Here is a 45,961-nt window from a genome sequence, read left to right as displayed (position 1 = left end):
TTATTTTCTTAAGTATATAGAAAAGTACCCCGTAGGATAGACCTTTTTTAGGTGTCTACTCTATGGGGTACATTTCAGACTGGCTGATGCCTGTCCTTTTTTATTTGGCGAAGTTATCCCTATGCCATTGGTAAATGATAGAATAGTAAAATATGGATGGTTAGATATCGTATTATACCTCAGTTAGGAGATAACATGCCGTTTACATTCGCTCACCCCGTAATCACGATGTCTTGGTGGAAGAAGAAGACTTTACCGGTATCCGCTCTCATCATCGGATGCATGGCCCCGGATTTTGAGTATTTCTTGCGATTTCGTGCTGCAGCCATATGGAGTCATGAGGGACTAGGGATTCTACTGTTTAATCTTCCCTTGGTTGTGTTGCTGTATATTATATTCGAGACAGTGGTTCGACCCGTGCTATATGTCTATTTACCTTCCTGGTTCCCTTACCGGTGGAATCGGGACGGCAGGCTGCCGGCCACTCCAATTGGCTGGTTAACGGTGACTTTGCTGGGAATGGCAGGCGTAGGTACGCATCTGCTATGGGATCAGTTTACGCATAAGGGAGCATGGATCGTCAATCAGATTCCTCTTCTCACCCAAGTCATACATATCAGTTTCATACAAATTCCTATATATAAAATATGCCAGCATGGCAGCAGTCTCATAGGTTTGGTACTCATTGCCTGGTGGATACACCGTCATTTATTTGTATCTCATCAGGCAAGACAGCATTTTTCTTATTCGAGCTTCCCTTTCTGGTGCGTAATGGCCGCTGTGTATGTTGTAGTTATGCTTATTGCATGTGTATCTGTGGTTGAAGGGGAAGGGCTGGCCTATGTGCTGCAGCTTGTCGTCCCGGCAATTAGCAGTTTCCTGCTTGCACTGCTTATAACATGTCTGCTGTTTTGGAGGGCTGCAAGGAGCAAACAGCTAATCTCGTAAATAAGATAGAATCGGCGACAGGAGGAGCGTAATGGTAAATATTGAGCAATTCACACACAGGGGAATCCATTTCTTAAATGAAGATGCACTTATCATAAACGAGCGAGCTGCTTTATATGGCGTGCTAGATGGGGTTTCATCAATCGTTCCCTATCTCAGCGACAAGAAGGAAACCGGAGGCTTCATTGCTGCTCAAGCGGTGAAGCATTACTTCGAATCTCTGGGCTGTGCTGAACAGCTTACAGAGCATTTTGCGGAGGCAAACCAGAAGCTAAGAGAACTTATGCTGAAAGCCAATATCGATATGGAGAAGAAAGACGGGCTCTGGGGTACGGCGATGGCTCTTGTACGTCTTCATGAGGATCGATTGGAATTTATACAGACCGGCGACTGCATGATTATTGCCGTATACCAAGATGGAGAAGTTCGCCCTTTAACCTGGAGACAAGTCGCTCATCTAGAATCCGCGGCTATCGCAAAATGGGAGGAAGGTGTGAGTCAGGGATTATCAAGTCAAAAAGACCTGCACGAGACAGTTATTGACACGATCAGGGAAAATCGTTTTAAGAGTAACACGGATGAAGGTTATGGAGTACTGAACGGTGAGCCCGAAGCCACTCGATTTCTAGAATACGGAAAGATCAACAAGTCACGATTAACGCACGTAATTCTGTTAACGGATGGCCTATTCTGGCCTCCTAAGGATGTACCCAATGATCAATCCTATTGGGAATATACCGCGCAGCGCTTACTTGAGAAGGGCCTGGAGCAATATGCGCATGACTTACTGAAAATCGAAGACGCTGACCCGGAGTGCTTGACACATGCAAGATTCAAAAAATCCGATGATAAAACAGGTATGGTGGTTCACTTGGATAACCACAACGATTAAGACATTTATCATATACATTGGGAATAATCCGCAACAAACAGGCAGCCGTTCTTGATGATAAGACAGGCTGCCTGTATTGGATATATTCTTGTTCTATTGCAGAGCGTCAGTAGTCAGTTTCGTATTGGGCGTCAGGAGTAATGGGGCCATTGTGATGGTGCAGCAATTTCATGCCTGCATGATCCAGATGGACCTCTACATGAACGGTTGCCAGCGTATCTGGATCAATCGGCTGGGCTGACGACTTATTGATATTTTTCCAAAGATGGGTGTCCTTCTTAAACAACACATGCTCCAAGCTGTACAGGTCCGTATCTACAGCCACTCCATTTTTAAACGTAGCCAGGATTTCATCACGTACCTCGGATGCAACCAGCTTTTCTAGTTGAGTTTTGTTTAGGTCATTAAGAGCTTCTACTACATTACCGTGCAACTTTACATGTACCCGGTATTTGGGTATTCCGTTGACTATGTCTAATTTCTTACGAACTTTAGGTTTGGTCAATACCACGACTCCAGCATACTCACCGTTTTTATTTGTGATTGGCAGCGGTGAGCGTTTTGTGCTGGTTTCTAACCAGCGTAAACCTGTGAGTTTGTCATTGGTGAATAAGCCTTTGGATACTCCTTTAGATATCGCGAATACTCCGTTAATAGTCAGCTTCGGATTTTCTTTTTGATTTAGACTCCAAGTCTTGTTATCGACCGATAGACTAGGAAGGAGCACCGTAGTGGCTGGTTCTGTCATCAAGGACATGAAGTCGAAATATCGAAGCGGCAAAATATAGGATCTCTGCTTATACTCCTCGGCAGGTTCATGAGCCAACGTATTTAATGGAGAGAGATTAAAGAACGCGGGAACATTAAACAAATGTTCAATTGATTCTTCTGTTCCATATACCCATGGCGTCATCCGAATTTCCTGATAGCGACCGATGGTATCCAGTTTGGTTAGAACATTCGATTTCAATACATTATTACTAATGAGAATGCAAGAGACGTGGCTCCAGCTTGTGCGTACCTGCGCCGAATTATACATGGCGTTTATTGCCATATCGAACGTCTTGCCACTGGTTTTGGACGTCCATACTTGGACGGGCTTATCCGTCTTTCCCGATTCGCTTTTGGCCACGGATGAAAAGTCCATCATCTGCGTGTAAACGATAAAATTACCATCCTCTTGGTCAATGCCAATCGCTGTGATGTAGTTCATGTCTTGCACTTCTTTGATGTCCCAGCAGCCCGTGAGCATATTGAGTACTATCATTAACCACATGAATTTTATGATGCTGATGCAGCTTCTCATCTCATACAGGTTCCTTCTCTTTAGTTGTGTTATCTATCGTTTTAAGCATTTCGGGTCTTTCTTTGTTGAAAGCCCACGGTTTTTTCAAGAGAGAACTCATTAGATCCTTGAAAGTCAGTGGTGATAGAGGAGCAAGATACGGAAGCCCGAAGGATTCCAATACGGAGAGGTATGCAATGATACTGAATATTCCAATAAAGAATCCGAGCATGCCAAGCAAGGAAGACCACAGCAACACATATAGACGAATAATGCTGACAGTTCCGCTAAGTGTCTGATTGACCAAGGTGAAGGTTGCAACTGCCGTTGTGGCTGAAACTACCAGCATGGTTGGTGACGTCAGGCCCGCACGGATGGCGGCATCACCGATAATTAAGCCACCTAAGACCGCAAGAGTTTGACCGACAGCTTTGGGCAGCCGGATGCCAGCCTCTCTGAATAATTCAAACATGCCCAGCATCAACAGGATCTCTATAGGGGCGGATAGCGGAAGCCCGAATCGTGAGACGGTGACGGTTGCAAGGAGCAAAAAGGGAAGCTGATCCATGTTATAGCATGTTAAGGCAACCCAGAATCCTGGAAGCATAATGGCAAGCAGGAGGCCCAGTATTCTCAGGAGTCGCTCGAAGATGACGAAATGGTAAGGAAAATAGGAATCTTCGGGGGTTTTTAACAGCTCCAGCAAATTGCAAGGTCCAATCATGGCCATTGGCGAACCATCCACTAAGATGACAAAACGGCCACGGAGCAAATTCTCAACGACAAAATCCGGTCTCCCGATATAATCGACAAGCGGAAACAAGGAGAGGGATGAATCAGAAATTGCCTCCTCCAGTTGACCGCTGGTTACTAGTGCATCGACTTTGATCCCCTCTAATCGTCGTTTAGCCTCGTCAATGAAGTGCGGATTTATGATATCCGATATATACAACAGCGCTACTCTCGTTTGGCTGCGAACTCCGATCGTCCATTTCTCATTGTGGAGTGAGGCTGTACACAGTCTTTTTCGAACAAGTGCCACATTTGTATTCAGATTCTCCGTAAAAGCATCTCTCGCTCCTTTGATTGAAACCTCCGTGTTGGACTCTTCGGGTTGTCGATTAGGAAGGTCGGCGATATCAATGGAATAACAGCTGGTTACATTAGGAGGATATAAAATCACCCGTCCAGAGAACAAGAGCTTTTCAATGTCATCGAGCTGCTCGATTTTGCTCCATTGCATCGAGTTTTCCAAATCTCTAGCCAGGGACTCCCAATTATGGAAACGCTTCAATTTATCCATCAGATCAGGCAGCACATATTGAGTCATAACCCTGGAATCAATCAATCCTTCGCTATACAGTATTCGTACCGGGAGAGAGTCTTGAGTTTCCGGGAAGGATTTGAAAACAACATCGGCAGAAGAAGAAAACTTGGAACGCAGAGATTCTTCGTCCAACAGTTTCGAAGAGGAACTGCGTTCTATATCGGATCCGTTTGGTTTCATAATCCGGCGAAACTGATTTCGAGGTTTTCGGTTGCGCATCTGCTACCCACCTTTTGGTTTAGTCTTCAATCTAACTGCAATGGCAATACATAGTGTCAGTACGGACAGAAAACCGAGAGTTTCTAGCGAGTATGCACCCAGTACGAATAACTCAAGTTGTCTATCGATTATTGGAATGAGAGGGACGACACATAATATTACGCTTGTGGCCAAAATGGACCATAAGCGACGTTTGGACAATTTCATAGAAAAACCCTCTGCGATAATAAACAAAAATAACGAAATTCGGATGAGCGCTCCGGAGAGCCATTGATATAAAGCAAGGAAGTCCACATGGCTTATATATTTCGTAAGAGTCACAAGCATCCATTGTTCATATGCCGGATAGCGGGATTCCATTGCAGGAGTGGGACCAAAATTGGCAATTGCGCCCATTAAGGGTCCCAGCGTTAATCCACCCAGCAATACAGCCAATATCACGATGTGCAGGTAACGCATGGTTCGTTTCATGTGATGTTGAAGGAAGATCAGCAGAATCATCTCCATGAATCCCCCGCCTGCCACGATCATGCTATTAAATAAAGGGGTATATCCATCCACAAACAAGGGAGTCAACAAGGAGTAATCCTTATATTTGAGATTCGATACCGCCACTAAGTGACCCAGCACCCATACAATGGGAAGCAATATGCCGGATATGATAGCGATAGAGCGAAGACCGTTATTCGCGACATACACGCAGAGCAGCATAATCGAGAGGGAAACGACTATTTTTGGTGTTTGGGGAAGATAGGTGACTCCAATCCATGTTGTGGTTTCTCTTAGAATCACCATGGTCATCCAAAAAAAATAGAGCGTGGTCATAATAATAAAAATCCAACCGACGACAGGACCAAAATGATCTTTAAACCAGGTGACGATGGATTGTTGATCGGTTCTCTTCATGATGAAATATAAAATATAAACCCAGCCTAGGTGAAGAATCATGGTCAGCAGGGTGCCCATCCATGCATCCCTGCCTGAAGTCTGAAGGATTAGCGGGATAAGCGTAACATGATTGGTGATCCCTAAAGATAACAGCATAATAAAGTAAACATCAATGAGGGACAGCTTTTTTATCGTTGCCATGATTCTAATCTCCATATGTAGGGATTTATTTTGGTTAGTAAAGAGAGTATCCCTCATTTGGCGTATTTTATGTATGAAACGAAGGGAGGGGGGATTTACAGCCACAGTTTTAGCGAATGAGCCAGGGCAGAAGGCAGGAGGATTGTTGGAAGTCGAATCATCTGTCGAAAGTGTGTGTTTTTTGCGATTACCCAAGAAATAATTTTCTGGCATCAATTGATCCAATTATTATACCTCGCCTCTCTGGGTTGGAATTGACCTCGTTAGAAACGCATTGATGCTGTTATTCTTATATAGCCATAAAGTCTAGCTAAAATCTGAACAGCTAGATTTCTGTCTTATCCATTGGTAGCGGAAGAAAAGCCCAATGAATCTGATTAATGAAATTAATTAATTGATTAATTTCATTAATTACACTGTTATGTCCTTAGCTTAGACAGTCACAATTTATCCTCTGTAAAGCCGTTGGTAGGGTCGTCGATAGGTATCTTCCTAACCAAGGAGTGATGTGAGCCTAAACAAGGCGCGCGGACTCTTGGGATAAGTAGGTTATTAATTTTTAATACTTATTATCTTGGGTTGGGAACTTTCACCTTGCTCACGGAGTCAGTTTGATTAAGGGGGGAGGAGAAGGACTTGAGAGAGATGCAGATGCTGCATGCCGCGGAAATGGGCCTACCGGATATTCGAATGTTAATGGAAACCTATGGCGAAGACGTGTGGAATTATGCTTATGTCATCACCAAAGATACACATACAGCAGATGATGTTGCACAGGATGTGTTTATAAAAGCCTATCAACATTTTGCTTCGTTTCGAGGCGAGGCTTCAGTCAAGACCTGGCTGCTCAAAATTACGCGAAATACTGCACTATCCTATCAGAAACGGGCGTTCATACGAAGAGTCGTGCTGGTTGGTGATCGAACATCTGACGACGGGCTGGATCGGATAAATCGGGGGCCATCTTCGCCGTCTGCAGAGTCAGAATACTTTGAACAGGAAATCGCTGATGAATTGTGGCATCAGGTTCTAAAGCTGCCTGGTAAATTTCGTGACCCGCTTGTATTAAGTGTACATTATCAGCTGTCTATGGAGGAAATATCGATCATTACAGGGCTAGCACCAGGGACGGTCAAATCCAGAATTCACAGGGCCAAGAAGAAAGTCGCCGCTGAATGGAAGGGAGTGAATGACGATGAGTGATTGGAAACCTGATTGGGATCGCAGATTGGCCTTGAAACCTTTTAAGAAGCAGCGCTTTCATGCAGATTTGATGGAGAATGTAGAACAACGGATTAAGATTGTAGAAAGGAAACGCTCACGGCATCGCTTTCGTCGTATAGCTATGATCTTTATACCGGCTTTGCTGCTTATGCTGGGCGCAGGGATATGGTTCGGAGGCAAGGAAGTACCTATCCATAATCCCGCTGACCCAAGTCCGACTACGCAAGGGGGAGGCTCTTTTGAATCGAGTTTTGAGCTAGGAGGCGGAGGCGGCTTTGAGTGGTGGAGCTTCGATCGTGAGGGACTTCAGGGTAATGATGACACCATTGTGAAGCTGGCTCTTGCGTTTATGAATCGGGAATTAGGCATCTGGGGCGGACCAACACCGGACATTTGGGAGACTCCTGAGGTTAAGGAGCCCCTAGAACGCTTTGACGTATCCAGTCCATGGGTATACGAAGTTTACGTACAAGAGGTCCGTACAGAAGAGGAGCAAACCGTGTATCGACTCCGACTGCAGCTGCGGGATTCAATTCCTATGGTTTATCAGGAGACGATAGACATCACGATTCGTAATAATACTCACAAAATTTCACTTATCGAGCTGGTGAATACGGACGAAACGGGCACTCCGTTAGATGAATACGAGTCTGAAGCAGTAAAGGGACGAACGGTAACTTTAAAAGAAGATCCGAAGATGGGCTTGAAGATAACGGGAACTCTATCACCGAATGAGGGCATGATTCGCTCAATCCGCGTTCAATATAAAGATAAGGAACGAATCTTTCAAGATTGGAGCAATGTGAACAACGACTCCTATTATCCGGAAGCCGGTTTACTGACCACCCTGGATAATGAAGAGGATGTGTTGGCTGTCATTATGACAACCGGTTATGGTACCGGTGTACATGAGTCTGTGCTTAGGCTGCTTAGGAGTGATTTCACCGAAGTGAAAGCTGCTGATCCGGTGCTTACGGCAGAGTCCAAGATACAGGCTGATGTCAAAACGGAAGCGGGGAAACGCATCCTTCGAATTACACTGGATGGTGTGACACGAACCTTCGAATACAATGAAGAGGAGGCTGGCATTTGGCAAGGCGAGCCGGCACTTGGCAGCATTGTTAACTACTCCGTGGAAGGAAACACCCTGTATGCGTCCATACCGGCTCAGGTATGGCAGGGCGAATTCCCGGTCGCGGTAAGGCTGCGTTATGAGTACGATGGCACATCTTTTCTTGTCGCGGAAGCGATGTTTGAGGAAATATAAGTGTCAAATGGATAAAGTCGCCACATTGGCGACTTTTTTTGATTTAATAATGCAAATTATTGGTTATTCTGAAAGTTACCACTCAAAAGACCACCTTCTGAAAACCTTCTATTTTTGCTTGTAATGGATTTTCATCTTAATAATGTATAGGATCATTAAACCAGTGTTTGAATGTCGTTATAAACGAAATTAGAAGGGTTTAGGAACGAAAATTTATATGTTGTTACTCCATTTTGGAATAAGGAATTATGTTATAATGATTGAGGATAGAATTAGAGGAAAGGTCCACTCTCAATTTAGAAAAAGGAAGATTTTTTTGAACCGAAAGGTTCCTTTTTTGTATTCGCCTCTTATGTATATCCATGCTCCGACTATTCACTTAATAAACTGCTTAAAAAGGAGTTAATGGAATGAACGTTATGATGAATAACCGATTTGCTAATGAAAAAATCCCCAAGCTCATTCTCTCACTGGCAGCACCGGCCGTTGTAGCTCAGTTAATTAATGCGCTTTACAATGTGGTCGATCGAATGTTTATCGGCAGGATGCCGGGCACCGGTACCCTTGCTTTAACCAGCATTGGGATCGTATTTCCGATCATTATGATGATCGGATCATTCTCTGCACTGATCGGATTTGGGGGAGCTCCGTTAGCTTCGATTAAGATGGGGGAGGGGAAACACGAAAAGGCCGAGGAGCTACTGGGAAGCTGCTTTTCGATGTTGTTGATCGCATCCATTGGATTGACGATAACCTTGCTGTTCTTTAAGAGTCAGATTCTAACTTTATTCGGAGCAAGTCCTGACACATTCCCCTATGCCGATGACTATCTCACCATTTGTTTGATCGGAACGGGGCCTGTCTTAATCTCAATGGGCCTGAATCAATTTATAGCAGCCCAGGGTTTTGCGAAAACAGCTATGCTTACGATTTGTGTAGGTGCAGCTATTAACATCATCCTTGATCCTATTTTTATCTTTGTGCTGAACATGGGGGTTCAAGGGGCAGCGATGGCAACTGTTATTTCGCAGACATTCTCGGCAGCTTGGGTGATAAGGTTTCTGATCTCAAAAAAATCGAATCTGCGACTCCGACTGAAGCACATGCGCTTGCGTACTAAAATAGCAGGCAGTGTACTCGCATTAGGGCTCTCCCCGTTTATCATGCAATCGACTGAAAGCCTTGTCCAAATTGTATTTAACACTTCACTTGCCAGATATGGTGGGGACTTGTACATAGGAGCCATGGGAATTATGAGCAGCCTTATGCAAATATTCACATTGTTGTTAACGAGTTTTGCACAAGGAGCACAGCCAATTATCGGATATAATTACGGTTCTGGTGACCTAAGACGTGTGAAATCTACAATAGTGTTTTGCAGCATTTTTTGTGGTGTATTCGGACTGGCGATGTGGAGCATAGCTATTTTTTTGCCGGAGCTGCCTATTATGATTTTTACGAACAATCCTGAGTTGATTGCACTAACTGCGAAACTAATGAAAGTATTCTTTTTAGGGACCTGCATTTATGGATTACAATTAGCGTTTCAGCAAGTATTTATTGCGCTTGGTCAAGCTAAAGTTTCTATATTCATTGCTGTGTTGCGTAAGATCATATTGCTTATCCCGTTGGTGTATTTACTTCCTATGTTCTTTACTTCGAAAACCAATGCTGTCATTCTTGCAGAACCGATCGCAGATTTCTGTGCCGTCTTGACTTGTTGTGTCCTATTTGGCCTGAAAGTGAAACAGCTTCTCAATAGGCCTCTTGAAACCAAACGCTAATATCCAAAGACTGCAACAAGTTGTTCTTGTTTCCTAGTATTTCTTTCCCATACGGCATCTAGATTAACAGAAATTCTGTTAAGCGATGACTTTGGAAAGACTGTTATTCTGGAAACCATAGATTAAATAAAGGAATCGTACAGGCATCACTTCTTGCGCCAAGCGGGCTTATAGGTCGATTTGGGCGAAGGGAACTGGTAAATCCAGTTTATCATCCGGGTCGACAGCCATTGGCACATTACGGCAAGAATGATAATTTTCCAATCGATTACATAAGCGGTAAAGGCAAAGATGATTCCATTCATCCAGAATAAAGAGGTGCCTGGGTTGATTCTTTTGTATTTGTAAATGGCCAGAGCTACATATCCTATTCCTCCGTTGGATACCCGCTGCCTGATGAGGATGGCGACGCCGCTTCCAAGAAGGACAGAGCCGAATAGAAGATCGATCCATACGTTTCCAAACGGAGGTTCTACAAATACCTCGAAGAAATTAACGGACACGGAAGTTACTGTTATTACAAATATGGTCCCGAAGGCACTAACGCTGCCAAGATAAGAGACCGTACAGACTAGGAAAACAAAATTGGCTAACCACAGCCCGATACTGATAGGAATACTGAACGCGTGGTTCAAAATGACTGCGATTCCGGCACCTCCCCCAGAGGGGATGGCATGAGGAAATAAGAATACGGCCATGGCAAAAGCTTGCAATATGGAGCCAGCGGTAATGAGGAAGAACCTCCTGAAAATAAGGCCATAGGAATATGTATTTCTTAGATGGCGTATTTTCTGTATGTTCACACAATATCATCCTTCGTTGAAATGGAGTGATGAGCTAGTCCTGCTTTTTTAAATGTATGCTAGTCATATGAAGGGGATACCGGTAACGTTAAAAAGATAATGCCGGCATTCTGGGCATAACGCCTTGTCAGAATGCCGGCAAAAGGTGAGCCGAATGGGATTTCATTAAGATATGTGTAAGAGTTAAGTCTGATTGCTAGACTTTCGTTATAGGTAAAGGTTAAATAATGTAACAAAAATCATCAGCCGATGGTTCCTTCACTCCAAGTTCAAACGTGTCTTGACGAAGTCCCCGGCGCATCGTTTCAAGGGCAAGAACTTCCGTAGGCTGGATATTACCCAAATGCACGTTGGATCCAAATTTGCGCAGAAGCATCGCTTGCTGTTGTTTAAGAGGTGCCTCCCAAAGCAGCTTTCTTGCATCCGGTACAGTTTGGATAATATTATCAATCATTTCCTCCCGACACTCGCCATCCTTGTCGAAAATACCAACGCCAATTCCTGATTCGCGAGCCTCAACCGTGATAAACTCGGCACCAGCTTCCAAATCAGCATCCATCGTATACGCGAGCTTTTCGGCGTCGATGAAGGAACCGGATTGTTTTTTGCCAAACTCCGTAAAGACGCGCAGTCCACGTTGTTTGCCTTCCCGGATCAGCTCTGTTCGTTTCTTGCGAGACATCTCAATCGTGCCGTCGGATACTTCTATGGAATTAAATCCGAGACGGGATATCGTGTTGAAAAATGAGGAGACCACATCCTGCTGTACGGCCGTCTCAAGCAAGGTCCCACCAGGCATAACCGTAATTCCATATTGTTTGGCTAGATTGATCTTATAAAGCAGTATTTCCGTTTGATAAAGCGGAGCCGTTCCAAAACCGAATTTGAGACAATCGATGTAATCAGAGGCTGTTTCGATCACATCCGAAAACATGTTTCTTCCAAGACCTTTGTCAATAACCATCGTCATCCCGCGTTCCATGACCCCGAAGGTTTCGTAGTTTTTCTTGCCGTGTTCGGGATTTTCGCGCAGCCCGCTCGGATCACATATCTCCATGGGCCAAAATGTTCGCAGGGAATTGTTCATTTTGGATCTCCTCAATTCCTTTATGATTTAGTCGTTTCATCCAAGTGACATTGGTAGTATATGCGCTTTCCTAATGACAGGTGCCCATCTTATGCTATCTGCCAATTGAATCGTCGTTACCCGATCTTCCGGGGAGGCCTAATCAAAAAGAATACCAACCCTAACGTGATCAAGGATAGTGACGATACCGTAATAAACACGACATAATCGGATCGATCCATCATCCAGCCGAATAATGGAGGACCTGCAGCAACTCCTAAAAATCGCAAACTGTTATAAAGTGAAGTGATCATACCCCGTTCGCTTTTTTCAACTGCGCCGGTGATGATCGTATTTAAGCAAGGAAGAAGCATTCCGGTTCCGATGCTGCTGACTGTTAGCAGTCCGATGAATACGTAAATGTTCTTCAAAAAGAAGAGAGTCAGCGCCAGTGAAACGGTCATGGCGAGCAACCCGATATTCATTAGCCAGCGCATCAGCTTTCCGTTCTTCTTGATCAAGCTCCCTGTAGTATAAGAAGTAATCACCATCCCCAATAGAGGAATAGCGATGACCATGCCTTTCTTAACTCCATCGATCTGGTAAGGTTTGTCTTCAAGGATGTTGGATAAGTAAAAAAGTACGCCAAACAAGATAAAAAGCCCCAGTGAACCGGCAAAAAAAGCCGTTATGAGCCAGCGTCCTTTTTCTTTGAATATGCCCCGAATTTTTCCGAGGTATTTCCCTAGTTCCTGCCTTGAATTATGACTCGATTCTTTGATCATAAAAATAACGGCTAACAGTGATAACGCGCAGAACACAGGAAATGCGAAAAAAGAGGCATACCATACGATCAGCATAAGCAGGGAACCAATGATCGGGCTGAGTACCTTACCTGCACCGTTGGACGCTTCGATAAGACCTAATGCTTTGCTTTCTGTTCCGCCATCGTATAAATCGCCTACGAGTGCCATGGCAATGGGCGCGGTTCCGGCAGCTGCCAGCCCCTGAATCGCCCTGGCAGTAATAATCACCGCATAGGAGTCCCATATAGCACCAAAACCGGCCAAGATACCAGCAGCTCCATATGTAATCAAGGCCGGAATGATAATGATTTTGCGTCCATATCGATCGGATAAATACCCGATGATGGGTATAAATAAGCCCGCTGCCAGTGAGAAAATGGAGATGATCAGGCTGCTTTGGAATTTACTGATGCCAAGTTCCCTTTGCATTTCAGGGAGCCCTGGAACTAGCATGGAGTTTCCAAACACAAGCACGATGGGAATTGTAGCGAGTGCAATAAATTCTGAGATTTTACCCTTTGAACTGCCAGAAGAATGCGAGCTTTCAGCAGCATCGCTTTCATTCTTTTCATCAGAATCGCTTGGCAGTTCGATATCGCTAATGAAGCTGATGTTCAGTTTTCTTTTTTTGGTCTTTTCCATAATTTCGCTCCTCGGACTGGAAGTTCGTTGAAAAAAGAAAATTGCTTATTTTATTATGCTTTCTAATTATCACCACATCGTGAATATCTATTCGGTTATTTATGGGCACTCCTTACGGTTCGCTCAATATACTGTAGTAAATTGACATCAAGGATGCTGGTTGAGAGGAGAAATTACATGAGGGCGATACAAATTATTCAAGGGAACGACCATTCGTTGGAAGCATCAAACATTAATGTTGTCATTGATGTAATACGAGCTTTTACCGTGGCACATTATGCTTTTATAAACGGGGCACAAGGTATCATGCTTGCAGGCACTGTAGACGAGGCTTTGCGTATTAAAAAACGTTTCCCACAGTATGTATTAGCAGGCGAAATAAAGGGGCTGCCCATTCCTGGGTTCGAAATCGACAATTCACCTGCACGTTTACAAGCCTTGGACCTTGATGGAAAAATGCTGATCCAGAAAACAACCAATGGAGTGAGGGCAACCTTAAATTCGTTGAATGCCGAACATGTTTTTGTTACAGGATTCTCTAATGCTAGAACAACAGCAGCCTATATAAAGAGGAGTTTATTAAAAGAGGAGAACATGACTATTAATTTAATCGCCTCGCATCCATCAGGGGATGACGACTTGGCATGCGCAGAGTATATGGCGGAAATTCTCCAAAGTTCCGATCGGGTATCGACAGATCAAGCTATTACACGGATTCAACAGTCAGCGGCAGCAGAAAAGTTTTACGACGATGAAAGACCGGAATTTTTACGCGAGGATATTTCTTTTTGCACTAAAGAGCTGCCTTCCGATTTTGTAATGAAAGTGAATGATCATCATGATATTCCATTGATTGAAAGGGTAGAAGTAGATAACAACGCCATATAAGTAACGAAATAGGCATGTCCTAAAGGTGCCGAGCGTTTTTTTGCTATAACGACATCAACTGTTTTCTATTAAATGTTGACAATTTTTAACATAATAAAGATAATAATAGTAACACAGGAAAAGGAAGGGGGAAGCCTTGAAGTAGCTTCTAGTAGATTGGAGTAGGTATGTAAGGACCCGGTTCCCTATACACATTAACCTTTAAAGGAGTGTAGTCATGTTCGATAATATCGTAGATATTTTGTGCTCTATCAAAGATGATCAGCCAGAACTCCGCCAATCCCTATCCCCCCAAACGGATCTAAACAACGATATAGGTCTTGATTCCCTACAAATGATCCAATTTATGCTCAAGGTAGAAGATCAATTAAACGTGGTCATTGATTATGATCAATTCGATTACGAACATCTCCGTTCGATCGACGCTTTTATTACTTTTCTGATAAGCTGCCAGCCACAGGCGCAGCCAGTATATGAAGATGTCAAGCAGTGAACCTGGTGTGATTCCAAAAATCATTATGGGTACGTTTGACCCTGAAACCCGTTGGAGAGATTCGGATCTGACCCGGCTGCCCGCTATGCCTGACAAGGACCGAGAAGCGATTGTACTGTGTATGGACGAGCTGCTTTTTCCATTTTGTGAACCTCATGATGTACTTTATAGTCGCTGTAGAATCGATCCCGCGCTGCACGAATACCTAAACGGACTCAACTTTTCCTTTCAAACGCGCTATCTCTATGATTTGAACAATGAGAAGATGCCTCTTCCTGGGCCAGATGTTTTCAAGCAGTGCATGTTCAGGCTTGCGGCCGATCAAGCTCAGAATTTCACATCAGATAACAGGGTGCTGCAAACGGTCGGTTCGGATTATCTTGAGAACGCAGTCTTGCCGAGATCGATCTCACCTATTAACGTTCCTGGAGATTTACAGCAGACGCTATTACCGGATGAATTCGTATCCACCCACGCCATGCATATTCTGTCTCCTTACGCCATTACGGCTGATACACTAGCTTACCAGCACACTGCTGGACCATTTGGACCTTTGCCGGATCTTGAAACAGTTGTACGCGTTAACTCCAAGCTGTACTCCAATCAGCTCCTGGCTAGAATTGGCGAGAAAAGCTACGGCACGGAAGCGAACAGCGCAGCGGAAATAGTGGCAGCTGGCAATATACTTCTAAAGCACGGGCCGTATCTGTTGAAAGATCCATTTGGAGTTTCAGGGAAGGGGAACCTGCTTATTGAGAGCGAAGCCATGCAGCGAATAATAGCCAAGCATCTGCTTGCACAGGAGGCTGGCGGATTGCGATCTCAATTCTTGCTGGAGCCGCTGCTGCACAAGGAGATCGACTTTAGTTCGCATTGGTTCATTCGAGAGGATGGTAAGAGGGAGTTTATCTCCGTTCAGCGGATGATGAATCACCAGCAAAATTACAGCGGGTCTATCAAAGCTGATGAAGATGTACTCCGCATGCTGGAGGACGCCGGCTATTTCAACGTAATTGACAAAGCGCTCCGGCTACTGGCGGAGGATGGCTACCACGGCTTCGTTTGCTTCGACTCAATGATACTCACCGATGGTGAAGTCGTACCTATTGTGGAGATAAACGCCCGCAAGTCCATGGGCCTGATTAACTCGTATCTCGATAAGCATTGGGAACCATACGGGCAGACAGGCTGGCTTACATTTTTGTCCCTCGGTCTTCCGGAGGGATTTACGATCGGGAAGCTGCTGCAGGTACTGGGAAATTCCGGGCTTTTAGTGACAGTCCCTGGGAGTTACGGGATCGTTCCTCTCTCATCCAATACGGTAATGGTAAATGAGATTATAACCCGCCGTCGTATGGCCGAGGGGTTACAGAACAAACGAGGCATGCCGAAAGGAAGGCTGTATGTAGCTGTGCTGGGCCGTGACGATGGACATCGCAGTGAGCTGGTCGAAAGCCTGAGGCAGGTACTCGCCGACATGTCCGTTAAAGTGTACAACTAAACCTGAACAGGGGAGGTACGCATGAATTCATCCAAGGTTGCCTTGCTGGCATCGGGCAATTCGCTAGGTGCATACATTCCCGCCATGCATCTGCATATGTACCTGCAAGTCAGAGGAATCCAGACGGACGTTCATGTGCTGGAGAACTTGTATCACGAAGAAGTCCGGAGTAAGATCCGATCCACCAAAAAAGCATTCCATGCTGATTTTTCCGTTGCCCGCATGGGGCATAAGCTGGCCAAGCCTATCGACAATTCCCTGAATGAGGAGGCAGTTCTGAAGCTGCTGGACGTTTGGAAGAAAGCCGAGGTCACCAGCTTTGCATTGTTTACCGGTTTCTGGTTGCCGATTCTGGAGCGCTACAAGACAGCTATCGGTAGAGCTGTGGACATTCGTTTGATTCGGCTGGATGCGTGGGATACACCGTCCTTCAAGGTACATAAGCATTTGTATCCTAACTATGAAAACGTCTGGTTATATGATCCCTCTGAGTTGTTGCCTAGCAGCTATATTGCTTCGAACGAAACAGAGCCTTTGCCTTATGAGCAGCGATCAGGGCGATTGATGATCCATGGCGGTGGCTGGGGGATCGGGACCTATGCCGGGACTATCTCAGAGCTTCGCCAGCTTGGTTACTGCCTTGATGTAATTGTGTATGATCCTACTGAGGTAGAGGAGGACGATGGAGTTACACGCTACTTCGGAACGATGGCTTCTTGGGATCCGTGGAGCCAGAATGCGCAGGGACATCATACTTTCCCTCCTATGGCACGGTATGTTCGTGAAGGCGGATCTCTTCAGGAGTACCCACTTCGGGATTACGCAGTTTTTACTGACCTGATACGGAACTGTGCTGCAATTATCAGCAAGCCGGGGGGAGCGACTCTGAACGACTCGCTGTCGTACGGAATCCCTTTTGTCATGTTGGAGCCATTTGGAGACCATGAGCTTCATAATTCAACCTATTGGGAAGCCCGCGGTCTGGGTATCCGGTTTTCGGAATGGAAAGGACGGAATTTTTCAGTACATCTTCTAGAGGAGATATGCAGACGTCTGCTTGAGCAACGGTCAAAAATCAACCATTTTGGGAGGAATACCTATGCAGCCGAAAACAGCAGTTACGTTTGACCCACAGACATTCCGTAATATGAAAAGAACTTTGGTTCCGCTGGCGGAAACCGGAAGGAAACGCCGTGAAGACCCAACTTATGCAGCCCCTGTGCCTTACGAGATCGGGATCAAGCTCAATAACGGCTGCAATCTGCGCTGTAAGCACTGCTTCGAATGGAATCCGGACGGCTTCCATCACGGCTTTGCCAGAGAAGTGAAGAATGACGAAATCGAGATTCCGGTCGTGGAGAAGCTGCTGGCCGAAACCAGGGAGCGAAAATCGCGCGTATTCCTGTGGGGCGGTGAGCCTTTATTCTACTCCAAGTTCGATGAGCTGGCCGAGCTGCTTGCCAAGGAAGACCGGTATACGACCATTTGTACAAATGCGATTCTTATTGAGCAGAAGCTGGATTCCATTCTGAAGATGTCAGAAAATCTGGTCATGCTGGTCAGCCTGGAAGGCTTCGAGAAGGAGAATGACGCGATTCGGGGCAAAGGCACGTTCAAGAAAGTGATCCATGCCATACAGCTGCTGCTCGACTTGCAGAAGCAGGGCCTGTATAAAGGGAAGGTCTCTGTGGCTTTAACGGTAAATGATCAGATGGTCGGTCAGTTATACAGTTTTATGGAATTTTTCGAAGAAATGGGCGTGGATTCCGTCTATTTCTGCTTCCCTTGGTATATCCCTTCCGGTACAGCGGAGAAAATGGACACCTACTTCGATGCACATTTTCCGCATCTTGCCTCCCGCTTTGCTGACGATCACAAGAACAGCTGGCACTCCTTCACGTTCCATATCTCTCCGGACAATTACGATACACTAATCGAAGAGCTTAAACGAGTCAATTCCCGCGTGTGGAATGTGCGCATCCGCTATCAGCCTGCGCTGGAGCCTGAGGAAGTGGAAGGATTTATCCGAGGCAGCGAGAAGCCGGCCATGAACCGGACGCAGTGCTTCTCTATCTCGAACCGGATGGACGTAATGCCGGACGGCAAAGTGAATCCGTGCAAGTTCTTCCCTGAATTCAGTGTCGGTAATTTGCACGAAGATAGTGTGGCGGATATTTTCCATGGGGAAGATCTTCGAAAACAGCGCGAGGTTTTAGCCTGCGGACTGATGCCGATCTGCTCGAAATGCGTGCTGCTTTACAATAATGGAATTTAAGCGTTAAGACTTCATGCCGGCCAATCAGGCAAACAGGCAGACGTTCAGGAGGAGCGGAAATGGACTTTATCCGTGTACGGGAGCTGCACAAAACGTTCGTGTATTACCGGAAAGGAGCGGGGCTTAAAAATTCGCTGAAAAATTTATTTGCCCGCAAGGCGTTGGTGAAGGAAGCGGTTAAATCCGTTTCCTTCGACATTGGCCCGGGTGAGTGCGTCGGGTTTCTCGGTCCCAACGGAGCAGGTAAGACCACAACGCTCAAAATGCTGTCGGGCATTCTGTATCCCACAAGCGGGGAGGCGAATGTGCTCGGCTATGTGCCGTGGGAGCGGAAGAACGAGTTCAAACGGCTTTTCTCCATCGTTATGGGTCAGAAAAACCAGCTTTGGTGGGACCTTCCCGCCAGCGAGTCGATATATTTGAATAAATGTATTTACGATGTGGATGATGATGTTTACCGCCGGAGTCTTGCCGAACTTTCGGAAATGCTTGAGGTGGAGGAGCTTCTGGATGTGCAGGTGCGCCGACTGTCCCTGGGTGAAAGGATGAAAATGGAGCTGATCGCCGCCCTGATTCATCGCCCAAGGCTGCTTTATCTCGATGAGCCAACGATTGGCCTCGATTTCCCTTCCCAGAAGAAGGTCAGAGAGTTTCTAAAATACTATAATGAGCAGTTCGGCGCGACGATCCTGCTGACGAGCCACTACATGAAGGATGTAGAGGATCTGTGCAAGCGTACGATCATCATTAACGAAGGAAATCTTCTGTATGACGGGGAGCTTCACAAAATCAATGATCTTTTTAACGAGCAGAAAATTATCAGGCTGCATTTCTCCGAGCCGGTTGCTGAGCAGCGGTTGGCCAAATTCGGAAAAATCGTCAGTGGAGACGAATACAATGTTGTCTTGGAGCTGCCGAAGCACCGTTTAAAGGAAGTGTCGCGTGCCGTGCTCGATTCGTTTCCAATCGTTGACTGGACGATCGAAGACGTACCGATCGAGGAAAGCATCTCCATGCTCTATCGCAAGGAATCCGTCGGATGAATAGACGAAAATTGTATACGGCTGTTTTTTCAATGGGCGTCCAGCATTCGATGGAATATCGTGTTCACTTCTTTCTCGGTCTTATCGGGGCTATGTTTCCCATTCTTGTCCAGTATTTCATCTGGACGGCAGTGTACCAGCATTCCGGTCAGGATGCGCTGTTCTCGTATTCGTATGGTCAAATTATTATGTATACGATATTGGCAGGGCTGGTGTCCAAGCTCATTGCGACTCAGTTCGAGCATCAGATTGCCGATGATATCAAGAATGGGGGACTTAACAAATATTTGATCAAGCCGATTAGCTACTTCGGGTATCGACTGATTTCCTTTTTCGGCCAGAAGGCGATTTATTATGGAATCACCGTTATGCTGCTCGTCGGAATCATCTGGTTCGCTGCTTCCGGGGGCGTACTCAAGGTCGAGGCCGTACGGCTGGTCTTGTTTGCGATCACACTATGGGGTGCGCTTTTACTCAATTTTCTGATCGCTTACTGCATCTGCGCCAGTGCATTTTATCTGCATGAAATCTCATACTTTTTTGTGATTACAAGTCTGCTCGTCAATATTTTGAGCGGAGGCATGTTTCCACTTGAGATTTTCGGAGATTCAGTTGTGAAGGCACTTCAGTACACACCGTTCCCCTATACGATCTATTTTCCGGTCAATGTCCTTAGCGGTAAAACGGAAGTTGCGGCAATGTATCAAGGGCTGCTTATCCAGTGTGGGTGGATTGTGTTGTTCTTCTTGCTATCCCGTTTCGCATGGCATGTTTCCATGAAGAAATATTCGGCAGTAGGGGGGTAGCGGACAATACATATGTTAAAAATCACGCGGAAATACATGCGTCTGTACGGTTTATTCATCAAAAATTGCCTCATCGCCCAGATGGAGTTTCGGGGTAATTTTATGATGAGCCTGATTGTGGAATCCGTCTATCTGCTCGCCAAGCTGTTATATGTTCTCGTTGTGTTCCGTACCGATCTTCATGTAGACGGTATTCCCCCCGAAGGGCTGCTGCTATTTATCGGTATGCACACCGTGATGACCGGAATTTATGTGGGCGTGTTTTTTACAAACTTCATGAAAATTCCGGAATATATTAAGGATGGATCACTTGATTTAATGCTGACAAAGCCGGTTTCCCTCCAGTTTATGGCTTCCTTGCGTTACGTTGATCTTGCGCTGCCCATACCTGATATTCTGGTTGGGTTCGTCATGATCGGGATTGGATGGCATGCTATGGATATTCCGCTGACGTTCTTGCAGCTTGCTGGATTTGGCTTGCTATTATTTATCGGGGTTATCATCACCTACTGTCTGATGATCATCCCGGCACTGCTTTCATTCTGGTTTGTTCAGACTGGCTCTGTGTCGGAGATTGCTCATTCCGTCTGGGACGCCAACAACTTCCCCATGGCGATTTACCCGGCCTGGGTCCGCCGAATCGGGACCTTTGTTATTCCATTGTTCCTTATTACCAATTTCGGACCTATGTTTCTGCTCGGGCAGCTTAACTGGCTCTATGGGGGACTGGCTTTGACCGCTTCGCTTGTGCTCTTCGCAGTTGTACGCCTGCTATGGAATCAGGCTGTGAAGGGGTACAGCAGCGCGAGCAGTTAGATGAGTTTTCGAATCACTTGTCAGAAGGGGGAGAAATCCATGAACGCAGTTCAGCTTCCAATCCAAAATCCGCCGCTTAAAGGGTTCTTGCGCTGGGCTTATACACTTTCGATCACCAGCGCCCATGAAGAAACGATTCCTTGGTATTACAGCAATTTTATCCAGTTATCTTGCAAAAAGGACTTTCTAGAGGACGGCAGACAGTACTATATTGATTTTTTTCGTGGCAAACCTAATGAACTGAATTTCAATAATCCCTTTCTTCTTACCTGTTCCGTCAATTATACGATTCTGGAGAATTTGGCATTAGACGCCTGGCCACAATTCTTCGCGGATCAGATCCGCAGCGGTTACTACTGTGTCGTGTTTCTGGACGAATCCAAGCTGTCGCCAGCGGCCTCCTATCAGAGAGATCCGTTCCCCCATCATCTTTTTCTATACGGTTTCGACTGGGAGGAGAAGGTCTTCAATGCTTCCATGTTTGACCATACCGGAGTTTATCGCAATGTGCAGATCCCGTTTCAGGAGTTCCTGGAGGCGGTCCAGTCCATTAGGCATCTTCTACAGGACAGCCTCACGGCCGATCATCATACGTATTTTTACAAATACGAACCGCATGTTTCTTATTCTTTCGATAAGATGGCCGCGATCGACCAATTGCGCGATTACCTTAACGGGGAGACTCATTTAAACCGGATCAATTACAACTTTGACAATAAGGAAGCTTTTGGAATTAACGTATACAGCTATTTGCAAATGTACTTTGATGCTGTAGAGAGCAATGATCCAAGGCTCGGTGAGCGAAACGATGTAAGACATCTTCATGCGCTCTGGGAGCACAAAAGAATGATGAGTGAGCGGATCGAATACTTGGTCGAAGAGGGGATGATCCCCTACGATGAAGAGCTTGTGGAGGGTTACAGGGATATAACCAAAAGAGCGATGAAGCTGAGGGATCAATACATACGGCATGAAATTCGCGAAGACAAGGAAGTATTTGAGAAGCTTAGGCTTAGGTTCGAGCAATTCCGAAATGAAGAGCCTGCTCTATTGAAAAAATTGATTACACTGCTCGAAGGCTGAAATCTCGAAAATCATGTTATCAAACCCAGTTGCATTATGACTGGGTTTGTTTTGCTGGTTATGAGTACGCAAACTATTCAATTATACAGCGTGTAATAGCATAATCTTTGAATTTTTACTAACCTTTCATTGAATTAAGGTGTTTACATTTTGTACCTATTCAAAAGTTTAACTTACAGCCGAAATGCCTCAGCATGGATCGTTTCGATAATAATCAACAGATAATTCTGTATAAAGGAGTGATATAAGTTGAACACAAAAGGAGGGGGGTTAATCATAATATGTTGTTCTTTGATGTTAGGCGGAGCAATATGGGCTGGTATTATCATTAAACATACTGATGCGAATAGCCCAAGTCTGGAAGAGAAGCTTGAAAGTGCATATTACGAAAACCACCAAAATTTAGAAGACACGGCTGTTCAGCAAGTACTATACGAATTAGAACAAAAGGGAAAGTTGATTGCTCAATTTGAGAATTCCCTGTTGGAAGCTCAATCTCAAGATTTAAATGGGGAGTCAGTGCATAGAGATTCGCTGCTTCATATGTTTTATGAAGAAACTAATAAATTAAATCAAGAGCTCTATACAGAAATGTTTAAGTAATGAAATATGACTTTGCTCGAATGAGATTTACAATAAACGTCTCCAAAGAGGCGTTTTTTTATTTTTTTGTGAACCAAACAAGGTCTTAGATGATCTAATTAGAAATAGCTTTGAGAGGAAAGGGGGTCCATGTGTGAATATATCTGAGAAAGCACAGCTTGCCAAACAAGGAGATAAGGAAGCTTTTGTTTGTTTGATTCGAGCTGTTGAGCGGAATCTATTTATTGTAGCTAGGTCTATCGTTAAAAATGAGGCTGATTGTGCTGATGCGATGCAGGAGACCATAGCCAAAGCCTTTTCTAATATACATACATTGAAAGAACCTGCTTATTTTAAAACTTGGATTATACGAATATTGATCAACGAGTGTAATCGAATGATTAGAAAAAAGAAGCGTGTGCATCCCGTCCCTTATGATATGAGAAACACAACATATACCAGCGAATATGAACAAATCGAGCTGTTTGAAGTCATAGATGAACTGGATGAACAGCTTCAAACGATTGTGACGCTATATTATATAGAGGATTTATCCGTCAAGGAAATAGCCAAAGTGTTGGAAGTTTCCGAAGGGACCGTAAAATCACGTTTATACAGGGCCAGACAGAAATTGTCCGAGCTCGCCCTGGGGGAAGGAGAGGCCAAATATGGATCATCATGAACGAGTTGACCGTGATCTTAAACAATTCTTAAAGACGAAATCACAAAACATGGCTATCCCAGATATCGTACAGCACGCGGTGGACAACGCACTTTCCTCACTACCTGAGTCAAATGTCAAACAGAGAACCACCCTTAAACGTTGGAGATGGACTGCGGCAATTATGGCCCTCATTGTCCTCCTAGGTACAGTTTCATTTTTTACAGTGCCGACATTTGCACAAATGGTCAGGTCTTTATTCGCCAAGGACTACACGGATATCGGGCTATTGCGTGCGCAGGAACTGGGGCTGGTATATGATCCTCATATTAAAGTGAAGGACGAAGGTTACAAGCTGGTGATAAACGAAGCTGTTGCGGATCCTACCCGCGTGACGATGGCTCTTCAACTTTTTGATAAAAAAGGGGAGCATGATCGTAACAAGCTGGTCTTTGTTGATCCCAACAATATTACGATCAAAGATGATCATGGTAATGTAGTGGGCAGCATGTACGATATGGGGCTCACGAATGACTTTTATTATATGGTTGCTTTCTTTAGTAAGCCACTGCAAACCGACAAGATCACGATTGAAGGAAATATTAGGACGCTTGGATATCAGAAAGAACCTTTAATAGAGGGGAATTGGGATTTTAGTTTTGACATGGATATGAAAGAAGCCAATAGGCAGACGCAAATAGAAAAACTGTCTGGCAGCTATACAACGCCGCATGGCATGACCATCACATTAAAGAGGCTGACGAGAATGGTACAGGGTGTGCGTTTCGAACTGGAGACTGAACTGGATGATACAGCTATGGCGAGATCACCCGGTGATCTATGGGAAAAGCAGATGCTGAGCTTTCATTTCGAAACGATGGAAGGACAAGAAATTTATTCGGTAAACCCGAGAAAAGAGGGTTACAAGGACAGCCTGATGACATCAGAACATCAAGTAATAGGCAACGGGAAGATGCGTTGGAGCTATACTTTTAAATACCTACCTGAACATGAGTCGTACCGCTTTGTTTTGGATGCATATTCTGTGGCGGAGAAAGACGGAAGCAGGATTTCCTTTAAGCCTTCAGAGCTGACGGAGCCCAAAACTTTTGACATATTGAAAGATAGAGTGGAGCTGGTTGGGACTTCGCTTGAAGCATCACTAAGCGGTGATAGCACATATGAAACGGTTATCACACTCTACGGTGAATTGGAAAATGAAGCCACCTATGAGGAGTGGAATGCATATGATCCAGCAGGCAAATCGTATGAAATAAGCTTAAGGGGCGGGTATTCATTCGTAAACACACTACCAGATAATTGGAGAGAGGGGTTGATCAGCATGGGGGACCGCTATACACAGCAGCCTATAGAATTTCGGGTTCAGGGTTTAGAGCAGATTCCAGAGGAACTTACCCTCGTAAGAGAAGTAGTGGATAAACGGTACAAGGACCCGGACTGGTCCGTATTGCTAAATGAGCAGGAATAACCGACTACGATGCAAGTTCTTGTTGAAGCCGCGGTGAACGCGGCTTTTTCGCATTTAAGAAAATACATAATTGACGAACAGTTAGTTAAGTGTATATATTATATATATACGGTATATACTGATTGAAAACAGTGAGGTGAAGGACATCAACATCATATTATCCAACGCGTCGAGCGATCCCATCTATATACAAATTATGAATCAGATCAGACAAAGCATCTTGAGCGGAGAAATGGTTGCAGGAGACAGTCTGCCTTCCATTCGCCAGCTAGCCAAAGATTTGCAGGTAAGCGTTATTACGACGAAGCGTGCTTATGAAGAGCTCGAGAAAGAGCAGCTTATTGACTCGGTCGTTGGAAAGGGTTGTTTCGTGTCCGGGGCAAATAAGGAGTTTATACGTGAGCAGCGGATGAAACGCTTGGAAGAGAAGATGATGGACATTATTAATGAAAGTAAGGAGCTGCTTATGACCAAGCAGGATGTAATTGACCACCTGACTTTATTGTTCGAGGAGGAATGAAGCTATGAATGCAATCGAAATACGAAATTTAACGAAGGCATATCCCTTATTTAAAGTAGAGGATGTATCTTTGGATGTGAAGCAAGGTTTTATCACGGGCCTTATTGGACCGAATGGCGTAGGCAAAAGCACTTTGATTAAGATGATGCTTGGCATTGTCCGTCCCGACGCGGGAAGTGTGAAGATCCTGGGCTGCGAGATGCCTAAACATGAGGTCGACATCAAGCAGCGTGTCGGCATCGTCTCAGATGACTGTTTCTATTATGAACATCTTACGATTCGAGACACGATGAAGATGATTTCACCTTTTTACAAGAATTGGGATAATAAGAGATTTCACAGGTATCTTGATCAATTCGAGTTATCTCCTAAGAAAAAGGTTCAAGATCTGTCTAAGGGCATGAAAATCAAGCTATCCCTTGCTCTAGGGTTATCCCATGAGGCGGAGCTATTAATAATGGATGAGCCGACCTCTGGACTTGATCCCATCTTTAGAAGGGAGATGCTTGATCTGCTTACAGATGTGATGCAGGACGAGAGAAATACCATTATATTCTCGACGCATATTACGACGGATTTGGACCGCATCGCTGACTACATCACCTTCATAAATCGTGGGAAACTCGTATTTCATGAAGCGAAAGAAGAGGTGTTTGAGAAATACGTCATCGTGAAAGGAGACCGACAGCTGCTTGATCAGGATATTCGAAGTAAATTTATAGGTATTCGTGAGACACCAGTCGGTTTTGAAGGCTTACTGGGTGATAAGGAAGAGGCTGAACAGTTGTTTGGCCGTTATGCTGTCTTGGAGCAACCTTCCCTGGAAGATATCATGTATTTTACTGCCAAGGGAGGTGCTGTTCATGCTTAATTTACTTCGCAAGGACTTTATCGCTTTGAAAAGCTCATTATGGACAATTATTCTCTACCTGGCTGTGTTCAGCTTCACTTTCATACCCAATGCTGAGATGTCTATATACTTTGTAGGTATTTATACAGCCTTTGGCGCCATTATTCTCACAACGATGATCGATATCAAAAACCATAACCATCAATTTCTGATCACACTGCCGATTAACCGGAAACAGATCGTGCAAGCCAAATACATAACAGCAATCCTGTACACAATCTTGGCCGTAGTAGCTTCTTATGGGATTCATTGGCTCGCAAAACTTGCATTTCCACAGCTTGACAAACCGGACTATTCATTATGGGTTATTTTGATTTCAATCGGAATCGTGCTTGTTCTCATTGCTGTCTATATGCCGCTATTTTACACACTCAGCAAAAAAGGAGCCGGCATTATCAATGCCATATTCTTAATAGCCTTAATAGTTCTGGCACAGCCTGCTGCCAAGCTTATACAGATAATAAACGAACAAGATGTCGTCAGTACTCAAACATGGCTTCTGGTACCAGCAGGCGTTTTACTGTTATTCATTGCTTCATATTTCTTAACGATCAGTCTGTTTACTAGAAAAGACTTATAGGGTCATACACGATGTTATCTTGGATGTTAAGTTACTGATTGATAATAAGAGCATTAAGAGTTATACGAAGTCGCCTGAATAGGCGGCTTTTTTGTATTCTTATGCTCAGATAAACAAGGTTGTAATCATGGAGTGCAACTAAAATCAAAAGAAATCCGTTTATGTAAATATAGGGAAGTTTATAAATATATAAGACACCAACATAGCAACAGAAAGCGAGGGGTTGAAATGACGTATAATGGACATATCATCGTTTTTGTTAAAATATTTGCAGCCATTGTTTCAGCCATTGCATTCACTTTATATAGCTCTTGGAAAATTTACACACCCGTCGCCGAAAGGCTGCCGGACACGGACTATTCTTCTTTTAGCGGCCTATTTGCAATTAATTTTGCGCCCAACTTTGTCATATTTATCATATTAGGTGTCATCTTATCACCTATGATTGATCGCTTCATTTATAAAAAGTTTGGGTTGAGAGGGATTAAAGCGATTCTTACCATTCTATTGGCTTATTTGTTGCTGGGTGTTGGTGGAGGTGCACTTGTAAGTATATTCTTTTATAAATTTCATTTTGTCTATCACTACATTGTTGTTTCCTTATGTAGTGTTCTGATCTTCTTATTCTTTCAAACGGTGTTTCAAATTTTCTTATATAAAATGGTTAAACATTAGGATTTAGACAGCCGCACATGGTGAGCGGCTGTTTTTACTATTTCGGTTATTTTCTTAACTTACTTGGCAATGGTATGTGTCTAATGGACTCAATGGGGTGATATAGTAGCATCCATGGACCTGAGAAACGCATAACCTCCTTGATCTTTTGACGATAGTCCGGCTTGTAACAGTGAATGGGGCATTTGGCACAAGCTGTTTTCTCCTCACCAAATTTACACAGGGATAGTCTCTTAATTGCATAATCATTTAAGTCCTGACAGTCCACGCAGAACCCTCTATGATGATGTTTTTTCTTACAATATATACGAATCATTTTTGCTACAATTTCTTGTTCTCTTCGAATTTTAGGACCCTCGTTTAACTTCCGCCTTACTTCTTTAGTCATATTTGAAAGCACCCTTTCAAAAAAATGGATTATATACCCAATATAACATCAAACTATTTAATAGATTGGGGATGTCTTCTACAGTTTTATGTCTTTAATGGATTAGGTATCATCCGGCGAATTGGCACTCTTAGTCCAAGCCAGACCTTGTGAAATGAGACAAAAAAGCCGATACTGAGCTTCTAAAGGCCTAGACAAAGAGGTCACATTTATCGGATACAGCCCGTCAAGATTTTATAGACGAAAAGAATCATTTTTCCGGGAAATTTGCTGAAATGGGTATACGCCGAGTGCTGTATATAATACGATCAGACAAAGTATTTATTGAACAAGGTGTGATCTTAACGTTAATTGGAGGGATAATCCATGAAATTATTAAAGATAATGTTACTTTTGTTTGGAGGCTTATGCTTGATGGGTATGGGCTGCACAGATCGGAATACAGAGCCGGAGGTAACGCTTGGGCAAAGCGAGAAAAGCGGCGACGATATCCGCATTCCACATAATGAACGGCTGCACTTATCCACAGATAAGAAATGGATCGAACAGGAGGGTCATCAATCAGATTTGATTCGATTGCAATGGACGGCAGAAAGGGCCAAACCGGCGATCGTATGGGTTGACGAGAAAGGTAAGGATAAGACAGCAATTATTTCTCACGACAAGGCTAACAATCCGGAGCAGCACGACCATAAGCATATTTCTTTTGAGACGACTATGTCGCCGACAGGTCAATATGCGAATCAGTTGTTCACCCGTTTTGAGATTCCCTTTGATACTGACATCAGTGAAATACGCACTCATTCCTCCAACTTCAATGTAATGAGTGGAATCTTACGGGTCGCGGGTGAAAGTGAGACCAACCGAGACATTCAGTTTAGTGTATCCGGTGAAGAAAATGAGACGACACCAAGATGGGCAATCCGGGCAGACAGTACAAAGGAATCCGGGAAAAATACAGGAGCCGACTTGCAGTTCATTCGTTACAGTGACGATGGTGAAGTGGTCGATTCCCCGTTAACCATACAGCGGAGTGATGGGAACGTCGGGATAGGCACAAATGACCCAGACACTAAACTCGATGTAAATGGGGACAAGCTTCGCATTCGCGACAAATATACTCCCGCTTCCTCCATTGCTGCCTGCAGCCAAGGACAGATGGCGTGGGACGACCAATATGTATATGTTTGTGTTGCTCAGAATAGCTGGAAAAGGACAGAACTATCCTCTTGGTAATTGCTATGAATGTATAACTTGCATTTAAGGAGGTTCATATCATGAGTATTGAATCGGAACTCTCTTCTCAAATATACCGGCTGGAGGAATTACATAATAATTTTGCAAATGGTGATTACGAAGAGTTGAACTCTTTATATTCAGATGAATTTCAAGGTATTCTGTACATGCCATCAACAGGAAAGATTGAGATCTACAACGCTGAACAAATCAGAAAAGGCAACGAAGATGCCGCACACTATTACCAAGGAAAGAACATAAAGTTTATTTTCTCGGGATTAACAATCGTTACCCAAGCAGTGGATCAGGCAGCAGTTTCATACGAGGTTTCCCACCTGAATGATTCTAAAATCGTGCGCGCCATTTCACTCGAAGTTTGGAAAAGAGTAAACGGGGCATGGAAAATGATTCGCTGGTATGAGGAAAAGGGAGAGGCATTATAAATAAACGTCGTTTCTTGAATGAACGGAACCATGGTATGACAACATAAGGAAGTGGTATGCATCCTAATTACCAAAGGAGGACCTCTGCATGGCTCACCAGAAGAGAAGGAAAGAAGCTGCCTGGAAGTCGCGTAAGCAAGAACAGCACCCTCATGGTAAAATCAAATCGCTCAAGGAGTTATCCAGCGAGTAGGAAGAGGAGTATACCGCTTGCAGAGAAGGACTGTCGGAGAAAATTTACCGACGGTCCTTCCTGTTTTATTGTGGCAGATCAGAAATACCCACTGTGTATTTACTTTATTAAAATTCATCTGCATCTTTGATCTCAAACTCTGCAGCCAATCTTGCCGATACGTCGGTCATGTATCCTTCTATCTGCTTTACGATCCGATATTCTCCAGGCTCAAGCTCGTGAGGAAAGCTAACCGCTTCTTGGTGTGATTCGCCGGGTTTTAATTGGAACCCCATAGAAGGGACGGCGCGACCGTCAGGCAACAGCATCCATCCTTCTGAAACCTTTTGATAAATAGAATACCCGTAGCCAAAATACAGATCTGTTGGACCCGCATTGTAAAGAGTTAGCTCCGTTTGGTTTGAACCCTTAAGAGGTTGTTTTACAGTCAGGCGAGCGCTGAGTTTAGTCGGTGGAACAAAGATAGGAGTGATCATGGTATCCTCAACATCACCCTGAGGAGAAATAATTTCGATACTGAGGAGATAGTTTGTATTCGGGTATTCTGGGATTTTGTATGAGAAATCAAGGCGTCCATCAATTGTATTATTATAGTCAGCCACGTACTCTGTTATCAGCTGAAGTCGTTCACCGTCAGTGGCCCGTCTTGTAATTTGAAAACGCACAGATCGCCCAGCTGGAATCTTGCCTAGAGCAGCTCCTACCTCACTCCCAGCCAGCGCTTCTTCCGAAGTATAGGAAGTGATGAGGTTAAGCCCGTCCTCCCCCTTAAACCATTTTCCGGTCATGGGATGGTATTCCTTCGCAGCAGATAGCGCTTGGTCCCGAGGGATTTTAGCAGAGTTATATACTTTATCCGGATTGCCTACTGTATCAGCTAAATGAGCAACAGCCGCATCCATGTGTACGGTTGGAGCCTTCACTTCAGGCGGATTTGATTTGCTCTCACAGCCTAACAATACAAGGACGAATGCCATAATTACAACTAGCTTTCGCATAAAAAATCCCTCCTTACTCAATAGACGCCTCACGTAGGGAATAGTTGCAATGAACTAAAGAGATGAATGTCCTTACTTTCCCGAATTGACAATACTCCTTATGAATCCCTATACTGCTAGAGTATAATTAGTATGAATAACACTGGGCATATAGGATATAAGATTGATGGTTACAATAAAACAGGAATGAATATAGAGGAAGGAAGTGCAATACGATGGATTTCGAAACGGTAATGCTTGAACTGGAAGCGCTCGGAAAGGAACGAACCAAAAAGATATACATAAGCAATGGTGCACACGAGCCGCTTTTTGGAGTAGCTACTGGTGCCATGAAGCCGCTCGCAAAGCAGATCAAGAAAAACCAACCCTTAGCGGAGCAACTGTACGCTACTGGCAACTACGATGCTATGTATTTTGCCGGCGTTATTGCGGACCCACAATTCATGACGGAGGCAGATTTTGATCGTTGGATCGATGGAGCGTATTTTTATATGCTGTCAGATTATGTGGTTGCTGTGACTTTAGCAGAAGCAGATATTGCTCAAGCAGTGGCCGATAAATGGATTGCAAGCGGTGAAGAATACAGAATGTCGGCAGGGTGGAGCTGTTACTGCTGGCTTTTGGGAAATCGTAAGGATACTGAATTTGATACGAACAAGATTGCCAGTATGCTTGAGCAGGTGAAAAATACAATCCACCAATCTCCCGACCGCACGAAATCATCTATGAATAATTTTATATATACCGTAGGAATTTCTTATTTACCACTTCATGAAAAGGCAGTTGAAATAGCTAAAGCTATAGGTCCGGTTGAAATCAATCGGGGCGAGAAGAAGAGCAGCACATTGAATGCTTATGGCAATATTCAAAAGGAAGTAGATAAAGGGAGACTAGGTTTTAAACGCAAATATGTAAGGTGTTAATCATAGAAGAGATTGATTTGAGAGCCGCATTTGATGCGGCTTTTTTTGTTTTATACATATAAAGTTATTCTTTGCGCTCTTTGGTAACAGGATTTTACTGATCAGGAGGTTTGTTATAGTTATGGACTTGTCAAAATTTAAATTATGGACCTTTAAACACAATCCAATGTGCTTTAAGATCTAAGTGATCATTGACAAACTTAGAGGAGAGAGAGGTTTTAGTCATGGGCAATCTCGTTGAAGAAAATCTCAAAACGGTGAGACAGCAGATGGAGTTGGCTTGCCAAGCCTCTGGGCGCAATATAGAGGACGTGAAATTGCTGCTGGCGACCAAAACCGTGCCGCCTGAAAAAATGCAAATGGCTATACAAGCGGGTGAAACCTTATTTGGGGAGAACAAAGCTCAAGAGCTTCGGGATAAATTCCCGCTTATACAAGAGGACGATGGGGTGGAGTGGCATTTTATCGGGCATTTGCAGACGAATAAGGTAAAGGAAGTTGTCAAATATGTTACGCTCATTCATTCGCTGGATCGTTTAAAACTGGGGCAGGCGCTGCACCATCAGCTCCTCAAAGAGAATAAGACCATGGATATTCTGGTGCAGATCAACACGTCCTACGAAGAAAGTAAATTTGGTGCTGCTCCGGAAACGGCAGTGGAGTTGGTGGAACAACTAGCACAGTTGGAAACGTTAAATGTGAAAGGCTTAATGACGATTGGCAAACTGAATGCTACAAACGATGAGACCCGGCACTGCTTCCGCTTATTAAGATTGATTCAAGCACAGGTAATGGAGAAAAAGCTTCCAAGTGTAGAGATGGACATCCTTTCGATGGGCATGTCCGGTGATTTCAAGGTGGCCATCGAAGAAGGAGCTACCATCATCCGCGTGGGAACAAGCATATTTGGCCAGCGTTACTTGCCGGACAACTATTACTGGAACGAGAACGTACTTCAGGGCGATTAAGAGAAAGGCAGGAGAACGCTAATGAACACAATCAACCCACCGCTGCGCGGCAAAGATATAATATCGCCGACCATTGCCGCTTTAATATCGGTCATTGTCAACTACGGAGGTACCTTTATTCTTGTGTTTCAGGCTGCTAAAGTTGCTGGTTTAAGTCCTGAAATGACCGCTTCATGGATATGGTCGATCTCCATCGGCGTAGGGATCACCGGAATATGGCTAAGTTATCGCTACCGGGAACCCATCATTACGGCTTGGTCAACACCAGGCGTAGCTTTTCTTGTATCATCATTAGCGGTAACCCCTTATCCCGAAGCTATTGGTGCATACATAGTCTCTGCTATAGGATTTATCATACTCGGAATATCCGGGATGTTTGAACGTTTTGTACAGCTCATTCCACCAGGGATTGCTTCCGGGCTGCTGGCAGGTATTTTACTGCAGTTTGGTATTTCTGCCTTTGGAGGAGCGCAAATTGATCCACTGCTTGTCGTGGTATTGTTTTCCGCTTATATCTTGCTAAGACGGTTTACCTCTCGCTATGCGATTGTTGGAATACTGACCATTGGACTTATCTATTTAATTGGCATGGGAAAAGTCGATTTCAGTTCAATTCAATTGGCAATCGCATCCCCGATATTTGTCGTCCCGGAGTTTTCGTTTCATGCTCTACTAGGCGTTGCTTTACCGCTGTTTATCATAACCTTAACTGGTCAATACATGCCTGGAATGCTCGTGTTACGGAATGACGGATTCAAGACGAGTGCAAATCCGATCTTGACCATAACGGGTTTAGGTTCGCTCCTTGCAGCCCCATTCGGCTCGCACGCTTTTAATGTAGCAGCTATCACTGCAGCGATATGTACAGGAAAAGATGCGCATGCGGATTCGAACAAACGTTATATAGCAGGCATTGCCTGCGGTATTTTCTACATAATTGTTGGCATTTTTGGCGTGACGCTGGCCTCTCTGTTTTTGATTCTTCCAGCGACATTTATCGCGACATTAGCGGGATTGGCACTGCTTGGCACCATCGGCGGAAGTCTCACGGGCGCTTTAGCGGATCCCAAGGGACGTGAGACGGCATTGATTACGTTTTTGGCAACCGCTACGAATGTGAACTTTCTTGGCGTTGGCGGCGCATTTTGGGGACTTGTCGCGGGCTTGACTGCACATCTATTGATCCACGGGAAATATCATAAGAAGCATTTCAGGCCAAGTGGAGTACAGCAAGCCGAACCAAAACAATAGAAGTTGTAAAAATGAATACAGATTACTGAGCTGCTCAAGAGAGGGACGGCGGAAATGCGAGAAGACGCAAGTAAGAAAATAATCTGGCGGTGAAGCCTGGTTTATCCAAGCATCTCCGCCAGACGATGAATGCCTTCATCAATTGTTTCTTCGTCTACTCTGGCAAAACCCAGAACCCAACCTTTACGATCACATTCCAAGCAATATTGACTGAGTGGATAAACACGGATTCCTTGTTCGAGTGCTAGGTTCGTCACGGCTTGTTCATCAAACGATGGGTCAGCCTCAAGCAGCATATGCAGCCCCGTTTCTACTCCGCTTAACGTAAAGTGTTCACTAAGGCCTGTTTTGATGATCGCCTTCGTCATGGCTTCGTGTCTGCGTCGATACACATTGCGAACTCGTCTCATATGGCGCATGAAGTGGCCATGTTCGATAAAATGAGTCAGCGTTATCTGTTCCATGATCGGCAGATGACGATAGGTTAATTCATGGACTCTTGCAAGCTGACGAATCGCTTCCTTGGGGCCAATGATGGCTGATAATCGAATACCTGGAGCAACCATTTTAGAAAAACTCATCATGTACAACGTATTCTGAGGTGACTTACTGAACAAGGTTGGAAGCGGGTCACCGCGATATCGAAATTCACTGTCGTAATCATCCTCAACAATCCAGAACCGATGCCCGGCAGCCAAATGCAGCAATTGCTGCCTGCGTGGTTCCGACATGATGACTCCAACGGCACACTGGTGCGATGGTGTAACAAACACGAGTTTGGATTGAGGGTGAATGTCGTCTACGCATAATCCGTATTCGTCGACCGGAACGGGTACAACTTGCATACGCCGATACTTCATGGCGATCCAGGAAGCTGGGAAGCCGGGATCTTCAACCGAAACCGTATCCCCTTCTTGTAACAGGGATTGAGCGATGAGATCGATGCTATGTTGTGCGCCGGAGGTTAACATGATTTGGTCAGTATCCACATGAATACCCCGTTCAAGTGACAGATAACGTTTAATCTGCTCCCGCAGGGGCAAGAATCCATACGCATCACCGTAAGCCCAACTGTCCAGATCCGTTTCTGCAGAGGTCTGTAAAAATGAGTGTCTCCAATTCTTCTTGAAATGTTCGTCCAAATAAGGCACATGAGGACTGAAATCGATATCTATCTTTCGATTATTCTTGTCTCCGAACCAACTATGTAAATGGCCGATTGAATCGTTTAATATAGGCAATTCGGGGGGGACGGGTCCTTGTGAGGGAGCTTCCTCAGAAGGACGAGTCGCATAGGTCCATTCGCTAACTCTTGTCCCACCGCGGCGAGAGGTTGTGGTATACCCGCGGCTGAATAGCTCCTCGTAAACAATTTGTATGGTTGAACGGGAAACACCAATCAATAAAGCGAGTTCACGGGATGGGAGCAGCAATTCTCCAGGTGGCCATTTTCCGGTCGTAATATTATAGATTGCTTGGTCCAGAAGCTGCTGCCAGATGGGGCGTTTGTCATCTCGGTTAACTTTGAGCATTTCATTCATCACCAGTGTTTCTGCAAATTATGGATTGCTTACTATACAGAGATTTGGATGTTAAATAGCATTCCATTGATTGATATACTAGCATGACAATAGAGCGAAAGGAAGATGATTGTGAAACATTTGGATCAACAAGACAAGGCAGTGGCCCAAGCGATTCGGCAAGAGCTTACACGGCAAAGGGATACAATAGAACTGATTGCATCGGAGAATTTTGTAAGCGAGGCTGTCATGGAAGCCGCGGGTACGGTACTCACCAATAAATACGCTGAAGGATATCCGGGAAGAAGATATTATGGCGGATGTGCGTATGTTGATAAGATCGAGGAGATTGCCATTCAACGCGTCAAAGCACTTTTTGGTGCTGATCATGTCAATGTGCAGCCTCACTCCGGTGCGCAGGCGAATATGGCGGTTTATTTTGCTGCCGTGAAGCCTGGTGACACGATTTTGGGCATGGATTTATCCCATGGAGGCCATCTTACTCATGGAAGTCCGGTGAACTTTTCCGGAAGATTCTATAATTTTGTTTCTTATGGTGTGGAAGAACAAACCGGACTCATTGACTTTGACCAAGTGAGAAAGCTCGCGCATAAACATCTACCGCGAATGATCGTGGCTGGCGGTAGCGCCTACCCACGAACGATCGAGTTTGAGAAATTTGCCCAAATTGCGGCCGAAGTGGGTGCGCTTTTCTTCGTAGACATGGCACATATTGCAGGCATTGTCGCAGCAGGTTTGCATCCTAACCCTCTGCCTCACGCACATTTTGTTACGACCACAACGCATAAAACGCTGAGAGGACCAAGAGGCGGTATTATCATGTGCCGTAAACCATGGGCGCAAGCGATTGATAAAGCGATATTTCCTGGGACACAAGGCGGCCCGCTTATGCATATTATCGCGGCCAAAGCGGTTGCGCTGGGCGAAGCATTGCAACCGGAATTCAAGACGTATATGGAGAAGGTTATCGACAATGCCAACGTATTGGCAGAGTCACTCATGAATGAAGGGTTAACCGTTGTATCGGGAGGAACGGATAATCATCTTGTTTTGGTGGATTTACGCACGATTGGACTATCGGGGAAAGAAGCTCAAATCATTCTCGATGAAGTGGGGATTACAGCCAATAAAAACGCAATTCCTTATGATACGGCAAGCCCGTTAGTAACGAGTGGCATTCGCTTCGGGACACCTGCTATGACTTCAAGAGGACTGGGACCCAAGGAAATGAAAGAGATTGGCCAGCTTATTGGACTTGCTTTTAAGAATACCAACAGTTCGACCGTTAAAGACCAGATAAAGAAAGCGGTACGCGAGATTATATTACAATTTCCTTTATATGAAGGGCTTGAATCATTGGATAGAGCCTAAATTGGTTTGGTTAAGGTACACATGCAAAGTCGCGGAGATCGCGGCTTTTTTATTGTTCACTTTCTATTGTTAACCGAAATTATTAATTTTTTGGTTTACAATCGAAAAAGATCAGTATATCATTTATCCATACCTAGATGTCGACTCTAGTAATTCTAAATCGTAACATCGTATTGGAGGAAACCATGAAGACTAAAGAGATTGTATTTGCCGCATTATTTGCTGCGTTAATCGCTGTAATGGGGTTGATTCCGCCCATTCCGCTTGGATTTATTCCTGTACCCATTACATTGCAGACCCTCGGCGTAATGTTGGCAGGGTGTTTCCTGGGCAGGAAGACGGGATTCATCAGTTTGTTATTATTTATCATTCTGGTAGCCATCGGTTTGCCGTTGTTATCCGGTGGACGAGGTGGGCCATCCGTATTTGTGTCGCCTACGATGGGATATTTTCTAAGCTGGCCATTGGCCGTATTCTGTATCGGTTATGCAACGGAAAAGATATGGTCGAAGTTAAGCATGTGGAAACTGATCGTGATCAACTTCGTGTTCGGTGTGTTACTGATTAGTTTAATCGGTGCTCCGGTAATGGCTCTTATTACAGGAACTTCCATCTGGGCAGGTCTTGTGGGTGCAACAGCCTTCTTGCCTGGGGATTTGCTAAAAGCGGTAGTTGCATCGATCGTAGCGGTTCAATTAAAAACACTCAGCCCGATTGAAGATAAAGTAAACCGTACATAAATTGACCTTCTCAAAACGGTTCATTACATAAATTTTTAAATGGATGTGTTGAGATGAATATCGTACAACCCTTGCTTCATTATGCTAGTAAGTATCCGAACAGAGTGGCATTATCCCATGGTAATGAGGGACGAACCTATTCGGCACTCGTACAGCGTATGAGGCAAATCGCCAAAGGACTCCAACTAGAAGGAATTACCCAGGATAAGATTGCAATTCTATCTGCCAATCGCATCGAATTCGTCGAAGTTTTTCTCGGAGCTATTTATGCGGGATGTGTTCCCGTGCCTCTGGACCCGAAGTGGAGCAGTACACAGATATATTCGGTTATTCAAGAATGCCAGCCGAGAATGATCTTTACAGAGACTAGATTCGTCAAGGATCTAGTCTTCCCCACTGCGGAGTCAGTAATTATAACGTTGGGTGATCAAGGTGAAGGTTCCTACGACCGCTGGCTCGAGGCTTTGAGTGCGGAAACTGATATGGGTGAAACGAACAAACTGTTGTTTATTGGTTTCACGTCGGGAACAACAGGCAAGCCAAAAGGGTTTATGCGAACGCATGGATCATGGATCAAAAGCTTTGAGGCGACAGGAACTGCATTTGAACTCGACAACATGAAACACATGATTGCACCGGGGCCACTCGTTCATTCCTTATCATTATTCGCATTGATGCAGAGCTTGACCAGTGGAGCAACCTTTCATATCGTACACCAATTCAAGGCTAGCGAAGTACTGGAGCTTTGTCAGAGGTTCCCACACGCAACCTTGTTTGTTGTGCCTACCATGATTGAGGCCATGCTGCAGCTGGCTATTCCAGGAAAGCTGAAGATTGAAGCAATTATGAGTTCTGGCGGTAAATGGACAGAAGCGTCGAAGCAGAGGAGCAAGGAAGTATTTAGTGGTACTAAAATTTTTGAATATTACGGCTCCTCTGAAGCAAGTTACATCAGTTATTTGAATATTCACGATGAACGTAAACTGAATTCATTAGGCAAACCTTTTCCAGGTGTAGAGATCTCTATCCGAGACGCAAACGGAGAGGAAGTTCCTGAAGGGGCTGCTGGTCAGCTCTACATACGAAGTGAGATGATGTTCCTTGGATATTATGGATTACCTGAAGAAACGAATAAAACGATTCAAAACGGTTGGCTGATCCTGGGAGACGTTGTATATATGGATGCGGATGGCTATTTGTATCTAGCAGGTCGTTCCAAGAATATGATGGTGACCGGCGGGCTTAATGTATTCCCGGAGGAAGTAGAGTCGATCTTGCTGCAACTTCCGGAAATTCATGAAGTCATGGTGCTGGGGCTTCCGGATCCGTACTGGGGAGATCAGATAACGGCACTCGTAAAATGGACAGGACAACAGAGATTATCCATTGAAGATATGAAGCATTATTGCCGTCAACATACAGCCAGTTACAAAGCACCCAAGCGGCTCATCACGGTGGATGAATTCATTTATACCAGCAGCGGCAAGATAGCGCGCCAAGCTATGGCCGATTATGTAAAGAGGGTGATCCTATGACAGAAGCTGTGATAGTCATGGCTAAACGCACCCCAATTGGCAGATTGGGCGGTGTATTGAGCCGGGTTGAACCATCGTCACTAGTAGCACCACTCATACGACATATTACGGGTGAGACAAAATTGCCTCAGGGGAGCATCGATGATGTGATCATTGGCAATGTTGTTGGCCCCGGTGGAAATATAGCCAGAGTTGCCGCGCTTGAAGCAGGGCTGCCAGTCACTGTACCATGCGTAACGATCGATCGGCAATGCGGTTCGGGACTCGAGGCTATTAATATAGCGGCCAGATTGATTCAAAGCGGAGCAGGTGAGATTTATTTAGCGGGTGGTGTGGAGAGCACGAGCCGTGCACCATGGAGAATGGCCAAGCCTGAGACACTAATGGGAATGCCGCAGCTCTATTCACGCGCTCCCTTTACTCCTAGCTCCTACGGCGATCCCGATATGGGTATTGCGGCGGAGAATGTCGCTACTAAGTACCTTATTACTAGAGAAGAGCAAGATCAGTATGCACTTAAAAGCCATCAAAAATCGATCACTGCGCAGCGAACGGGCCGATACCAGCAGGAGATTGTACCTCTTCAAGTTCAGGGTGAGTGGATTACAACAGATGAATGTCCCAGAGACGATACGAGCCTCGATAAGCTGCGGAAGCTGCCGCCCATTTTCCTCGAAGAGGGGACAGTTACGGCTGGCAATGCCTGTCCGCTCAATGACGGAGCCGCGCTAGTACTCATCATGTCTCGTGAAAAATGTGAAGAATATAAGCTCAAGCCAATTCTGCGAATTGTCGATGCTCAAGCGGCCGGTGTAGATCCGAATATACTGGGGATAGGTCCTGTTCCAGCAGTGCAAAAAGTGCTTCATCGTCAGCAGCTCACTGTAGATGATCTTGATCTGGTGGAATTCAATGAAGCTTTTGCTTCGCAAGTGTTAGCTTCCCTTAGGGAGCTTCAAATTCCCGAGGATAAGGTTAATCTGGGGGGCGGCGCTTTGGCTATTGGTCATCCCTACGGTGCAGCAGGGGCTATATTAATGACGCGACTATGTTCTGAAATGCTATATAATCCTTATAAAAGAGGTCTTGCGACGCTCGGCATCGGCGGAGGCATGGGGATTGCTACTCTCGTTGAGGCTGTGAAATGAGTCCGGTGCAGCAGCGGTTATATATTACGGCGCAGTGGATTACTCAGTATGCACAGTGTATCGAAGCTCCCTTGCAGAGGATAGATGGTGATCTAATAGCTTCAGCCACGATGCCTATCATTTTCTGGCAAGCATTTGATATTCCTTGGTTGGACCCGCTTGAACCCTACATTCACGGTTCACAAAATTTCTCGTATGTGACACCGATCAGGGAAGGTATGGTCTTAGACTGTGAGCTAACCTTAACAAAAGTAGAAAGAAAAGCAGGAAGACAAGGGGGACTAACATTGCTCACCCATACGCTTACATGTGCCTGTAACGATGAGCCTATTGTCACCGCTGAGACGGTGTTAATTCGGGTAGGTGATGAGCATTGAAGAGACGTATAACGGCGGAAGCGATCCGGCAATATGCTGACGTTTCTAAAGATGATTCAGCTATACATCTGAATGCTGACGCAGCAGCTAGTGCAGGCTTCAAACGGCCTATCGTGCATGGCATGTATATCATGGGTTTAGCGCAATCCCTATATATCCGTGAACACCCTCAGCAATGGATCTCAACGTATGATTTAAAATTCATAAATCCACTTTATGTCGATTCAGACGTGGTTTTTAATTTTGAGGGTACAAGCGGTGATGTCGATGTGACGGTTACGGGAGAGGATGGCGAACTGATTGCATCAGGCACTTTAACAGCGAAAGAGAGGCTGTAATGAATAAAGTAGCGATTATAACAGGATCAACAAGGGGAATTGGTCGCAGTATTGCTGTGTTTCTTGCACAGACCGGATATCGAGTCGTTGTGAACGGGACAAACCAATCGCTAATCAACGAGGTCCTGCAGGAGATTCATGAAGCAGGCGGCGATGCGCTCGGCTGCTGTGCCGATATTGCAGATCCGGGGCAAGTTACGGCCTTGATCGACACGGCTGTGGCTGGGTACGGGCAAATCGATGTCTTGATCCATAATGCCGGTAATTTGCATGATCAAACTAGTATTCGCATGACGGATGAAGATTGGCAATCCGTAATTGATGTTCATTTGAATGGAGCCTTTTATACGATTTCGCGAGTTCTGCCCCATATGACTAAGAATGGAGGCGACATCATTCTCATGACTTCTACCGCGGGTTTAACCGGCTCGATCGGGCAGGTGAATTATAGCGCAGCCAAAGCGGGTATGCTCGGCATCCTATGGACGCTTGCAGCCGAATTAAAGAAGTATCACATCAGGGTCAATGCTATTTCACCGGCAGCCTTAACGGATATGACGAGGCCTGTCATTGATCATCTGAGAGAGAAATATGCCCGTCGTCAAGAGCCATTTCCTGCGTTCTGGCAGGTAGGTGAAGCCGAGGATATCGCCCGCTTCGTCTCTGCTTTGCTTGTACAGCGAGATTCGAGCTTAACTGGTGAAATCTTTGGCGTGAATGGTTCGCAGATAACGAGATGGGAGCAGCCCCAGCCTTCCTATTCTGAACATATCGATGAATTCTTCACTACATGGTACCGACAGAAGGGAAGTACATAGATGCTTACATTCAATCAAGTTCATTTTTATTATAAAAAGGGTCAGCCTGTCTTAGAAGACATCAGCTTCACCATCAAACCTGGCGAGTTTGTGGTGATTGTGGGAGCGAACGGGAGCGGAAAATCTACCATAGCAAAGCTGATGGATGGACTGGTGCTTCCAAAGCAGGGCAGCGTACAGTTTAATGACCTGGATACGTCCATTCCGGCTGATTTGAGGACCATTCATGAACAGATCGGACTGGTGTTTCAGAATCCAGAAGATCAATTCATTACAACCACCGTTATGGATGAGGTATTATTCGGCTTGGAAAATATACGCGTGCCAAGAGAAGAGATGCTGGATCGGCTTCATCATGCATTGAAGTCTGTTCATATGGAGGGGCATTTAGAGGCTGTACCTCACGAGTTATCCGGCGGGCAAAAACAGCGCGTAGCCATTGCAGCCATCATTGCGATGAGCCCTCAAATGATTATCTTCGATGAGGCTACATCCATGCTGGACCCGCAGGGGAGAGGACAAATTATGTCCATCATGCATGAGCTGCACCAGCAGGGCATGACCGTTGTCCACATCACTCATCATATGGAGGAAGCCCTGTCTGCAAAGCGCATGCTCCTTATTCATCAGGGCAGGCCCGAATATGATGGCGATCCGCTGCGTTTTTTTGAAACGATGCCTGCTGAGAACTATCAGCTGCAATCACCCTTTGCCGTGCGACTCTATCAAAAACTTGGCCAAGAGACCCCACTGAAAGCCGATTGGAAGGAGATGATTCGCTCACAATGGTCTACCAACTAAGCCATGTTAGTGTGCATTATTCTGACCAGGAGGCTTTGCACCGAATAAGCTGTACGATCGAAGAAGGAAAATGGATATCTGTTATAGGACAAACCGGTGCAGGAAAAACCAGCTTTGTGAAAGTGTTGAAGGGTCTGGTACCTCACATTGAAGGAGCATATACGATTGATCAACAGCCCGTTCAGCGCGATGCTAAAGGTCAACTCAAGGTGATTCCGGGAATCGGGTTTGTGTTTCAATATCCCGAGCATCAGTTATTCGAGACAACGGTTCATAAGGAGCTTGCCTTTGCCATGAAGCATCAGGGATGCTCGGATCAACAGATTATGGAGAGAATTCAGACGATATTGCCACTAGTCGGACTCCCGGAGGAGATCCTGTCATGGGCTCCCTTTCAATTAAGCGGAGGGCAGAAACGCCGGGTCGCGATCGCCTCTGTGTTAATGATGGAGCCCAAAATGCTGATTGTGGATGAGCCAACAGCGGGTCTTGATCCGATCAGCCGAACGGCAATGTTACAGTTGTTAAAGAGCTGGCAGCAGCAACAATCAAATCGTACTCTAATCTTCGTATCTCACCAGATGGAAGATGTCGCGGAGTATTCCGATGAAATCCTTCTATTTCATAAAGGTCATCTCCTGGGGCAATATGATCCAGCTGTTCTGTTCCTGGAGCAGCCATATGTAGTAGAGGAAGCTGGATTGTCACTCCCGGAGCCGGTTCAGCTGCTCAATCTATTCGAGGAGTTATCAGGGCGGAAGATTGAAGTTCATAGCATTAGAGAAGAAGATATCATTCGTGCGATCATGCCCATATGGAATACAAGGAGCGTCGTAATAAATGGCTAATACCGTATTAATAGGTCAATATGTAGAGACGCATTCCTTATTTCACAGGCTGGATCCAAGGACAAAGCTTATAGGCATATTTGTCATACTGCTGAGCTTTCTGTTGTTAGAGTCGCTTCTAAGTTATGTATTCGCAACTGTATTTGTTGCTGGTTTGTTGATCTTATCGAAGATTCCCGCTCACGTCGTTTGGAGAGGACTCAAGCCTATTTTATTTATTTTATCATTTACTTTTATATATCACGTGATCTTCACCAAAGGAACGGTCATTTGGTCTTGGTCATTTTTCGAGTTAACCCAGGAAGGGCTGTATAATGGGATTCGATTTGTTTGGCGGATAGTATTACTCGTCTTGCTGGCATCCGTGCTAACATTAACAACTAAACCTCTAACACTAGCTCATGGCCTTGAAAAATTACTGTCTCCGCTATCCAAGCTTAACGTACCCGTGGAACAGTTTTCGTTAATGATTGTTATTGCTATCCGGTTTATCCCGACCATTCAGCAGGAGCTGGATCGAATCCTACTTGCGCAAAAGGCTAGAGGCTTTGATATACCAAGTTTATCGCTGCCTAAACGTGTCATGTCTTACATTCCGATTCTGGTTCCGTTACTCTTTACAACGATTCAGCGTGCTGAACAACTGACTTACGCCATAGATGCACGTGCTTACGGTAATGGAAGAGGAAGAATCCGCTTTAAACAACAGGAGCTTCGCAGAATAGACTATCAAGTATGGGGAATCGCCATTCTAATCGCTTTGATCCCACTCTTATTAAAGATAGCCGGAATATGAATGATCTTATGGTGGAGGCGCACATGATGAAATGGAATACCCGAATCACCGAGATATTGAATATTCAGTATCCGATCATCCAAGGCGGACTCGCATATTTAGGTTATTCAGACCTCGCAGCTGCCGTTTCGAATGCCGGCGGAATGGGACAGATTACAGCCATGAGTCTTCCTCATGCAGATGCACTTCGTCAAGAAATTAAGCGGGTAAGGCAATTGACAGACAAGCCGTTTGGGGTGAACTTTGCGATAGGCATGCATGGTGCTTCCTATATGGACCGTGTGCAGGTCGCCATTGATGAGCAAGTATCTGCAGTGACGATTACCGGCGGAAATCCAGCCGAGATATTAGAGAAGCTGAAACCTACGGGTATCCCTAAACTGGTGCTTGTTTCTTCAAGAAGACAGGCACAGAAAGCGGAACAGCTCGGCGCGTCTGCCATAATCGTTGTGGGACAAGAGGGTGGAGGACATATAGGACGCAACGATGTTGGAACTGTGGTGCTTGTCCCTCAGATCGTCGATGCCGTTTCCATCCCGGTTGTCGCCTCTGGGGGAATCGGCGATGGTCGGGGCTGGATGGCTGCCCTAGCCCTTGGTGCAGAAGGAATTGTGATGGGGACGCGTTTCATTGCTACGCAGGAATGTGTACATGCCGCCGCTTCATATAAACAAGCATTATTGGAGAGTTCGGAAAATGATACGGTTGTCATTAAACGTTCGATTCATGCTCCTGCGAGGGTACTACGTAATGAATATGCTGACAAAATCCTGGCAATGGAGCGGTCGTCACCAACGTATGAGACTTTAAAAGACTATATAAGCGGGAAAGCCATCAAGCGCTGGATTTACGATGATCTGAAAGACGAAGGCTTGGGCTGGGCCGGTCAAGTAACGGGCATGATCCATGATATTCCGACGGTGTCGGAGTTGATTGACAGAATGGTGAGGGAAGCAGAGCATATTCGTACAAAGTGGAGAGCTTGAGGATATGGAAGATATAGCGATCCGATTAAGTAACTAAATAAAGGCAGTTTAGGACTGCCTGGTTGAAACGAACCATACCCGCATGTAGCGGGTTTTTCTTATTTTAAAAATAAAAAAACTGTTTATTCTATTAATCCGTCTTAAACCACAGAACATCTTATAGAGAGAAGGAGAGGAGATCATGGCCTCCAAAGCGGAGATGAAAAGGGTAGTACTCGCAGAATCGGATGACGAAACCGATTTTTTTCAAACGATTATGGAACACCGGGATACCTTGATGAACATTGCCTATAGTTATTTGCGCAATCGACATGATGCCCTGGAAGCAGTGCAGGAGATGACATGCAGAGCATGGATTAAGCATTCATCATTAAAAGATAAGAGGGCATTCAAGTCCTGGATCATTCGCATCTTGATCTATGTTTGCATTGATGAACAGAGACGTCGAAAGCGGGCTGTCCCACTGCCAGATGATGAGCTGGAGAAAGCCATAAATGAGCCTGTCCTTGGAGAGATGAATGATGACAAACTTGCTATGTGGACTGTTTTACAGAAGGTGAAGCCCAAATACCGACATGTGCTGCTGCT

General features: G+C 44.9%; 48 protein-coding genes (1 of these 48 cut by a window edge). 39 read left to right on the top strand and 9 right to left on the bottom strand.

Annotated features, from left to right (window positions below):
* Nucleotides 1-195: 195 nt before the first annotated feature.
* On the top strand, nucleotides 196-948 hold the full coding sequence (locus AM231_RS10935) for a DUF4184 family protein (protein ID WP_054402636.1): 753 nt from the start codon (nucleotides 196-198) through the stop codon (nucleotides 946-948).
* A 31-nt stretch (nucleotides 949-979) separates the two neighbouring features.
* On the top strand, nucleotides 980-1,840 hold the full coding sequence (locus AM231_RS10930) for a protein phosphatase 2C domain-containing protein (protein WP_054402635.1): 861 nt from the start codon (nucleotides 980-982) through the stop codon (nucleotides 1,838-1,840).
* A 106-nt stretch (nucleotides 1,841-1,946) separates the two neighbouring features.
* Here the strand turns inward: AM231_RS10930 and AM231_RS10925 are convergent, their stop codons facing one another.
* Genes AM231_RS10925 through AM231_RS10915 form a run of 3 tightly spaced genes read right to left on the bottom strand, consistent with a single transcriptional unit; the run spans nucleotide 1,947 to nucleotide 5,760 of the window.
* Entirely contained in the window at nucleotides 1,947-3,146 is a 1,200-nt protein-coding gene (locus AM231_RS10925; protein WP_053493068.1) for a Ger(x)C family spore germination protein, read from the bottom strand.
* A 1-nt stretch (nucleotide 3,147) separates the two neighbouring features.
* The gene (locus AM231_RS10920; protein WP_082341599.1) at nucleotides 3,148-4,671 is read right to left on the bottom strand and encodes a spore germination protein; all 1,524 of its coding nucleotides are present in this window, start codon (nucleotides 4,669-4,671) and stop codon (nucleotides 3,148-3,150) included.
* A gap of 3 nt (nucleotides 4,672-4,674) precedes the next feature.
* Nucleotides 4,675-5,760, bottom strand: a complete 1,086-nt coding sequence (locus AM231_RS10915; RefSeq protein ID WP_054402634.1) for a GerAB/ArcD/ProY family transporter — start codon at nucleotides 5,758-5,760, stop codon at nucleotides 4,675-4,677.
* 645 nt (nucleotides 5,761-6,405) lie between these two features.
* On the opposite strand from AM231_RS10915, the gene AM231_RS10910 reads away from it, so the two are divergent.
* The 3 genes from AM231_RS10910 to AM231_RS10900 all read left to right on the top strand — a co-directional run bounded on the left by AM231_RS10910 (nucleotide 6,406) and on the right by AM231_RS10900 (nucleotide 10,035).
* Nucleotides 6,406-6,963, top strand: coding sequence for an RNA polymerase sigma factor (locus AM231_RS10910; RefSeq protein ID WP_423212922.1), 558 nt, complete (start codon nucleotides 6,406-6,408; stop codon nucleotides 6,961-6,963).
* The gene (locus tag AM231_RS10905; protein ID WP_054402633.1) at nucleotides 6,956-8,251 is read left to right on the top strand and encodes a hypothetical protein; all 1,296 of its coding nucleotides are present in this window, start codon (nucleotides 6,956-6,958) and stop codon (nucleotides 8,249-8,251) included. The genes AM231_RS10910 and AM231_RS10905 overlap by 8 nt, the downstream gene beginning before the upstream one ends.
* Before the next feature lie 410 nt (nucleotides 8,252-8,661).
* Nucleotides 8,662-10,035, top strand: a complete 1,374-nt coding sequence (locus tag AM231_RS10900; RefSeq protein WP_054402632.1) for an MATE family efflux transporter — start codon at nucleotides 8,662-8,664, stop codon at nucleotides 10,033-10,035.
* A 146-nt stretch (nucleotides 10,036-10,181) separates the two neighbouring features.
* Here AM231_RS10900 and AM231_RS10895 read toward each other — a convergent pair whose 3' ends face one another.
* From AM231_RS10895 to AM231_RS10885, 3 genes are all read right to left on the bottom strand, one after another.
* Entirely contained in the window at nucleotides 10,182-10,838 is a 657-nt protein-coding gene (locus AM231_RS10895; RefSeq protein WP_278044619.1) for a YitT family protein, read from the bottom strand.
* 220 nt (nucleotides 10,839-11,058) lie between these two features.
* Nucleotides 11,059-11,925, bottom strand: a complete 867-nt coding sequence (comA, locus tag AM231_RS10890; RefSeq protein WP_053493072.1) for a phosphosulfolactate synthase — start codon at nucleotides 11,923-11,925, stop codon at nucleotides 11,059-11,061.
* Nucleotides 11,926-12,041: 116 nt separating this feature from the next.
* Nucleotides 12,042-13,352, bottom strand: a complete 1,311-nt coding sequence (locus AM231_RS10885; RefSeq protein WP_054402631.1) for an MFS transporter — start codon at nucleotides 13,350-13,352, stop codon at nucleotides 12,042-12,044.
* Between the two features lie 177 nt (nucleotides 13,353-13,529).
* Here AM231_RS10885 and AM231_RS10880 point away from each other — a divergent pair, with 177 nt between their 5' ends.
* The 16 genes from AM231_RS10880 (at nucleotide 13,530) to AM231_RS10805 (ending at nucleotide 27,674) form a co-directional block, all read left to right on the top strand.
* Nucleotides 13,530-14,240 carry a 2-phosphosulfolactate phosphatase gene (locus AM231_RS10880; RefSeq protein ID WP_054402630.1) on the top strand — a complete coding sequence of 237 codons (711 nt, stop codon included), beginning with the start codon at nucleotides 13,530-13,532 and terminating at the stop codon, nucleotides 14,238-14,240.
* A gap of 217 nt (nucleotides 14,241-14,457) precedes the next feature.
* A complete protein-coding gene (locus AM231_RS10875; RefSeq protein WP_053493075.1) occupies nucleotides 14,458-14,733 on the top strand; it encodes an acyl carrier protein in 276 nt (91 codons plus the stop codon).
* Nucleotides 14,720-16,234: an ATP-grasp domain-containing protein gene (locus AM231_RS10870; RefSeq protein WP_054403616.1), complete on the top strand. Its 1,515-nt coding sequence runs from the start codon at nucleotides 14,720-14,722 to the stop codon at nucleotides 16,232-16,234. Before AM231_RS10875 ends, AM231_RS10870 begins: the two co-directional genes overlap by 14 nt.
* Nucleotides 16,235-16,255: 21 nt before the next feature.
* Nucleotides 16,256-17,362: a glycosyltransferase family protein gene (locus tag AM231_RS10865; RefSeq protein WP_054402629.1), complete on the top strand. Its 1,107-nt coding sequence runs from the start codon at nucleotides 16,256-16,258 to the stop codon at nucleotides 17,360-17,362.
* Nucleotides 17,334-18,509: a radical SAM protein gene (locus tag AM231_RS10860; RefSeq protein ID WP_054402628.1), complete on the top strand. Its 1,176-nt coding sequence runs from the start codon at nucleotides 17,334-17,336 to the stop codon at nucleotides 18,507-18,509. The genes AM231_RS10865 and AM231_RS10860 overlap by 29 nt, the downstream gene beginning before the upstream one ends.
* Before the next feature lie 59 nt (nucleotides 18,510-18,568).
* Nucleotides 18,569-19,552: an ABC transporter ATP-binding protein gene (locus AM231_RS10855; RefSeq protein WP_053493078.1), complete on the top strand. Its 984-nt coding sequence runs from the start codon at nucleotides 18,569-18,571 to the stop codon at nucleotides 19,550-19,552.
* Entirely contained in the window at nucleotides 19,549-20,358 is an 810-nt protein-coding gene (locus AM231_RS10850; protein ID WP_054402627.1) for an ABC transporter permease, read from the top strand. The genes AM231_RS10855 and AM231_RS10850 overlap by 4 nt, the downstream gene beginning before the upstream one ends.
* A 12-nt stretch (nucleotides 20,359-20,370) precedes the next feature.
* Entirely contained in the window at nucleotides 20,371-21,174 is an 804-nt protein-coding gene (locus tag AM231_RS10845; protein WP_054402626.1) for an ABC transporter permease, read from the top strand.
* Between the two features lie 39 nt (nucleotides 21,175-21,213).
* Nucleotides 21,214-22,257, top strand: a complete 1,044-nt coding sequence (locus AM231_RS10840) for a hypothetical protein (protein WP_054402625.1) — start codon at nucleotides 21,214-21,216, stop codon at nucleotides 22,255-22,257.
* 249 nt (nucleotides 22,258-22,506) lie between these two features.
* Nucleotides 22,507-22,860, top strand: a complete 354-nt coding sequence (locus AM231_RS10835) for a hypothetical protein (RefSeq protein ID WP_131724736.1) — start codon at nucleotides 22,507-22,509, stop codon at nucleotides 22,858-22,860.
* A gap of 133 nt (nucleotides 22,861-22,993) precedes the next feature.
* Entirely contained in the window at nucleotides 22,994-23,521 is a 528-nt protein-coding gene (locus AM231_RS10830; protein ID WP_054402623.1) for a sigma-70 family RNA polymerase sigma factor, read from the top strand.
* Nucleotides 23,508-24,989, top strand: coding sequence for a DUF4179 domain-containing protein (locus tag AM231_RS10825; protein ID WP_054402622.1), 1,482 nt, complete (start codon nucleotides 23,508-23,510; stop codon nucleotides 24,987-24,989). Before AM231_RS10830 ends, AM231_RS10825 begins: the two co-directional genes overlap by 14 nt.
* Nucleotides 24,990-25,185: 196 nt before the next feature.
* A complete protein-coding gene (locus tag AM231_RS10820; RefSeq protein ID WP_207383562.1) occupies nucleotides 25,186-25,509 on the top strand; it encodes a GntR family transcriptional regulator in 324 nt (107 codons plus the stop codon).
* Nucleotides 25,510-25,513: 4 nt separating this feature from the next.
* Entirely contained in the window at nucleotides 25,514-26,380 is an 867-nt protein-coding gene (locus AM231_RS10815; protein ID WP_054402621.1) for an ABC transporter ATP-binding protein, read from the top strand.
* Complete coding sequence (locus AM231_RS10810) at nucleotides 26,373-26,999, top strand: ABC-2 transporter permease (RefSeq protein ID WP_054402620.1); 627 nt, start codon at nucleotides 26,373-26,375, stop codon at nucleotides 26,997-26,999. Before AM231_RS10815 ends, AM231_RS10810 begins: the two co-directional genes overlap by 8 nt.
* 228 nt (nucleotides 27,000-27,227) lie before the next feature.
* The gene (locus AM231_RS10805; protein WP_054402619.1) at nucleotides 27,228-27,674 is read left to right on the top strand and encodes a hypothetical protein; all 447 of its coding nucleotides are present in this window, start codon (nucleotides 27,228-27,230) and stop codon (nucleotides 27,672-27,674) included.
* A 46-nt stretch (nucleotides 27,675-27,720) separates the two neighbouring features.
* Here the strand turns inward: AM231_RS10805 and AM231_RS10800 are convergent, their stop codons facing one another.
* A complete protein-coding gene (locus tag AM231_RS10800) occupies nucleotides 27,721-28,062 on the bottom strand; it encodes a nitrous oxide-stimulated promoter family protein (protein WP_054402618.1) in 342 nt (113 codons plus the stop codon).
* A gap of 366 nt (nucleotides 28,063-28,428) precedes the next feature.
* Here AM231_RS10800 and AM231_RS10795 point away from each other — a divergent pair, with 366 nt between their 5' ends.
* From AM231_RS10795 to AM231_RS29925, 3 genes are all read left to right on the top strand, one after another.
* Complete coding sequence (locus tag AM231_RS10795; protein WP_054402617.1) at nucleotides 28,429-29,298, top strand: hypothetical protein; 870 nt, start codon at nucleotides 28,429-28,431, stop codon at nucleotides 29,296-29,298.
* A 41-nt stretch (nucleotides 29,299-29,339) separates the two neighbouring features.
* Nucleotides 29,340-29,741: a nuclear transport factor 2 family protein gene (locus tag AM231_RS10790; RefSeq protein ID WP_054402616.1), complete on the top strand. Its 402-nt coding sequence runs from the start codon at nucleotides 29,340-29,342 to the stop codon at nucleotides 29,739-29,741.
* Between the two features lie 88 nt (nucleotides 29,742-29,829).
* Nucleotides 29,830-29,934: a DUF6254 family protein gene (locus AM231_RS29925; protein WP_015735743.1), complete on the top strand. Its 105-nt coding sequence runs from the start codon at nucleotides 29,830-29,832 to the stop codon at nucleotides 29,932-29,934.
* 107 nt (nucleotides 29,935-30,041) lie between these two features.
* Here AM231_RS29925 and AM231_RS10785 read toward each other — a convergent pair whose 3' ends face one another.
* Complete coding sequence (locus AM231_RS10785) at nucleotides 30,042-30,932, bottom strand: immunoglobulin-like domain-containing protein (RefSeq protein WP_054402615.1); 891 nt, start codon at nucleotides 30,930-30,932, stop codon at nucleotides 30,042-30,044.
* A gap of 215 nt (nucleotides 30,933-31,147) precedes the next feature.
* Here AM231_RS10785 and AM231_RS10780 point away from each other — a divergent pair, with 215 nt between their 5' ends.
* From AM231_RS10780 to AM231_RS10770, 3 genes are all read left to right on the top strand, one after another.
* Nucleotides 31,148-31,855, top strand: coding sequence for a DNA alkylation repair protein (locus AM231_RS10780; RefSeq protein ID WP_054402614.1), 708 nt, complete (start codon nucleotides 31,148-31,150; stop codon nucleotides 31,853-31,855).
* Nucleotides 31,856-32,079: 224 nt separating this feature from the next.
* Nucleotides 32,080-32,823, top strand: coding sequence for a YggS family pyridoxal phosphate-dependent enzyme (locus AM231_RS10775; RefSeq protein WP_054402613.1), 744 nt, complete (start codon nucleotides 32,080-32,082; stop codon nucleotides 32,821-32,823).
* Between the two features lie 21 nt (nucleotides 32,824-32,844).
* Nucleotides 32,845-34,074, top strand: coding sequence for a benzoate/H(+) symporter BenE family transporter (locus AM231_RS10770; protein WP_054402612.1), 1,230 nt, complete (start codon nucleotides 32,845-32,847; stop codon nucleotides 34,072-34,074).
* A gap of 101 nt (nucleotides 34,075-34,175) precedes the next feature.
* On the opposite strand, the gene pdxR is transcribed toward AM231_RS10770, so the two are convergent.
* Nucleotides 34,176-35,606: a MocR-like pyridoxine biosynthesis transcription factor PdxR gene (gene pdxR / locus AM231_RS10765; RefSeq protein ID WP_054402611.1), complete on the bottom strand. Its 1,431-nt coding sequence runs from the start codon at nucleotides 35,604-35,606 to the stop codon at nucleotides 34,176-34,178.
* A gap of 114 nt (nucleotides 35,607-35,720) precedes the next feature.
* Here pdxR and AM231_RS10760 point away from each other — a divergent pair, with 114 nt between their 5' ends.
* From AM231_RS10760 to AM231_RS10705, 12 genes are all read left to right on the top strand, one after another.
* Complete coding sequence (locus tag AM231_RS10760) at nucleotides 35,721-36,986, top strand: serine hydroxymethyltransferase (RefSeq protein WP_423212910.1); 1,266 nt, start codon at nucleotides 35,721-35,723, stop codon at nucleotides 36,984-36,986.
* 185 nt (nucleotides 36,987-37,171) lie between these two features.
* On the top strand, nucleotides 37,172-37,726 hold the full coding sequence (locus tag AM231_RS10755) for a biotin transporter BioY (RefSeq protein ID WP_054402610.1): 555 nt from the start codon (nucleotides 37,172-37,174) through the stop codon (nucleotides 37,724-37,726).
* A 53-nt stretch (nucleotides 37,727-37,779) separates the two neighbouring features.
* A complete protein-coding gene (locus tag AM231_RS10750; RefSeq protein WP_054402609.1) occupies nucleotides 37,780-39,261 on the top strand; it encodes an AMP-binding protein in 1,482 nt (493 codons plus the stop codon).
* The gene (locus tag AM231_RS10745; RefSeq protein ID WP_054402608.1) at nucleotides 39,258-40,409 is read left to right on the top strand and encodes a thiolase family protein; all 1,152 of its coding nucleotides are present in this window, start codon (nucleotides 39,258-39,260) and stop codon (nucleotides 40,407-40,409) included. The genes AM231_RS10750 and AM231_RS10745 overlap by 4 nt, the downstream gene beginning before the upstream one ends.
* Complete coding sequence (locus AM231_RS10740) at nucleotides 40,406-40,786, top strand: FAS1-like dehydratase domain-containing protein (protein ID WP_054402607.1); 381 nt, start codon at nucleotides 40,406-40,408, stop codon at nucleotides 40,784-40,786. The genes AM231_RS10745 and AM231_RS10740 overlap by 4 nt, the downstream gene beginning before the upstream one ends.
* Nucleotides 40,783-41,124, top strand: a complete 342-nt coding sequence (locus AM231_RS10735; protein ID WP_054402606.1) for a MaoC family dehydratase — start codon at nucleotides 40,783-40,785, stop codon at nucleotides 41,122-41,124. Before AM231_RS10740 ends, AM231_RS10735 begins: the two co-directional genes overlap by 4 nt.
* Complete coding sequence (locus AM231_RS10730) at nucleotides 41,124-41,942, top strand: SDR family NAD(P)-dependent oxidoreductase (protein ID WP_054402605.1); 819 nt, start codon at nucleotides 41,124-41,126, stop codon at nucleotides 41,940-41,942. The genes AM231_RS10735 and AM231_RS10730 overlap by 1 nt, the downstream gene beginning before the upstream one ends.
* Nucleotides 41,943-42,743 (top strand): ATP-binding cassette domain-containing protein, encoded by an 801-nt coding sequence (locus AM231_RS10725; RefSeq protein WP_054402604.1) that lies wholly within the window; start codon nucleotides 41,943-41,945, stop codon nucleotides 42,741-42,743.
* A complete protein-coding gene (locus tag AM231_RS10720) occupies nucleotides 42,728-43,591 on the top strand; it encodes an ATP-binding cassette domain-containing protein (RefSeq protein WP_054402603.1) in 864 nt (287 codons plus the stop codon). Before AM231_RS10725 ends, AM231_RS10720 begins: the two co-directional genes overlap by 16 nt.
* The gene (locus tag AM231_RS10715; RefSeq protein WP_054402602.1) at nucleotides 43,584-44,387 is read left to right on the top strand and encodes an energy-coupling factor transporter transmembrane component T family protein; all 804 of its coding nucleotides are present in this window, start codon (nucleotides 43,584-43,586) and stop codon (nucleotides 44,385-44,387) included. Before AM231_RS10720 ends, AM231_RS10715 begins: the two co-directional genes overlap by 8 nt.
* A 23-nt stretch (nucleotides 44,388-44,410) precedes the next feature.
* Complete coding sequence (locus tag AM231_RS10710) at nucleotides 44,411-45,373, top strand: NAD(P)H-dependent flavin oxidoreductase (protein ID WP_278044618.1); 963 nt, start codon at nucleotides 44,411-44,413, stop codon at nucleotides 45,371-45,373.
* A gap of 181 nt (nucleotides 45,374-45,554) precedes the next feature.
* On the top strand, nucleotides 45,555-45,961 hold the 5' portion of the coding sequence (locus AM231_RS10705) for a sigma-70 family RNA polymerase sigma factor (protein WP_207383561.1). It continues 142 nt past the right edge of the window; 407 of the gene's 549 nt are visible here — the first part of the coding sequence; its start codon is at nucleotides 45,555-45,557; its stop codon lies beyond the right edge, outside the window.

Origin of the sequence: Paenibacillus solani, assembly GCF_001277345.1 — a bacterium.
Classification (GTDB): domain Bacteria; phylum Bacillota; class Bacilli; order Paenibacillales; family Paenibacillaceae; genus Paenibacillus_AQ; species Paenibacillus_AQ solani.
Note: the sequence above shows the minus strand (reverse complement) of the source record. Positions and strands in the feature narration are given on the sequence as shown.

Bases quoted from the DNA above. Each gene is read 5' to 3' on its own strand.
- AM231_RS10720 (WP_054402603.1), top strand. From the start codon at position 42,728: ATGGTCTACCAACTAAGCCATGTTAGTGTGCATTATTCTGACCAGGAG.
- AM231_RS10760 (WP_423212910.1), top strand. From the start codon at position 35,721: ATGATTGTGAAACATTTGGATCAACAAGACAAGGCAGTGGCCCAAGCG.
- AM231_RS10930 (WP_054402635.1), top strand. From the start codon at position 980: ATGGTAAATATTGAGCAATTCACACACAGGGGAATCCATTTCTTAAAT.
- AM231_RS10810 (WP_054402620.1), top strand. From the start codon at position 26,373: ATGCTTAATTTACTTCGCAAGGACTTTATCGCTTTGAAAAGCTCATTA.
- pdxR (WP_054402611.1), bottom strand. From the start codon at position 35,606: ATGCTCAAAGTTAACCGAGATGACAAACGCCCCATCTGGCAGCAGCTT.
- AM231_RS10790 (WP_054402616.1), top strand. From the start codon at position 29,340: ATGAGTATTGAATCGGAACTCTCTTCTCAAATATACCGGCTGGAGGAA.
- AM231_RS10815 (WP_054402621.1), top strand. From the start codon at position 25,514: ATGAATGCAATCGAAATACGAAATTTAACGAAGGCATATCCCTTATTT.
- AM231_RS10885 (WP_054402631.1), bottom strand. From the start codon at position 13,352: ATGGAAAAGACCAAAAAAAGAAAACTGAACATCAGCTTCATTAGCGAT.
- AM231_RS10905 (WP_054402633.1), top strand. From the start codon at position 6,956: ATGAGTGATTGGAAACCTGATTGGGATCGCAGATTGGCCTTGAAACCT.
- AM231_RS10755 (WP_054402610.1), top strand. From the start codon at position 37,172: ATGAAGACTAAAGAGATTGTATTTGCCGCATTATTTGCTGCGTTAATC.
- AM231_RS10900 (WP_054402632.1), top strand. From the start codon at position 8,662: ATGAACGTTATGATGAATAACCGATTTGCTAATGAAAAAATCCCCAAG.
- AM231_RS10725 (WP_054402604.1), top strand. From the start codon at position 41,943: ATGCTTACATTCAATCAAGTTCATTTTTATTATAAAAAGGGTCAGCCT.
- AM231_RS10730 (WP_054402605.1), top strand. From the start codon at position 41,124: ATGAATAAAGTAGCGATTATAACAGGATCAACAAGGGGAATTGGTCGC.
- AM231_RS10870 (WP_054403616.1), top strand. From the start codon at position 14,720: ATGTCAAGCAGTGAACCTGGTGTGATTCCAAAAATCATTATGGGTACG.
- AM231_RS10785 (WP_054402615.1), bottom strand. From the start codon at position 30,932: ATGCGAAAGCTAGTTGTAATTATGGCATTCGTCCTTGTATTGTTAGGC.
- AM231_RS10820 (WP_207383562.1), top strand. From the start codon at position 25,186: ATGAATCAGATCAGACAAAGCATCTTGAGCGGAGAAATGGTTGCAGGA.
- AM231_RS10775 (WP_054402613.1), top strand. From the start codon at position 32,080: ATGGGCAATCTCGTTGAAGAAAATCTCAAAACGGTGAGACAGCAGATG.
- AM231_RS10935 (WP_054402636.1), top strand. From the start codon at position 196: ATGCCGTTTACATTCGCTCACCCCGTAATCACGATGTCTTGGTGGAAG.
- AM231_RS10920 (WP_082341599.1), bottom strand. From the start codon at position 4,671: ATGCGCAACCGAAAACCTCGAAATCAGTTTCGCCGGATTATGAAACCA.
- AM231_RS10740 (WP_054402607.1), top strand. From the start codon at position 40,406: ATGAGTCCGGTGCAGCAGCGGTTATATATTACGGCGCAGTGGATTACT.
- AM231_RS10825 (WP_054402622.1), top strand. From the start codon at position 23,508: ATGGATCATCATGAACGAGTTGACCGTGATCTTAAACAATTCTTAAAG.
- comA (WP_053493072.1), bottom strand. From the start codon at position 11,925: ATGAACAATTCCCTGCGAACATTTTGGCCCATGGAGATATGTGATCCG.
- AM231_RS10865 (WP_054402629.1), top strand. From the start codon at position 16,256: ATGAATTCATCCAAGGTTGCCTTGCTGGCATCGGGCAATTCGCTAGGT.
- AM231_RS10805 (WP_054402619.1), top strand. From the start codon at position 27,228: ATGACGTATAATGGACATATCATCGTTTTTGTTAAAATATTTGCAGCC.
- AM231_RS10855 (WP_053493078.1), top strand. From the start codon at position 18,569: ATGGACTTTATCCGTGTACGGGAGCTGCACAAAACGTTCGTGTATTAC.
- AM231_RS10915 (WP_054402634.1), bottom strand. From the start codon at position 5,760: ATGGCAACGATAAAAAAGCTGTCCCTCATTGATGTTTACTTTATTATG.
- AM231_RS10780 (WP_054402614.1), top strand. From the start codon at position 31,148: ATGGATTTCGAAACGGTAATGCTTGAACTGGAAGCGCTCGGAAAGGAA.
- AM231_RS10880 (WP_054402630.1), top strand. From the start codon at position 13,530: ATGAGGGCGATACAAATTATTCAAGGGAACGACCATTCGTTGGAAGCA.
- AM231_RS10860 (WP_054402628.1), top strand. From the start codon at position 17,334: ATGCAGCCGAAAACAGCAGTTACGTTTGACCCACAGACATTCCGTAAT.
- AM231_RS10800 (WP_054402618.1), bottom strand. From the start codon at position 28,062: ATGACTAAAGAAGTAAGGCGGAAGTTAAACGAGGGTCCTAAAATTCGA.
- AM231_RS10840 (WP_054402625.1), top strand. From the start codon at position 21,214: ATGAACGCAGTTCAGCTTCCAATCCAAAATCCGCCGCTTAAAGGGTTC.
- AM231_RS10750 (WP_054402609.1), top strand. From the start codon at position 37,780: ATGAATATCGTACAACCCTTGCTTCATTATGCTAGTAAGTATCCGAAC.
- AM231_RS10845 (WP_054402626.1), top strand. From the start codon at position 20,371: ATGTTAAAAATCACGCGGAAATACATGCGTCTGTACGGTTTATTCATC.
- AM231_RS10910 (WP_423212922.1), top strand. From the start codon at position 6,406: ATGCAGATGCTGCATGCCGCGGAAATGGGCCTACCGGATATTCGAATG.
- AM231_RS10745 (WP_054402608.1), top strand. From the start codon at position 39,258: ATGACAGAAGCTGTGATAGTCATGGCTAAACGCACCCCAATTGGCAGA.
- AM231_RS10795 (WP_054402617.1), top strand. From the start codon at position 28,429: ATGAAATTATTAAAGATAATGTTACTTTTGTTTGGAGGCTTATGCTTG.
- AM231_RS10710 (WP_278044618.1), top strand. From the start codon at position 44,411: ATGATGAAATGGAATACCCGAATCACCGAGATATTGAATATTCAGTAT.
- AM231_RS10925 (WP_053493068.1), bottom strand. From the start codon at position 3,146: ATGAGAAGCTGCATCAGCATCATAAAATTCATGTGGTTAATGATAGTA.
- AM231_RS29925 (WP_015735743.1), top strand. From the start codon at position 29,830: ATGGCTCACCAGAAGAGAAGGAAAGAAGCTGCCTGGAAGTCGCGTAAG.
- AM231_RS10715 (WP_054402602.1), top strand. From the start codon at position 43,584: ATGGCTAATACCGTATTAATAGGTCAATATGTAGAGACGCATTCCTTA.
- AM231_RS10770 (WP_054402612.1), top strand. From the start codon at position 32,845: ATGAACACAATCAACCCACCGCTGCGCGGCAAAGATATAATATCGCCG.
- AM231_RS10850 (WP_054402627.1), top strand. From the start codon at position 19,549: ATGAATAGACGAAAATTGTATACGGCTGTTTTTTCAATGGGCGTCCAG.
- AM231_RS10875 (WP_053493075.1), top strand. From the start codon at position 14,458: ATGTTCGATAATATCGTAGATATTTTGTGCTCTATCAAAGATGATCAG.